At 70.7% G+C, this 57,486-nt stretch carries 53 protein-coding genes (2 of these 53 running past the window's edge); 30 read left to right on the top strand and 23 right to left on the bottom strand.

The window, feature by feature from the left end; translation table 11 throughout:
- The 9 genes in view from FFT09_RS01665 to FFT09_RS01625 are tightly spaced (at most 12 nt apart) and all read left to right on the top strand, a layout consistent with a single transcriptional unit that may run on beyond the window.
- Positions 1 to 2,340 carry the final stretch of a non-ribosomal peptide synthetase/type I polyketide synthase gene (locus FFT09_RS01665; RefSeq protein WP_138381597.1) on the top strand. The gene continues 5,184 nt to the left of window position 1, outside the view, so the window shows 2,340 of its 7,524 coding nt (coding positions 5,185-7,524); its start codon lies beyond the left edge, outside the window; the stop codon is at positions 2,338 to 2,340.
- Positions 2,337 to 3,068, top strand: coding sequence for a thioesterase II family protein (locus FFT09_RS01660; RefSeq protein ID WP_081190123.1), 732 nt, complete (start codon positions 2,337 to 2,339; stop codon positions 3,066 to 3,068). Before FFT09_RS01665 ends, FFT09_RS01660 begins: the two co-directional genes overlap by 4 nt.
- A 2-nt stretch (positions 3,069 to 3,070) precedes the next feature.
- Complete coding sequence (locus FFT09_RS01655; RefSeq protein ID WP_138381596.1) at positions 3,071 to 7,492, top strand: non-ribosomal peptide synthetase; 4,422 nt, start codon at positions 3,071 to 3,073, stop codon at positions 7,490 to 7,492.
- On the top strand, positions 7,462 to 8,643 hold the full coding sequence (locus FFT09_RS01650) for an FAD-dependent oxidoreductase (protein WP_081190125.1): 1,182 nt from the start codon (positions 7,462 to 7,464) through the stop codon (positions 8,641 to 8,643). The genes FFT09_RS01655 and FFT09_RS01650 overlap by 31 nt, the downstream gene beginning before the upstream one ends.
- 5 nt (positions 8,644 to 8,648) lie before the next feature.
- Positions 8,649 to 9,878 carry a cytochrome P450 gene (locus FFT09_RS01645; RefSeq protein ID WP_208544330.1) on the top strand — a complete coding sequence of 410 codons (1,230 nt, stop codon included), beginning with the start codon at positions 8,649 to 8,651 and terminating at the stop codon, positions 9,876 to 9,878.
- 10 nt (positions 9,879 to 9,888) lie between these two features.
- On the top strand, positions 9,889 to 11,082 hold the full coding sequence (locus FFT09_RS01640; protein ID WP_138381595.1) for an acyl-CoA dehydrogenase family protein: 1,194 nt from the start codon (positions 9,889 to 9,891) through the stop codon (positions 11,080 to 11,082).
- On the top strand, positions 11,079 to 11,738 hold the full coding sequence (locus FFT09_RS01635; protein WP_081190128.1) for a class I SAM-dependent methyltransferase: 660 nt from the start codon (positions 11,079 to 11,081) through the stop codon (positions 11,736 to 11,738). The genes FFT09_RS01640 and FFT09_RS01635 overlap by 4 nt, the downstream gene beginning before the upstream one ends.
- 5 nt (positions 11,739 to 11,743) lie before the next feature.
- A complete protein-coding gene (locus FFT09_RS01630; RefSeq protein WP_176218195.1) occupies positions 11,744 to 12,817 on the top strand; it encodes an NAD/NADP octopine/nopaline dehydrogenase family protein in 1,074 nt (357 codons plus the stop codon).
- A gap of 12 nt (positions 12,818 to 12,829) precedes the next feature.
- Positions 12,830 to 13,606, top strand: a complete 777-nt coding sequence (locus FFT09_RS01625) for a class I SAM-dependent methyltransferase (protein ID WP_081190129.1) — start codon at positions 12,830 to 12,832, stop codon at positions 13,604 to 13,606.
- Between the two features lie 16 nt (positions 13,607 to 13,622).
- Here FFT09_RS01625 and FFT09_RS01620 read toward each other — a convergent pair whose 3' ends face one another.
- From FFT09_RS01620 to FFT09_RS01600, 5 genes are all read right to left on the bottom strand, one after another.
- Positions 13,623 to 14,684 (bottom strand): flavin-containing monooxygenase, encoded by a 1,062-nt coding sequence (locus FFT09_RS01620; RefSeq protein WP_081190130.1) that lies wholly within the window; start codon positions 14,682 to 14,684, stop codon positions 13,623 to 13,625.
- 123 nt (positions 14,685 to 14,807) lie between these two features.
- Positions 14,808 to 15,695 carry an SDR family NAD(P)-dependent oxidoreductase gene (locus FFT09_RS01615; protein WP_208544329.1) on the bottom strand — a complete coding sequence of 296 codons (888 nt, stop codon included), beginning with the start codon at positions 15,693 to 15,695 and terminating at the stop codon, positions 14,808 to 14,810.
- A gap of 26 nt (positions 15,696 to 15,721) precedes the next feature.
- Positions 15,722 to 16,447: a tryptophan 2,3-dioxygenase family protein gene (locus FFT09_RS01610; protein ID WP_208544328.1), complete on the bottom strand. Its 726-nt coding sequence runs from the start codon at positions 16,445 to 16,447 to the stop codon at positions 15,722 to 15,724.
- Positions 16,444 to 17,694: a pyridoxal phosphate-dependent aminotransferase gene (locus FFT09_RS01605; protein ID WP_138381593.1), complete on the bottom strand. Its 1,251-nt coding sequence runs from the start codon at positions 17,692 to 17,694 to the stop codon at positions 16,444 to 16,446. The genes FFT09_RS01610 and FFT09_RS01605 overlap by 4 nt, the downstream gene beginning before the upstream one ends.
- The gene (locus tag FFT09_RS01600) at positions 17,691 to 18,443 is read right to left on the bottom strand and encodes an SDR family NAD(P)-dependent oxidoreductase (RefSeq protein WP_208544327.1); all 753 of its coding nucleotides are present in this window, start codon (positions 18,441 to 18,443) and stop codon (positions 17,691 to 17,693) included. The genes FFT09_RS01605 and FFT09_RS01600 overlap by 4 nt, the downstream gene beginning before the upstream one ends.
- Positions 18,444 to 18,622: 179 nt before the next feature.
- On the opposite strand from FFT09_RS01600, the gene FFT09_RS01595 reads away from it, so the two are divergent.
- A complete protein-coding gene (locus FFT09_RS01595; RefSeq protein WP_244231144.1) occupies positions 18,623 to 19,186 on the top strand; it encodes a flavin reductase family protein in 564 nt (187 codons plus the stop codon).
- Between the two features lie 108 nt (positions 19,187 to 19,294).
- On the opposite strand, the gene FFT09_RS01590 is transcribed toward FFT09_RS01595, so the two are convergent.
- Together FFT09_RS01590 and FFT09_RS01585 are read right to left on the bottom strand one after the other, a co-directional pair.
- Positions 19,295 to 20,839: a tryptophan halogenase family protein gene (locus tag FFT09_RS01590; RefSeq protein ID WP_138381591.1), complete on the bottom strand. Its 1,545-nt coding sequence runs from the start codon at positions 20,837 to 20,839 to the stop codon at positions 19,295 to 19,297.
- Positions 20,829 to 21,020 carry an alpha/beta hydrolase family protein gene (locus tag FFT09_RS01585; RefSeq protein ID WP_081190136.1) on the bottom strand — a complete coding sequence of 64 codons (192 nt, stop codon included), beginning with the start codon at positions 21,018 to 21,020 and terminating at the stop codon, positions 20,829 to 20,831. Before FFT09_RS01585 ends, FFT09_RS01590 begins: the two co-directional genes overlap by 11 nt.
- A gap of 239 nt (positions 21,021 to 21,259) precedes the next feature.
- On the opposite strand from FFT09_RS01585, the gene FFT09_RS01580 reads away from it, so the two are divergent.
- Positions 21,260 to 22,447, top strand: a complete 1,188-nt coding sequence (locus FFT09_RS01580) for an FAD-dependent monooxygenase (RefSeq protein WP_138381590.1) — start codon at positions 21,260 to 21,262, stop codon at positions 22,445 to 22,447.
- A gap of 4 nt (positions 22,448 to 22,451) precedes the next feature.
- Here FFT09_RS01580 and FFT09_RS01575 read toward each other — a convergent pair whose 3' ends face one another.
- Positions 22,452 to 23,474 (bottom strand): methyltransferase, encoded by a 1,023-nt coding sequence (locus tag FFT09_RS01575; protein ID WP_081190138.1) that lies wholly within the window; start codon positions 23,472 to 23,474, stop codon positions 22,452 to 22,454.
- A gap of 257 nt (positions 23,475 to 23,731) precedes the next feature.
- Here FFT09_RS01575 and FFT09_RS01570 point away from each other — a divergent pair, with 257 nt between their 5' ends.
- Genes FFT09_RS01570 through hrpB form a run of 3 tightly spaced genes read left to right on the top strand, consistent with a single transcriptional unit; the run spans position 23,732 to position 27,797 of the window.
- Positions 23,732 to 24,427, top strand: a complete 696-nt coding sequence (locus FFT09_RS01570) for a TetR/AcrR family transcriptional regulator (RefSeq protein ID WP_138381589.1) — start codon at positions 23,732 to 23,734, stop codon at positions 24,425 to 24,427.
- Positions 24,411 to 25,253: a class I SAM-dependent methyltransferase gene (locus FFT09_RS01565; protein ID WP_167305314.1), complete on the top strand. Its 843-nt coding sequence runs from the start codon at positions 24,411 to 24,413 to the stop codon at positions 25,251 to 25,253. Before FFT09_RS01570 ends, FFT09_RS01565 begins: the two co-directional genes overlap by 17 nt.
- A 57-nt stretch (positions 25,254 to 25,310) precedes the next feature.
- On the top strand, positions 25,311 to 27,797 hold the full coding sequence (gene hrpB, locus FFT09_RS01560) for an ATP-dependent helicase HrpB (protein ID WP_138381587.1): 2,487 nt from the start codon (positions 25,311 to 25,313) through the stop codon (positions 27,795 to 27,797).
- Here the strand turns inward: hrpB and FFT09_RS01555 are convergent.
- The 5 genes from FFT09_RS01555 to FFT09_RS01535 are packed head-to-tail and all read right to left on the bottom strand — an operon-like array spanning position 27,794 to position 31,258.
- On the bottom strand, positions 27,794 to 28,174 hold the full coding sequence (locus FFT09_RS01555) for a hypothetical protein (protein WP_138381586.1): 381 nt from the start codon (positions 28,172 to 28,174) through the stop codon (positions 27,794 to 27,796). The genes hrpB and FFT09_RS01555 overlap by 4 nt on opposite strands.
- A complete protein-coding gene (locus FFT09_RS01550; protein WP_138381585.1) occupies positions 28,171 to 28,770 on the bottom strand; it encodes a helix-turn-helix transcriptional regulator in 600 nt (199 codons plus the stop codon). The genes FFT09_RS01555 and FFT09_RS01550 overlap by 4 nt, the downstream gene beginning before the upstream one ends.
- Positions 28,771 to 28,818: 48 nt before the next feature.
- Entirely contained in the window at positions 28,819 to 29,214 is a 396-nt protein-coding gene (locus FFT09_RS01545) for a hypothetical protein (RefSeq protein ID WP_138381584.1), read from the bottom strand.
- A complete protein-coding gene (locus FFT09_RS01540; protein WP_138381583.1) occupies positions 29,211 to 29,999 on the bottom strand; it encodes a DUF1295 domain-containing protein in 789 nt (262 codons plus the stop codon). Before FFT09_RS01540 ends, FFT09_RS01545 begins: the two co-directional genes overlap by 4 nt.
- On the bottom strand, positions 29,996 to 31,258 hold the full coding sequence (locus tag FFT09_RS01535) for an SAM-dependent methyltransferase (protein ID WP_138381582.1): 1,263 nt from the start codon (positions 31,256 to 31,258) through the stop codon (positions 29,996 to 29,998). The genes FFT09_RS01540 and FFT09_RS01535 overlap by 4 nt, the downstream gene beginning before the upstream one ends.
- A 121-nt stretch (positions 31,259 to 31,379) precedes the next feature.
- Between FFT09_RS01535 and FFT09_RS01530 the strand changes: the two genes are divergently transcribed.
- From FFT09_RS01530 to FFT09_RS01510, 5 genes are all read left to right on the top strand, one after another.
- A complete protein-coding gene (locus FFT09_RS01530) occupies positions 31,380 to 32,663 on the top strand; it encodes an NAD(P)/FAD-dependent oxidoreductase (protein ID WP_208544326.1) in 1,284 nt (427 codons plus the stop codon).
- Positions 32,657 to 33,364 carry a DUF1365 domain-containing protein gene (locus tag FFT09_RS01525; RefSeq protein WP_081190514.1) on the top strand — a complete coding sequence of 236 codons (708 nt, stop codon included), beginning with the start codon at positions 32,657 to 32,659 and terminating at the stop codon, positions 33,362 to 33,364. The genes FFT09_RS01530 and FFT09_RS01525 overlap by 7 nt, the downstream gene beginning before the upstream one ends.
- The gene (locus FFT09_RS01520) at positions 33,364 to 34,593 is read left to right on the top strand and encodes an SAM-dependent methyltransferase (protein WP_138381580.1); all 1,230 of its coding nucleotides are present in this window, start codon (positions 33,364 to 33,366) and stop codon (positions 34,591 to 34,593) included. The genes FFT09_RS01525 and FFT09_RS01520 overlap by 1 nt, the downstream gene beginning before the upstream one ends.
- A gap of 92 nt (positions 34,594 to 34,685) precedes the next feature.
- Positions 34,686 to 35,096: a YciI family protein gene (locus FFT09_RS01515; RefSeq protein WP_208544357.1), complete on the top strand. Its 411-nt coding sequence runs from the start codon at positions 34,686 to 34,688 to the stop codon at positions 35,094 to 35,096.
- On the top strand, positions 35,093 to 36,238 hold the full coding sequence (locus tag FFT09_RS01510; protein WP_081190148.1) for an RNA polymerase sigma factor: 1,146 nt from the start codon (positions 35,093 to 35,095) through the stop codon (positions 36,236 to 36,238). Before FFT09_RS01515 ends, FFT09_RS01510 begins: the two co-directional genes overlap by 4 nt.
- Positions 36,239 to 36,257: 19 nt before the next feature.
- Here the strand turns inward: FFT09_RS01510 and FFT09_RS01505 are convergent, their stop codons facing one another.
- Positions 36,258 to 37,001: an anti-sigma factor gene (locus FFT09_RS01505; RefSeq protein WP_081190149.1), complete on the bottom strand. Its 744-nt coding sequence runs from the start codon at positions 36,999 to 37,001 to the stop codon at positions 36,258 to 36,260.
- A complete protein-coding gene (gene sigK, locus FFT09_RS01500; RefSeq protein ID WP_024873918.1) occupies positions 36,998 to 37,591 on the bottom strand; it encodes an ECF RNA polymerase sigma factor SigK in 594 nt (197 codons plus the stop codon). The genes FFT09_RS01505 and sigK overlap by 4 nt, the downstream gene beginning before the upstream one ends.
- A gap of 340 nt (positions 37,592 to 37,931) precedes the next feature.
- On the opposite strand from sigK, the gene FFT09_RS01495 reads away from it, so the two are divergent.
- The 3 genes from FFT09_RS01495 (at position 37,932) to FFT09_RS01485 (ending at position 41,332) form a co-directional block, all read left to right on the top strand.
- Positions 37,932 to 39,068, top strand: coding sequence for a S1 family peptidase (locus FFT09_RS01495; protein ID WP_138381577.1), 1,137 nt, complete (start codon positions 37,932 to 37,934; stop codon positions 39,066 to 39,068).
- Between the two features lie 116 nt (positions 39,069 to 39,184).
- A complete protein-coding gene (locus tag FFT09_RS01490; RefSeq protein ID WP_208544325.1) occupies positions 39,185 to 40,009 on the top strand; it encodes a hypothetical protein in 825 nt (274 codons plus the stop codon).
- 180 nt (positions 40,010 to 40,189) lie between these two features.
- Positions 40,190 to 41,332, top strand: coding sequence for a S1 family peptidase (locus FFT09_RS01485; protein WP_138381576.1), 1,143 nt, complete (start codon positions 40,190 to 40,192; stop codon positions 41,330 to 41,332).
- 28 nt (positions 41,333 to 41,360) lie between these two features.
- Here the strand turns inward: FFT09_RS01485 and FFT09_RS01480 are convergent, their stop codons facing one another.
- The 7 genes from FFT09_RS01480 to FFT09_RS01450 all read right to left on the bottom strand — a co-directional run bounded on the left by FFT09_RS01480 (position 41,361) and on the right by FFT09_RS01450 (position 47,805).
- The gene (locus tag FFT09_RS01480) at positions 41,361 to 41,894 is read right to left on the bottom strand and encodes a hypothetical protein (protein ID WP_138381575.1); all 534 of its coding nucleotides are present in this window, start codon (positions 41,892 to 41,894) and stop codon (positions 41,361 to 41,363) included.
- 34 nt (positions 41,895 to 41,928) lie between these two features.
- Positions 41,929 to 43,536 (bottom strand): alpha/beta hydrolase, encoded by a 1,608-nt coding sequence (locus FFT09_RS01475; protein WP_138381574.1) that lies wholly within the window; start codon positions 43,534 to 43,536, stop codon positions 41,929 to 41,931.
- A gap of 6 nt (positions 43,537 to 43,542) precedes the next feature.
- Positions 43,543 to 43,851: an alpha/beta hydrolase family protein gene (locus FFT09_RS01470; RefSeq protein WP_024873912.1), complete on the bottom strand. Its 309-nt coding sequence runs from the start codon at positions 43,849 to 43,851 to the stop codon at positions 43,543 to 43,545.
- A 75-nt stretch (positions 43,852 to 43,926) separates the two neighbouring features.
- Complete coding sequence (gene soxR, locus FFT09_RS01465) at positions 43,927 to 44,436, bottom strand: redox-sensitive transcriptional activator SoxR (RefSeq protein WP_081190155.1); 510 nt, start codon at positions 44,434 to 44,436, stop codon at positions 43,927 to 43,929.
- Entirely contained in the window at positions 44,420 to 45,895 is a 1,476-nt protein-coding gene (locus tag FFT09_RS01460; protein ID WP_279631010.1) for an MFS transporter, read from the bottom strand. The genes soxR and FFT09_RS01460 overlap by 17 nt, the downstream gene beginning before the upstream one ends.
- A gap of 176 nt (positions 45,896 to 46,071) precedes the next feature.
- A complete protein-coding gene (locus tag FFT09_RS01455; RefSeq protein WP_208544324.1) occupies positions 46,072 to 46,593 on the bottom strand; it encodes an SRPBCC domain-containing protein in 522 nt (173 codons plus the stop codon).
- 105 nt (positions 46,594 to 46,698) lie between these two features.
- On the bottom strand, positions 46,699 to 47,805 hold the full coding sequence (locus tag FFT09_RS01450) for a MerR family transcriptional regulator (protein WP_138381573.1): 1,107 nt from the start codon (positions 47,803 to 47,805) through the stop codon (positions 46,699 to 46,701).
- A 202-nt stretch (positions 47,806 to 48,007) separates the two neighbouring features.
- Between FFT09_RS01450 and FFT09_RS01445 the strand changes: the two genes are divergently transcribed.
- A complete protein-coding gene (locus tag FFT09_RS01445) occupies positions 48,008 to 48,790 on the top strand; it encodes an alpha/beta fold hydrolase (protein WP_138381572.1) in 783 nt (260 codons plus the stop codon).
- Here the strand turns inward: FFT09_RS01445 and FFT09_RS01440 are convergent.
- Positions 48,762 to 50,531 carry an MDR family MFS transporter gene (locus FFT09_RS01440; protein WP_138382003.1) on the bottom strand — a complete coding sequence of 590 codons (1,770 nt, stop codon included), beginning with the start codon at positions 50,529 to 50,531 and terminating at the stop codon, positions 48,762 to 48,764. The genes FFT09_RS01445 and FFT09_RS01440 overlap by 29 nt on opposite strands.
- A gap of 55 nt (positions 50,532 to 50,586) precedes the next feature.
- On the opposite strand from FFT09_RS01440, the gene FFT09_RS01435 reads away from it, so the two are divergent.
- The 7 genes from FFT09_RS01435 to tcuA form a co-directional block, all read left to right on the top strand.
- Positions 50,587 to 51,441 carry an arylamine N-acetyltransferase family protein gene (locus tag FFT09_RS01435; RefSeq protein ID WP_138381571.1) on the top strand — a complete coding sequence of 285 codons (855 nt, stop codon included), beginning with the start codon at positions 50,587 to 50,589 and terminating at the stop codon, positions 51,439 to 51,441.
- 121 nt (positions 51,442 to 51,562) lie between these two features.
- Positions 51,563 to 52,870, top strand: a complete 1,308-nt coding sequence (locus tag FFT09_RS01430; protein WP_138381570.1) for an MFS transporter — start codon at positions 51,563 to 51,565, stop codon at positions 52,868 to 52,870.
- Complete coding sequence (locus FFT09_RS01425; RefSeq protein WP_138381569.1) at positions 52,867 to 54,099, top strand: alpha/beta fold hydrolase; 1,233 nt, start codon at positions 52,867 to 52,869, stop codon at positions 54,097 to 54,099. The genes FFT09_RS01430 and FFT09_RS01425 overlap by 4 nt, the downstream gene beginning before the upstream one ends.
- A gap of 2 nt (positions 54,100 to 54,101) precedes the next feature.
- Positions 54,102 to 55,577 carry an aldehyde dehydrogenase gene (locus tag FFT09_RS01420; protein ID WP_244231141.1) on the top strand — a complete coding sequence of 492 codons (1,476 nt, stop codon included), beginning with the start codon at positions 54,102 to 54,104 and terminating at the stop codon, positions 55,575 to 55,577.
- 11 nt (positions 55,578 to 55,588) lie between these two features.
- Positions 55,589 to 56,467, top strand: a complete 879-nt coding sequence (locus FFT09_RS01415; protein ID WP_138381568.1) for an NAD(P)-dependent oxidoreductase — start codon at positions 55,589 to 55,591, stop codon at positions 56,465 to 56,467.
- Entirely contained in the window at positions 56,460 to 57,248 is a 789-nt protein-coding gene (locus FFT09_RS01410; RefSeq protein WP_138381567.1) for an N-acyl homoserine lactonase family protein, read from the top strand. Before FFT09_RS01415 ends, FFT09_RS01410 begins: the two co-directional genes overlap by 8 nt.
- A gap of 9 nt (positions 57,249 to 57,257) precedes the next feature.
- Positions 57,258 to 57,486, top strand: the beginning of a protein-coding gene (gene tcuA, locus FFT09_RS01405) for an FAD-dependent tricarballylate dehydrogenase TcuA (protein ID WP_138381566.1). The gene runs 1,256 nt beyond the window's last position; only the first 229 of its 1,485 coding nucleotides appear in the window; the start codon lies at positions 57,258 to 57,260; its stop codon lies beyond the right edge, outside the window.

Genomic DNA, 57,486 nt, shown 5'->3' with positions numbered 1-57,486 from the left:
CTGGATCTGGTGCGGCGGCACGGCATCACCGTGTGGAACTCGGTGCCCGCGCTGGCGCAGATGTTCGCCGACCACGCTCGGGGCGCGGGGGAGACCACGCTGCCGCTGCGGCTGGCGTTGCTGTCCGGTGACTGGATCCCGCTCGATCTGGCGGACCGGCTACGGGAGGTGGCTTCCGGCTGCCGTGTCATCTCCCTCGGTGGGGCGACCGAGGCCGCGATCTGGTCGATCCACTACGAGATCGCGGAGATCGACCCTGCGTGGGACTCGATTCCGTACGGGACACCGCTGCGCAACCAGAGTTTCCACGTTCTCGGCCAGCGTTGGCAGGAGTGCCCCGTGCACGTCACGGGTGAGCTGTACATCGGTGGCGCGGGCCTCGCGGACGGCTATTTCGGTGACGGGGAACGGACGGCGGCCCAGTTCGTCACCCACCCCGACACCGGGCAGCGGTTGTACCGGACCGGGGATCTCGGGCGGTGGCGCCCCGATGGCACGATCGAGTTCCTCGGCCGGGAGGACTTCCAGGTCAAGGTGGGCGGCTACCGGGTCGAGCTCGGGGAGATCGAAGCCGCCGCGCTCCGACATCCCGAGATCGGCACCGCGGTCGTCACGGCGTTCGGCGACCGCCATCACAAACGTCTGGTCGGGTACCTGATCCCGGCCGTCGGCGGGGAGACCGACACCGACGACCTCCTCGCCGACGTGGAGCGCCACCTGCACGGTGAGCTGCCGTCGTACATGGTGCCCCCGACGCTGCTCGTGGTCTCGGAACTGCCCTTGACCGGCAACGGCAAGGTCGACCGGTCCGCGCTGCCCGATCCGGCGGCCTCGGCCGAGCATGGCGAATTCGACGCGGCGGCCGACGCGCTCACCGAACGGCTGGTCGCGATGATCTCCGAGGTCCTCGGTGTCGAGGCGGTCGACCCCGCGAGAGGCTTCCTCGAAGCCGGTGGGGACTCCATTCGCGCCGTGCAGCTCGTCTCGCGGGCCAACGCCGAGGGTCTCGACCTCACCCTGCAGGACCTGTTCGAGCTGCCCACCCTGCGGCACGCCGCCGCGGCGTGTCAGGCTCGTTCCGGCGCGGCCGTGGATTCCACAGGGGAGCGACTGCCGATCAGCGCCGACCAGGCGACGAGGCTGGCCGCGTCCCCGGGAGCCCGCTGGGCGTCGGTCGCGGTGGAACCCGATGTCGATGCCGGACTCGTCGGCCGGGCGAGCGCGTGGTTGCTGGCCCGGCATCCGGCACTGCGGCTGCGCCTGGTCGAGGAACCGGAGGGCGGGATCGGTCAGACGATCGCACCCGTGGACGACGAACCTCCCTACGTGCCACTGGTCGATCTGTCCGCGCTCCCGGAACTGCGCAGGCAGCACGCGCTTTCGGCCATGATCGAGGAGATGGCGGGCGAACTCGACCCGGTCCGGGGGCCCGTGGCACGGGCGGCGTTGTTCGATCTCGACGCGCACGACCGGCGACTGATCTGGCTGGCCCACGAGCTCGTCGCCGACGAGGCGTCATGGACGACGATGCTGCGTGATCTCGACGCCGTCCTGGCCGACCTCCGCTCGGGGACCGAACCCGCTCCGCCGCCGGTGTGCACCGCGTTCGCGGAGTGGGTTCGCGCGGAGGGTGGGCCCACTCGGTCGACGGTGCCGGAGCCGCGGGCGAGTGCCGCGATCGAGCACACGCTGTCGGAAGAACCGGTGACCGCGCGGGCGGAACTGACCGGGGAGGAGACCGAAGCTCTGGTGTACGGGGTCGCCGAGTCCTACCGGATGCGGCTCGACGAGGCCTGCTTCGCCGCACTGGCACTGGTGCTCGGGGACGCGGGTCTGCCGGGTTGCGCGGTCGAACGCGACGGGCGGGACACAGCCGCCGAGGGCGCGGTCGGGCCCTTCACCGTCTCCGGCGCGGTCGCGCTTGTGCCGGTGTCGCAGCCCGGTGGCGCAGGCAACGCCGCCGTGGCCGCGATGAGAGCAGCACTGACTGACGCGAAATCCACCTACCGCGCCCGCTCCGCCGTGCGGGGCGATGAGCCGGTGCTGCTGCGGTACCTGGGTGCGGCCTCGGTCCGGCCGGACCCGCGCCGCGTCCCTGCCCAGCCGATCACGGTCACCGCCGCTCTCGTGCAGGGCCGTCTGCGACTGGAGTGGGCGGTGCGCGCCCCGGGCTGGGGCGTGGCCGACCGCTGCCGGGCACACGCCGAGGCGCTGGTCGCGATCGCGGAGCACTGCCGCCGTCCCGACGCCGGTGGCGCCAGCGGGAGCGACTTCCCGCTGGCTGGTCTCGACGACGACGAGCTCGCTCTCGTCCTGGACAACATCGGGGAGCGCTCGTGACGACACACACCCTGTTCTGCCTGCCCTACGCCGGAGGGTCGGCCGGAACCTTCCGGGGCTGGGAGCGGGAGCTGCCGGACTGGATCGACGTCGTGCCCATCGAACTGCCGGGCCGGGGCCACCGGTTCACCGAACCACCGCTGGGTGAACTCGAACCGCTGGTGGCCGACCTGCTGGACCACCTACGTCCCCGCGCGCACCGCCCGTACTCGGTCTTCGGGCACAGTCTGGGTGCCCTGCTCGGCTACGAGCTGAGCTGCGCGCTGCAGCGGGAGGGCAGGCCGCCGGAGCACTTCTTCCCCTCCGGGGCCGCAGCGCCGCATCTGCCCGCGCGCAACCAGGCACACGTCCTGACCGACGAGGCCCTGTGGGCGCACATCGCCCACCTGGGCGGCACACCACCCGAAGTGGCCGCCAACGACCAGATGAAGGAGTTGTTGCTGCCCGTGCTGCGCGCGGACTTCGCCCTGGCCGAGAAGTACGTCCCACGCAACGCGGTCACGCTCACCTGCCCGGTGACCGCCTTCGCCGGGGACGCCGACGAGGAAGCGCCGGAAACCGACGTGCGGGAGTGGGAGTCCTACACCGACTCTGAGTTCTCCGTCCGGATCCACCCCGGTGACCACTTCTTCCTGGAGACCGACCGCACCAATCTGCTCCGGCTGCTCGCCTCGGCGCTGCGGCCGGAACGAGGAGCCGGAACCGCGCGGCGGAGGGGAATCGCGTAGCCATGACAGCGAAGAACATCGAGGACGTCTACGACCTGACACCGCTGCAGCACGGTCTGCTGTTCCACTGTCTTCAGGCACCGTCCGCCGGTTACTACCTGGAACAGATGTACTTCACGATGCGGGGCGAGCTGCGGACCGAGGTGGTGCGCGCGGCGTGGGACGTCATCATCGGCCGCCACCCCGGGTTGCGGACGGCCTTCTCCTGGGAGGACATCAACCGCCCGGTGCAGATCGTCCAGCGCCACGCGAGGCTGCCACTGGACGAGGTCGATCTGCGCGGACTGGACGAGCCGGAGCGCGAGCGGCGGTTCACCGAGTACCTGCTCGACGAGCGCAGGCAGGGTTTCGACCTGGAGACGGCCCCGCTGTTCCGGCTGACCGTGTTCCGGATGGACGCCGACACCTACCGCCTCGCCTGGCGGTTCTCGCACCTGGTGATGGACGGGTGGTCGTTCGGCCTGATCATGGGCGACTTCGTCACCCTGTACAAGGCGATCTATCACGGCCGCGAGGTGCGGCTCCCCGCGGCGAACTCTACCCGGGACTACGTAGGTTGGTGGCGCGAACAGGACGCCGCCGCGCTCGACCACTACTGGGCCGAGCAACTCGACGGCTACCGGCCACCACCGCCGCTCGACCTCGGTGACCGGTTCGACGGCTCGGCGGAGACCGTGACCCACGGCTACGCCGAGTGCGATCTCGGTGAGCTCGCCGAGCCGCTGAACGAACTCGCCCGTGAACGGCGGCTCACCCTCAACACGCTCGTGCAGGGCGCGTGGACACTGGTGCTGTCGCGCTGTTACGGAGTGGACGACGTCGTGGTCGGTGCGACGATGTCACATCGGCCGTCCGAGGTGCCCGGCATCGAGAGCGTCGTCGGGCCACTGATCACCACACTGCCGGTTCGTGCCCGGCTCGACCCCGGACAGGCGGCCGTCGACTGGCTGCGCGACCTGCAGAACCAGATCATCGACGTCCGCGAGCACGCGGGCGCTTCCTTGCCCCACATCCGCGCGGTGAGCGAGGTACCGAACTCCGAGGAACTGTTCGAAACGATCGTGTCCTACGAGAACGTGCCGATCCCGGACATCTCGTTCGCGGAGGAGAACCTGGAACTGCTCGGCTACCACGTCGACGGCAGGCCGCAGTACCCGATGAGCCTGATCGCGCTGCCCGGCGACGACATGCCGATGCGCGTGATCTACGAACGGCGCAGGTTCAGCGCGACCACCGCGCAGCGGATGCTGGACCGGCTCCGAACCACGCTCGCGGCACTCATCGCCGCCCCGGAGACCCCGATCGGCCGGATCGACGTGGTCGGGGAGCGGGAACGCCGCGACATCCTCGCGCGGCTGCGCCGGACCGGGCGGGTGCCGACCGGGCGCAACCTGCCACAGGTGGTGCGCGAGCACGCCGACCGCACACCGGACAAGATCGCCGTCACCGGCGAGGACGGCTCACTGACCTACCGCGAACTCGTCCGCTACGCCGACCGCGTCGCCGCGGCCCTCCAGGCCCACGGCGTCGAACCGGGTACGCGGGTCGCGGTCTGCGCCGACCGTTCGGCACGGTTCGTCGCCGGTGTCCTCGGTGTGCTCACGGCAGGGGCGGCCTACGTGCCGCTCGATCCCGCCGATCCGCCCGGCAGGCACGCGCTCGTGCTGTCGGACTCCTCGGCCGCGGCGGTGCTCGCGGACACCAGGTTCGTCGAAGGGCTGCGCGCGGCGGCCGGGGAGCACGCACCGGCCATCGTGGCGCTGGACGGCGATCTCGCCGACGCGCGCCCCCGCGCGGTCGACCTCGACGCGGACGACATCGCCTACGTCATGTACACCTCCGGTTCCACCGGCAGACCCAAGGGTGTGCTGGTGACCCACCACAACGTGCTGCGGCTGGCGGCAGCGGCGCGCCAGGAATTCGGGCTGGGCGCCGACGACGTGTGGTCGATGTTCTTCTCACCCGCCTTCGACGGGGCGAGCTGGGAGATGTGGGGAGCACTCACCCACGGGGCGCGGCTGGTCGTCGCCGCCTACTGGGTCACCAGGTCACCGGCCGACTTCCTGGAACTGCTGGACCGGGAACGGGTCACCGTGTGTACCCAGTCGCCGTCGGCTTTCGGCCAGCTCCTTCCCGCCGACGCCGAACACCGGCCCGACCTCGCGTTGCGGTTGGTGGTGCTGGGCGGCGAGAAGGTCGACCCACGCTCGCTTCGGGACTGGTTCGACCGGCGCGGCGACGCCATCCAGGTCGTCAACGCCTACGGCCCCACCGAGGCCACGGTCTGGGTCTGTGCGCACCGGCTGCGCGCGGCGGAGAGCCGCGATCCGCAGGCGCGAGCGTTGATCGGGCAGCCGCTCGTCGACACCAGCATCCACCTGCTCGATCAGCACGGTCACCTCGCACCCCACGGCGCGCCCGGGGAGATGCTGCTGTGCGGCCCTGGTGTCGCCGCGGGTTACCTGGGCGACGCCGAACGCACCGCACGACGGTTCGGCACCGATCCGCACCCGGCCGGGGAGACCCCCGGACGTTGCTACGCCAGCGGAGACCTGGCGCGGCTGACCGCCGAGGGCGAACTGGCCTTTATCGGCCGGGCCGACGGCCAGGTGAAGGTGCGCGGCTTTCGGGTGGAACTCGGCGAGGTCGAGGACACGCTGCGCGGCGATGACCGGGTTCGCGCCGCGGTGGCCACCGTCGCGGGTGGCGGGAGCGCGGGCGAGCGCTTGCTCGCGTTCGTGGTCTGTGCCGGTGAGCCCGGTGACGAGTCCGCTTTCGGCGAGGAGCTGAAACGCCGGTGTGCCGATGCGCTGCCGGAGCACATGGTGCCGGTCACGGTGTCGGTGCTCGACCGGCTTCCGGTGCGGGCCAACGGCAAGGTCGACCACCAGGCCCTGCCCGCTGCCGACCCGAGCCGGGACGGCAGCGACTACGTCGCCCCCAGGACACCGACCGAGCAGCGCATCGCCGAGGTGCTGGGCGAACTGCTGGACGTGCCTCGGGTCGGGGCCGAGGACAACCTCGTCGACCTCGGTCTGCACTCGCTGGTCGCCACCAGGGCCGTCAACGAGATCCGCGGGATCTGGCGGGTGAACGTGCCACTGCGCAGGCTGTACGAATCACCCACCGTCGCCTCCCTCGCGACCGTCGTCGACGGTGGCGGCGCCGTGCGCGAAGGCCCCGACCGGCCGGGCACCGTGGATCTCGCCCGCGAAGCCGAACTGGACGACGACCTCGTTCCCCACCGGGAATGGGAATGGATCGGCGACCCACAGGACGTCTTCGTCACCGGTGTCACCGGATTCCCCGGGGCACGGCTCGTGGTCGAGTTGCTGCGCACGACCGACGCGGACGTGCACTGCCTGGTCCGGGCGAGCGGCGAAGAGGAGGGCCGGGACAGGCTGGTGGAACACCTGCGCTCGCTGGGTTGGTGGGACGAGGCGTTCGCGGAGCGGCTGCACCCGGTGCCCGGCGACCTGTCGCAGCCCTACCTGGGATTGGGCGAGGAGCGGTTCGCGCGCTACGGGCAGCGTTGCACCGAGCTCTACCACTTCGGTGCCCACGTCAACTTCCTTTATCCGTACCGCAGGCTGCGTTCGACCAACGTGCAGGGCACCAAGGAGATGATCCGCCTCGCCTGCACCGGGCGCACCTCGGTGCTGCACCACATCTCCGGGGTGGGCGTCTTTCCCGCCCGCGCCGCGGCCGAAGGGGAGTACCGCGGTGTCGAGGTGGACCTGGACGCCGCGGCGCCGGCGTTGCCCAACGGCTACACCGAGACCAAGTGGGTCGCCGAGCGGCTGGTCACCGAGGCCCGCGACCGGGGACTGCCGGTGGTGGTGCACCGGCTCGGCCGGGTCAGCGGGGACAGCGCCACCGGCGCGTGGCTCGCGCACAGCGACGCGCTCGCCGAGCTGCTGCGGGCCAGCGCGGCGCTGAAGGTGCTGCCGAACTTCGACGGCGTCCTGGACATGGTGCCGGTGGACTACGTCGGCGCGGCCATCGCCGCGATCGCACGCCGTCGCGAGGCCATCGGGGGCGTCTTCCACCTCGTCAACCCGCGCCCACTGCGTTTTCCCGACCTGCAGGCCGGTTTCGAGCTCGCCGGGTACGAGACGGACTCAGCGAAGATGACCGACTGGTACGCCCGGCTGCTGGCCCACTCCAGCCAGGCCGTCGACGAGGACTGGACCGTCGCGATCACCCTGCTGTCCGAGTGGACCCAGCACGCCAGCCATCGCCTGCGCGATCCCCGGTTCGAGTCCACGCGCACGCGGGAGCTGCTCGGGGACGAGGTCAGCTGCCCTCCGGTCGACGGTCCGGTACTGCGGCGCTACCTCGAACACCTGGAAGAAATCGGATTCATCGGTGAACAGGGCAAGGAGGCCGACTCATGGCAGCAAGCACGGGCCGCAGGGTCCTGATCGCGGGCGGGGGGATCGGCGGGCTGTGTGCCGCGCTCGCCGCCCACGGCGCGGGTGCCGAGGTCGTGGTCTTCGAGCGCACCGATGACCCCCTGCGCGAAGCCGGAACCGCGTTCAACCTGTGGGGCAACGCGGTCACCGCACTCGACCGAGTCGGTCTCGGCCGGGAGGTCCGAGACGCGGGCGATCCGATCGAGCGGATGCTGTTGCGGGATCACCGGGGCGGGTTGATCGGCGAAACCCCGATCGCCGACATCGGGCGGCGCCTCGGCACCACGTCGGTGAACATCCGCCGCTCCGAGCTGTCGCGGTTGCTGTATCAGGCCTGTGTGGACGCGGACATCCCCGTCCACACCGGAACCGGGTGTGCTGGCTACCGGGAAACGGAGAAGGGCGTGGCCCTCCAGCTCGCCGACGGCCGCGTCGAGGAGGGTGCCGTCCTCGTCGGCGCCGACGGTGCCCGCTCCACGATCCGCAACCAGCTCGTCGGCGACGGCGACCCCCTGGCCAGCAGCTTTCCCATCCGCGGCATCGCGCGGAACGGGCACGGCACCGACCCGAACACGGTCACGATGGTCTGGGGGCCGCGAGGCGGCGGCGCGGGCTGCTGGCCGTTGGCCGACGGTACGGTGTCGTGGACGGTCGGGGCCACCAGCCCCCTGAAACGACGGCTGGACGCCGGAGACGACCCGAAACGCGCCGTCCTCGACTTCGTCGCCGGATTCCCCGCGCCGTTTCACCAGCTCATCGAGTCCACCCCGAGCGAGCGCATCGTCGTGAGCCCCGTACTGGTCCGGGAAACAGCGGAGGTGTGGGGCTCGGGTCCGGTGACGTTGCTCGGGGACGCCGCGCACGCCATGCCGACGGTGTTCGCGCAAGGTGCCTGTCAGGCCGTCGAGGACGCCGTCGTGCTCGGTGCGGAACTCGCCACCAACACCGATCCCGTCGAAGCGCTCCGGGCCTACGAAGCCCGGCGCAAGCCACGGATCGACTGGCTGCGCAAACGGATCTTCACTCTGGACAAACTGCAGAAGTTCGAGAACAGGTTGATGTGCATGATCAGGAACTTCAGTACGCGGAAGGCACCCGCCGACAAGTCGGTGCGCAGCTGGGAGCAGATGCTGACCTTCGACCTGACCCCGGCGAGCTGAGCACCGTGCCGGCACAGGGAGTGGCCGAGGCGGCGGCCGGGACCGTGAACCTCGCCGATCTCGACCTCTACGAACACGGTGATCCGGACGCGGTCTGGGCACGGTTGCGCGAGCGGAGTCCGGTGTATCGCAACCCGGGAACGGGCGTGGCCGCCTTCTGGGCGCTGACCCGGTACGCCGACGCGGTCGCCGTCTACCGCGACGCGACGACGTTCTCCTCCGAACGCGGCATGGTGCTCGGAGCGGACACGGGCGCCGGTGACCCCGCCGCGGGCAGGATGCTGGTGTCCACCGACCCCCCTCGGCACACCAAACTTCGCAAGATCGTCAATCGGGCGTTCACCCCGCGCACGATGGGCAAGCTGGAACACACGGTGCGGGACACGGTCGGGCAGTTGCTCGGGCGCGCCATCTCCGCGGGCGGCTGCGAGTTCGTCGACGACGTCGCCGCGCGGCTTCCCGTGGCGATCATTTGCGACCTGCTCGGTGTTCCCCGCGCCGACCAGGACTGGATGTATCACCTGACGAGCACCGCGTTCGGCGGTGGTGATCCCGCTTCGGCCGCCGAGGTCACCACGGGGGACCGGCTGGAGGCCTACGGCGAGATCTTCGACTACTACCGCGAACTCGCCGATCGGCGGCGGCGCGATCCCGGCGAGGACCTGGTTTCCATCCTGGCCCGCGGCGAGATCGACGGAGACCGGCTCGACGTCGAGGAGGTGCTGCTCAACTGCACCAATCTGATCATCGGCGGCAACGAGACCACCCGGCACGCCGCGGCGGGCGGGCTGCTCGCCTGCATGACGAACGAGGGCGCCTGGCGGCGGCTGCGCGACGATCCGGCCACCGTGCCGACCGCCGTCGAGGAGATCCTCCGGTGGACCACGCCCGGCATGCACGTGTTGCGCACCGCCACCACGGACACCGAACTCGGCGGGCAACGAATCCGCGCAGGGGAGAAGGTCGTCGTCTTCAACGCCGCGGCGAACCGTGACCCCGCGGTTTTCGACGCCCCCCAGACCTTCGACATCGACCGCACGCCGAACAAGCACATCACCTTCGGGCAGGGTGGGCACTTCTGCCTCGGCTCCGCACTGGCCCGCATCGAGCTGACAGTGCTGTTCGAGGAACTGACCCGGAGGGTGCGCCAGGTGCAACCCGCCGGCCCGGTTCGTCGCGTGCGTTCGTGCGTGCTGCGCGGTGTTCGCACGCTCCCTGTCCGGCTGGTCCCGTGAGGTGGTGAGCATGGATTCAGTCCTGTCCGATCGAGAACGGCTGTTCCGCGACACGGTCGCCGAATTCGCCGAGAGCCGCGTGGCTCCGCTGGTCGCCGACATGGACCGCAACGCCGAGTACGATCCACGGCTCGTCCGGGACCTGTTCGCCCAGGGACTGATGGGCATCGAGGTACCGGAGGCCTACGGCGGGCTCGGCGCCGGTCTGCTCGACGTCGTTCTCGCCATCGAGCAGCTCGCGCGGGTGGATCCCGCGATCGCGGTGCTGGTCGACGTGCAGAACGCGCTCCTGGCCGCCGCACTGGTGCGCTACGGCACCGGTGACCAGAAGCGGCGCTTTCTCCCCACGCTCGCCGGTGGTGTCGTCGGCTCGTTCGCGCTCTCGGAGGCCGAAGCGGGAAGCGACGCGTTCGCCATGACCACGCGGGCCGAGCCCGCGCCCGGCGGGTACCGCATCCACGGCGAGAAAGCGTGGATCACCAGTGCGCACGAAGCCGGGGTGTTTCTGGTGTGCGCGCGGACCGGGGCAGACGCGCGCACACCGGCATTGACGATGTTCCTGGTCGACCGGGACAGCGACGGACTGCGCATCGGCTCGCGCATCGACAAGCTCGGCATCCGGGCGAGCTCGACGTGCGATGTGACGTTCGACGGCGTGTTCGTGCCCGAGGAAAACGTCCTCGGCCGAGCGGGCCAGGGCATGCAGATCGCCGTGGAGGCGCTCAACATCGGCAAGCTCGGCATCGCCGCGCAACTGGTCGGCCTCGCCGAGGGCGCGCTCGGGCACGCGCTCGCCTACGCGGAGCGGCGTGCGCAGTTCGGTCACCCGATCGCCGCCTTCCAGGGGGTGCGTTTCCCGCTGGCCCGCCTCCGGGTCGAGGTGGACGCGGCGCGGCTGACGCTGTACCAGACGACGCGCGCGCTGACCGACGGGCCGGACGACCCACGCCAGCGGCTGCGCGACACCGCGGGCGCCAAGCTTCTCGCCTCCGAGGTGGCCGAGCGCGTCGCCTCCCACGCCCTGGAGACGTTCGGCGGCAGTGGTTTCACCACCGCATGCCCGGCCGAGAAGTACTACCGCGACGCCAAGATCGGAAAAATCTACGAGGGCACGTCGAACGTGCAACTGCGCACGATCGCCGCGACCGTGTTCTCGGTACCCGAGGCGACCGAAGCAGTATCGACGAAGGGAACCCGACCGTGACATCCCTGGCCACGCGAGCTGTGGTGAACCTGCTCTACAAGTCCCCGTTCAATCCCACCTCCAGCGACGAGCCGGACGACGCCGTCAGGGACCTGGTGGAAGGAGCGGAGTCACTCACACCCGGCAGAGCGCTCGATCTCGGTTGTGGTCACGGTCGCCATTCGATCTATCTCGCCCGGAACGGCTGGGACGTGACCGGTATCGACCTGGTCCGGGACGCGGTCACCACCGCGCGGCGCAAGGCCCGCGACGCCGGAGTCGCGCCGTCACTGCTGCAGGGCGACGTCACCGAGCTCGGCCGGATGGGCATCCCCGAGGGCAACGACCTCATCGTGGACGCGGGATGCTTCCACGGGCTTCCCGCTCGCCTTCGAGACGTCTATGTGCCCGAGGTGACGCGGATCGCCGCGAGCGACGCCCGGCTGCTGATCCTCGGCCTGGCCAAGCATCCCGTGCTCAAGGGAATCAAGCTGGACGAAGTCCGGCGGCGGTTCCGCGGGTGGGAGGTGATCTCCGCGCAGAGCGTCGCCGGGGACGAGATGCTGCGGTACGGCAGCGGCTCTCCCATGCTGCGCAAGGCGTTCGAGAAGGGCTGGTTCGATCCCTGGCGTTATCTCCTCCGCCGGGTGGACTCGTCGCCGCGTGAGCGCGGTTGACGGCTGTGCCGCGGTCTCTGGGGGTGATCGGCGCGGGGGCGGAAGGGCTCGCCCTCGCCGCGTACCTGTCGTCGGCGTCCCACCGGGTGCACCTGTACACGCGCGACCCCCGGCGCATCGCCGGGGTGACGCGGGATGGCCGTATCCGAGCGCGTGGCACGATCGAGGGCGAATTTCCGGTGGGCTCGGTGACCGATGACATCGGCACAGTGGTGCGACGCTGCTCGGTCGTGTTCGTCGCGACCGTGACCACCGCGTATCTCGGCGTCGCGCGCGAGCTTGCCCGCCATCTCAGCGGCCGGCACACCGTCGTGCTCTTCTCCGGCAAGCTCTGTGGCTGCGCGGAGTTCACGACCGCGCTGGCCGGAGCAGGCAGCGAGGACGCCGACGTCATCGAGATGGATGCTCTGTTCGCGGCGCGTCCCGACGGCGACCGGGGCGTGCGGGTGCACGGCTTCAAGCGGTGGACCCTCTTCTCCGGCCTGACGCAGCGCGTCACCGATCGACACGCGGACTTCCTCCGCGAGATGTTTCCCGGTGTGGAGCCGGCGGCCAACGTGATCGAGCGTGGTCTGGCCGACTTCGGCGCGGTCGCGCACGCCCCGATCACGTTGGCGAACATCAGCCGCATCGACCGGGGCGAGAAGGTGCTGTTCTACCGGGAAGGGCTGTCCGAACGCACGATCGTGCTACTCGAAGCGCTGAGTGCGGAATTCCACGCGGTCGGCAGGGCGTACTCGGCAGACGTGCCGCCGCCCGCGGAGCTTCTCGATCTCTACTACGGCGGTCGTCGCGACGGCGGTGTGCTGGAGACCATGCGCACCATGCCCGTCTACCGCGAGATATTCGCTCCCACCTCACTCGATCACCGGATGCTGCGGGAAGACGTGGCCTCCACGCTGGTGCCGCTGAGCGAACTCGCCCGCCGAGCCGGAGTGCCTGTCCCGGTGACCGACGCGATCGTGACCTTCGTATCGGTTCTTGCGGGCGAGAACTACCGGAGCACGGGGCGCACCCTGGCCCGGCTCGGCTGGGAACGGCTGTCCGGACGCCAGATCCTGCAACGGATACAGAGCTAGAAGGGAGCTGGAGTGGACCTCACGGAGACAACGGTCGACTGGACGCAGTGGTTGCGGCGCTGGGACCGGCAGCAGACCGGCTACCTGCCCTACCGGGAGGAACGATTCACGGTCGCGGTGGACATCCTGGAGCAGGTGCTGGCGGGGACTGCCGAGCCGGTGATCGTCGACCTCGGCTGCGGGCCCGGTTCGTTCAGTCAACGCATCGTGGAGCGACTGCCCACGGCCCGCTGCCTGGCCGTCGACCTCGACCCGGTTCTGCTCGCGCTGGGCAGAGCGGCGCTCGGTGACGCGGACGGCCGGATCACGTGGATCCAGGCCGACCTGATGTCGGTTCACCTCCCCGCTGTCCTCGGTCTCTCCACCGTGGACGCGGTGGTCAGCAGCACCGCGCTGCACTGGTTGTCGGCCGAACGGCTGAGCGCGACGTACGCACAGCTGGGCGGGCTCGTTCGCCGTGGTGGGCTCTTTCTGAACGCGGACAACATCCCGGAGCCAGGCGAGGCAACGGTGCTGCCCCGGATGGCCGAACGCGCCAGGGCCGAGGCGATCGAGCGATCGGTGGCTGCGGGCGGGGAGGACTGGTCCACGTGGTGGGAGGCCCTCGCGGAGCAACCGGGCATCGCCGAACTCATCTCCGAGCGAAGCGAGCTGTTCGCGGGTATCACCCGCGACTGGGCAGAGCCCGCGCTGGACTTCCATGTCGCCGCGTTGCGCTACGCGGGATTCGGTGAGGTCGGAGTCCCTTGGCAGCGGCTCGATGATCGGGTGCTGCTGGGGGTGCGTTGACCGGGCGGTATGCGGATCAACGGCGCCTGCGGCCCGTGATCTGCTCGACGACGTACTCGGCGTCCTTCGGGACACCCATGATGAGCGAGGACGCGAACGAGTGCAGGAAGGGCAGGCCCAGGAAGTACAGCCCGGGCTCGCCCGTGACCACGCCCCGGTGGTGTACCGGCTCGCCGCTCTCGTCGAACACGGGTAGCTTGATCCAGCCGTAGTCGCGGACGTAGCCGGTGCACCACACCACGGACGCGGGGTCGAGTACCGAGCCGTCGGACACCGCGGGCTTGCCCGCCGCCGTGCTCTCCACCGGTCCGGTCCGCCGTACTCCGGCCTCGGTGATGTCCTCCGGCTTCAACCGGACCAGCGGAGTTCCCTTGCCCGCGCTGCTGGCGGCCATCGTGCGGCCGGCCTTGGTGTCGGTGGTGAGCAGCTTGTTCAGGATCCGGTAGGGGATTCCCGCCAGTTTCACGGGAAGCGTGCCGACGTCTCGGCCCGCCAGCCACACCGGGTGGGTGCCCTCCGCGGCTCCGGCCAGTTCGATCGCGATCTCGGCTCCCGAGTTGCCCGCGCCGACCACCAGCGCAGGACCTTCGGCAAGTTGCTCGGGGTTGCGGTATTCGGCGGCGTGCAGCTGCGTGATCGAGGGATCGAGCTCGTGCGCGAGATGAGGAGTGCGTGGTTGCCCGGTGGGGCCCGTGGCCACCACGACGTGGTCGGCGACGATCTCCCTGGTCCCGAGGGTGGCGACGTAGGTTCCGTCGGTCCGGGTCAGCGCGTCCACCTCGGCCTCTAGTTCGAGAGGGAGGTCGAAGTGGCGAACGTAGTCGACGAGGTAGTCGGCCATCTCGTCTTTTCCGGGAACATGATCCGAATCTCCGGGAAAAGGCATTCCGGGAAGGTTGTTGTGTTTGGCCGCCGTGTACAGTTTCAGCGAATCCCACCGCGACCGCCACACCTGGCCGATCTCGTTTCCCGCGTCGACGATGCGGAAATCCGCGCCTGCTCGTTTGAGAAAGTAGCCCGCGGAGACGCCTGCCTGACTTCCACCGATGACGAGCGTGCCGACTCGTTCGCTGCTCACGTCGATTCCTCCCCAGTCGCTGCGAACGGTTGTCCCAGTCGCGTCATGCCGAGTGGTGGGACGCGACCGGCCGCGGCGACTATACCGAGGACACCGCTCAGGCGCAGTACACGCCAGCGGTGCCTATTCCGGGCGAGCGTACTTGCCGTTGTAAACACCCGAACGGGTTAAGCCGAACTGCCGACGCAGGATGGTGTCCATCGACAGGTCGGGGACCAGGCGCTGCGAGGCCAAAATGAGCTTTCCACTCATCGACACCACATAGCGGGAACGCGGTCGCCGACTACGCAGTGCGCGATGCACGGTGCTGGCCACCAGCTCCGGAGGGGAACTCATCTGTTTACCGTCGAAGCAGCGGTTCATCTGGTCCTGAATAGCCCGCACAAGACCTCGGTAGGGACCCTCCCGATCAGTGTTGCGGTCCAGCGAGGCGCCGACATGGTCCTCGAACCGGGTGTCGCGGATGAGATTCGGCTCGATCACGCTGACCGAGACGCCGAAAGGCGCCGCTTCGAACCGCAATGCGTCGGAAAGCGATTCGATCGCGTACTTCGACGCGTTGTAGAAACCTCCGCCGGGGAAAGTCATCCGCCCGCCGACCGAGGACATGGTGATGATGCGCCCCCCGCCCGCGCGGCGCATGACCGGGAGCACGAGCTGGCACATTCGGGCCGCGCCGAAGACATTCGTCTCGAACTGCGCCCGCACCCGATCCATCGGCACGTTCTCGACCGGGCCGTACTCCCCGTAACCGGCGTTGTTGACCAGCGCGCCGATCCGCCCGTACAGGTGGTCGACTTCGGCCACCGCTTTCGCCATCGAGTCCTCGTCGGTGACGTCGAGCGCGCAGGTGTGGGCGCCTTCGGCGGCCAGTTCCCGCACTGTCTCGGGATCGCGTGCGGTCGCGCACACCCGGTAGCCCGCACGAAGCAGATACCGGGCGGTGAGCCTGCCGATGCCGGTCGAGCAGCCGGTGATCAGAACCGGCCCGGGCAGAGTTCGGTTCGACACGATGCGAATCCTTTCGGTGCGCCCCGTCAGCCGAGCTCGGGGACGAGAGTGGGTTCATGCAGGCACCTGCGTGCGCGCCAGATCTCGGGAAACGGCGTGGTCAATCGATCGGCGAGATAGTCGACACCGCTGGTGCCGCCGGTGCCGCGCGCCCGGCCGATGGCGCCGCTGACCACCTCCACGTGCGTGACCTGCCACGCCCAGTACGCCTGCGACAACTCCACCAGCGATTCCGCCAGCCGATACAGCGCGCCACTGTGCGGCGCCCTGCGGTAGACGGTGTCCAGACTGGTGCCCCACTCCGCGGCCGCGGCCGCGAGTTCGGTGTACAGCGGGCTTTCCGGCCCTTCCTGCTCCTCGGAGACCTCCGCGCCGAGGAGCAGGCGCAACCGGGCGAACTGCTCCGAATCCGCTCCGCTCGCCTGGCCGAAACCGCCACGGAAGTCGGCGAAATCGCGGGGAGCGAGTCGGCGGAGCACGCCGACGTGCTCGGTCAGCAACCGCATCACCGCCGCCGCCCGCTGCACCCCGAGCGCCGCCTGTTCGAGGTCGCGATCCGGCGCCGAAGCCGCCCCGAGCGCGCAATCCACATCGAGCAGCACCTGCTTGAGCCAGAGCTCCGTGGTCTGGTGAGCGACGATGAAGAAGTGCTCGGCCGCGTAGACACGCCGGTCTCCGGCCCGGGTCATCGGCCGGACCGTGGCGAGCAGCTCGCCGAGTCGCAGGTATCCGCTGTAAGTGACTCCGGTCAACGCACATGCTCCCGTTCGCTCCAGGTTCGCGCGAACGACGCGACCTTCTTCGCCGCGTCGTGCACCGTGGCGGGCTGACCGCAGAAGGCCAGCCGGAGATGGCCAGCCGCCCTCGGATCGGAGGCCATCGGCCCGAGCGAACCGTCGGTTCGCACGGTGGGGCGCAACGCGAAGCCGTGCGCGGGGGCCAGGGCGATCGCGTGCTCGTCCAGCACCGCCGCGGCGAAGGTCTCCGCGTCGGTCGCCAAGCTCGAGATGTCGAGCAGGGCGAACCAACCGCCCGAGGGGAAGGCGGCGAGCAGGCTCTCCCGGTCGAGGGCACGCAGGCCCTCTCGCGCCGCACGCACGCTTTCGCGATTGCTCCGCACCTCGGCCGTCGACTCCAGCGCGGCCAGTCCGGCATGTTGCACGGGTGTGGGAGAACTGAGAATGGAGGCCTCCTGCACGACCTGGAAGGTCGCGCCCCGTGCCACGTCCGGGGTGACCACATAGCCCAACCGGTAGCCGGTCATGCCGTAGGTCTTGGAGAAACTGAACACGGTGGAGACCCGCCGCCTCGCGGGTGGAACGTTCCGTTCGAGCGAACCCAGGGAGACATGGGCACCCTCGAACACGAAATCCTCGTAGGCCTCGTCGCTGATGATCTGCCAGTTTCGCTGTTCGGCCAGCTCCCACAGCTCTCGCAGGAGCTGCCGGTCGTAGACGGCGCCGGTCGGGTTGGACGGGGAGTTCACCAGCAGGATCCGGGTGCGTTCGCCGCCGAGCCGCCGCAGCGCGTCCAGATCCGGCCGGAACTGATCGTCGAGCGGGTAGCTCACCGGACGCATCCCCGTGAGAAGGCTCTGTTGCAGGTGGATCGGCCAGTGGAAGGCGGGGAGCAGGATCTCGTCGCCAGGGTCCGCGAGCGACTGGATCAGGGCCGTGAGACCCTGTGCGGCGCCCGCGCAGATGTACACGCGGTCGGCGCCGGTATCGTGGGCGTTGTTCTCCACCAGCTTGGCCGCCAGTGCTTCCCGCAGCGTGGACATGCCCTCCGCGCTGGTGTAACCGGTGTGCCCGTCTCGCGCGGCCTTCGCCAGCGCCTCCACCGCGGCGCCGGGCGGCGGAAAGTGTGGTTCCCCCACGTCGAGACGCGCCGCCTTGCGACCCGTCCGCCGCTCCCACGCGTTGACCGAGCGGAAGACGGCATGCACGCTCGACGGGGGAAGCGAGGCCGCACGTGGCGTCGGGAGTGCCTCGGTCGTCATACGCACCGCCCGCCGTCGATCGGGAGTTGCACGCCGGTGACCCAGCCCGCCGAGTCGTCGAGCAGCCGAGTGACCCACGGCGCCACCTCCTCGGATCTGCCGAACCGGCCGATCGGGGTGGCCGCTTCCAACTCGGCGCGGAAGGTCGCCATCTGCTCGGAGGACATGTCCAGCTCGTCGTAGATCGGAGTGTCCACCGGGCCCGGCAGAATGGCGTTGACCCGCACCGCCGGAGCCAGTTCCTTGGCCAGCGAGCGAGTCAGATGGGTGATCGCCGCCTTGGTCGCGCCATAGAAGGAGCGGTTCGGCGCGGCCAGTTGCCCGGCTACCGACGTCACGTTGACGATCGCGCCCTCGCGCTCGCGCAGCGTGGCCACGAAACGCTGGATGAGCTGGACCGGAGCGCGGACGTGCAGGTCGAACATGAACTGAAGGTCCGAGGGGTCGGCGCGGTGGATGGGCGCGAACCGGCCGACGCCCGCGTTGTTCACCAGGCCGTCGAGTCCACCGAACCGTTCCAGCACGGTGGCCGCCGCGTCGTCGACGTCGCCGGGCCGGGTGAGGTCGGCTGGGAGTACCAGAGCATCGCCACCACGCTCGCGGATCGTGCCCGCCGTCGCGTCGAGCACGCTCTCCCGGCGCCCCACGAGGATCGTCGAAGCACCGGCGGCGGCCACGTCGATCGCGGCCGCCGCGCCGATTCCCGTGCCGGCTCCCGTGATGAGTACTGTCTTTCCTTCGAGAGACATCGTTTCCCGCCATTTCCGCACAGAGTGTTTCGCCACTCGCCGCGCCGAAGGTAAGTGCCACACCGATGCGGCACCAACCTCCGGCGGAGTACCCGAGTGGCCACCTCGGAGGAGCATCGCGAGGCCACCGCGGTCAGGACATGCTGAGATTCCGTGCGATCGAAAGGGAGGTGGGCCGTGTGACGAGCGCGGCGCGCTTCGATCCCGCGGGCTGGAACAGAACCGCGTCGCGGGACCAGCTCGCGAAAGAGACGGACTTCCGTGCTCTGATGAGTACGTTCCCGAGCGGTGTCGCGGTGGTCACCAGCCAGGACCAGCAGGGCGCCCTGCGAGGTTCGACCTGCACGTCCCTGTGCAGTGTCAGCCTCCGGCCGCCGATCCTGCTGGTCTCACTGCACCTGAGAAGTGGCACGCTGGCGACGATCCGCCGGGCCGGGTCGTTCGCGGTGAACTTCCTGCACAGTCGAGGCCGGTACGCTGCCGAGCTGTTCTCCACGGCCGTGGCGGACCGGTTCCGCAGGATCGAATGGGAACGAACGCCGAATCTGTCCCAACCCTGGCTGGTGCGGGACGCGCATGCCACCGCCGAGTGCCGCCTGACCGAAACGGTGGAGGTGGCGGACCATGGTGTGGTGTTCGGTGTTGTGCGGGAGGTGCTGACAGTGCGCGGTGCGCCCGCGCCGCTGCTCTACGGTGAGCGCGAATACCGACGCTGGCCGGAGGCTCTCGCCGCGGAGGGCTAGCGGGATGCGGTGGTGGAGTGCGGTGACGCCAGGGTGAGGCGGGCGGGGCGGTGTGCCCGGCCGAGTCCGTTCCCGACCGGGCACACCTGAGATTCGCGGCGCGGGGCGTCAGTGCAGCCGGGCCAGGTAGTCGTACTGGCTCGGCAGCGCGTTCACCAGCTCCTCCGACTGGGCGCGGACTCTCCGCAACTCCTGGCGGGCGGCGCCGTCCGGGACCAGGTCCAGAGCGGGGCGATGCCGCCTCGGGGCCTGCCCGCCCAGACCGAGCAGCATCAGGTGGTACGAGTACGGCTCGAATCCGTGATAGTAGGGGTACACGGTTCCCGGGTCCGGAAGCTGCGCCGACCACAGATCCAGCCTTTCGGCCAGGGTGTCCGGGAGCACGCGTTCCTTGGTGGCCTTCCAGTACGGTGTGTCGGCCCGAGCCGTGCCCCGGTAGTGCAGGGTCAGAAAGTCGCGGACCCCGTCGAGGCACCGGGCGACCGCCGTGTTGTACGCCGTGATCCGCGTGGGGTCCCAGTTCTCGTCCGGGAAGTGGCGCACGAGCTGCTCGACTCCGTGCTGGATGAAGAAGATGCCGGTCGACTCGAGCGGTTCCACGAACCCGCTGGACAGTCCGATGGCCACGCAGTTGCGCACCCAGGAGTTGCGGTTGCGGCCGATGCGCATCCGGATGTGGTTGGCCTCGGCCTCTTCCGCGGCCGGCCCGACGAACTCGCGCAGAGTCCGCTCCGCCTCCTCCGGGGAGCAGTAGTCGTCGGCGTAGACGTAGCCCGTGCCGATGCGGTGAAAGAGCGGGATGGTCCAGATCCACCCGGAGTCCTGGGCCGTGGCCGTGGTGTAGGGCTTGATGCCGTCGCGCTCCATGTCGGCCGGAACCCGCAGGGCCACCGCCCGGTTGTTGGGCAGGAAGTCTTGGTAGGACTCGAACGGTTCGCCGAGCAGGTCGTTGATGAGCATCCCGCGAAAGCCCGTGCAGTCGACGAACAGATCGCCCGCGATCTCGCCGTGTTCGGCGGTGACGAGGTGGCTGATCCAGCCTCGCTCATCCTGCGTGACCTCGCGGACGTCGTCGAGGACTCGCCGGATGCCACGTTGCGTGCCGAACTCGGCGAGGAACTCGGCCAGCAGTGCGGCGTCGAAGTGGTAGGCGTAGGGGAACTGGGTCTCCTGTTGTGCCATCGTGCTGCGCCGCTTCGTGTCCCCGCCGTCGTGCAGGGAGCGTTCGAAGAGGTCCCCGTCGAAGTGTTTCGGCGCGCGCAGGTTCTCGCACAGGGCGGGCAGCACCAGGCATTCCCGATCGAACGGGTCCCGGCCGAGCTTGAGCCACCACTCCGTCAGAGGGTAGCCGTCGACCAGCCTCGGCCGCTCGAACGGGTGGTAGAACACATGCCCGGGTTCTCGCCAGTTCTCGAATCGGATGGCGAGTTTGTAGCTGGCGTTGCATGACGGCATCCACTCTTCCTCGGCGAGCCCCAGGTAGTCGAAGAAGTGCCGGATCGTGCTGAACGTGGCCTCGCCCACGCCGATCGTGGCGACCCGGCGTGATTCGACCAGGGTGATCGAAACACGATCCCCGAACGCCGCCTGCAGATAGGTGGCCGTCATCCAGCCTGCCGTGCCACCGCCGAGGATGACCACGTTACGGACCATGGGAGAACTCCTTGGGGGTTGAGTCGCCAACATGCCGCACGGCGTCGACCACCGTGTGCCACGCCGGTGTGAGCGGATCAGTGAGATCGCAGTGTCCCGCGCCCTCCCTCGGCATCCACCGCACGTCGACACCCGCGGCCTCGGCCAGCGCGCGAAACCGCCTGCTGAGCTCGTCCGGCACCGTGTCTACCGCGCTGCCGTGAACCAGGACATGGCTCCTTTCTCCGCGAACCGACCGTGCTCAGGCTGCCCCGGACCGCGTGGCGGGCACAGCTTCCGTCGACGTACCCGTCGGAGGGGCCCGGATGGGCACATCGCACGGCAACTCCGCTCGGCCTGGCTCAGCGGAGCCGCACGGTGCTGGACTCTGCTGGGCGTGTCCACGCGCCGGTACCTCGCAGCGACTGCGATTGGAGTGTCATGGTCGAGCGCAATGCCATCGTCGTCGGCGCCGGAATCGGCGGACTCGCCGCGGCCCGCGCGCTGTCCCGGGTCGGATGGTCGGTCCGGCTCTTCGATCAGGCGGCAGCTTTCCGGGAGGTCGGCGCTGGGCTGAGCATGGCTCCGAACGCGGTCCGCGCCATGGAATGGCTCGGCCTTGGGACCGAACTACGAGCGAAGGCCCAGGGGCAGGGAATCGGTGTGCAGCGGGCGAGGGGAGGGTGGCTCGTACAACTGCGCGAGGCCGATCTGATCGAGCGCTACGGCAATCCGATGTTCGCGATGCACCGGGCCGACCTGCATCGCATTCTGTTCGACGCGGCGGACGCGGTCGACATTCGCGCGGGGCACCGGGCGACGGCGCTGGATACGGACTCGGACGGAGCGCGGGTGACCTTCGAGACGTCCGAGGGCGCGGTGTCACTGGAGGCGGATCTGGTCGTCGCCGCGGACGGCGTGCACAGCACGCTGCGGTCCATGCTGTTCCCGGGGCATCCGGGTGCGACCTACGCCGACTACGTCTGCTGGCGTGGTGTCGCACCCCCCGGTGCCGGCAGCGGACTGGCGGACCCTCCGGTATGGACGGACAGTTGGGGCCGTGGAGTGCGCTTCGGCACCGCTCCGCTGGTCGACGGCCGTGTGTTCTGGTACGGCAGCGCGGCCGGGCCCGAGGGCGCGTTCGCGAACGACACACTCGACGACGTCGCGACCCGCTTCCATGGATGGCACGATCCGATTCCCGAGGTCATCGCGGCCACGGACCCGAAAGCGCTGTTGCGCAACGACATCTACTACGTGGCTGACCCGCTGCCCAGCTTCGTGAGCGGACGAGTCGTCCTGCTCGGCGACGCCGCGCACGCCGTGACACCGGATATCGGCCAGGGTGCCTGCCTGGCCATCGAGGATGCCGTCGTGTTGGGCATCGCGCTGGCCGGGGCCGAGGAGCCGGACTCGGCATTGCGCGCCTACGACGCGGCTCGCAGGCCGCGCACCCAGAAGCTCGCCCAGATCTCCGGGCGCTCGGCGCGGGTGCAGCAGACGCGCAACCCGGTCGGTGCCGGGTTGCGCGACCTACTGATCAGGTTGATGCCGGCGAGGGCCTATCTCAACGCGGGAGCCGAGACCCTGGCCTGGTCACCTCCGGACGGGGCGATCGCGGCCCCGTGAGCGATCAGGCCGGTGTCGCTTCGAGGACGCAGAAGTCGGTTCCCTCCCCGGTGAGCGACGTCAGACTCAAGCCAGCGGCCGAGAACAGTGCCCGGAACTCCGCCTCGGTCCGTTCGCGCCCGCCGGTGTTCACCAGCATGTTGAGATCACTCATCACCACCCCCATGATCGACGGCGAGCTGACGTGCGGGGGAAGCACGGGCTCGATCACGAGCACGGTCCCGCCGCCGGGCATCGCCTCCCGGCAACGACGCAGGATCTCCACGCACTTCCGGTCGTCCCAGTCGTGCAGGACGCTTTTGAGAACGCAAGCCTCCGGACCCGCGGGAATGGAGCTGAAAAAATCACCGGACACGATGTCGGCCCGGTCGGCGACACCCGCATTTTCGAGGGTTCTCCGCGCACCCTCGATCCCGGCGGGAAGGTCGAACAATGTACCCCGCATGGCGGGTGCCGATTTCAGGATCGCGGCGAGCAGTGTGCCGTCTCCACCGCCGATGTCGGCGAGCGTGGAGAACCGGGAGAAGTCGTACCGTTCGACGATTCCTGGAGTGGCCGCCTTGGTGTATTCGGCCATGGCCGAGTTGAAGGTTTCGGCGTGTTCGGGATGCTGCGCCAGGAAATCGAAATGAGATATCCCGTTGACCTGGTCCCATGCGGGGTCCCCGGTGCGGACGCTGTGCTCGAGCCGCCCCCAGCTACGCCAGGTCTCCTCAGCGCAGAGCAGCATGACCATCGAGCGCACCGAGTCGGGGGAGTCGCTCCGTAGCGAGCTTCCCGCGGGGCCGAGTTCGAAGGTGTCGGACTCGGTGTGGGTCACGACGCCGAAGCACGCGAGCGCGCGCAGCAGCCGATACATCGACGGTTCGTGTGTTTCCGTGGCCAGAGCCAGTTCGGAGCTCGTCTTCATTCCGTCGGCGAGCTTGTCGGCGATTTCAAGGCGTGCCGCGACGTTCATCATCGGCGCCGCCGTGTAACCGAACACGATATCGAGCACACTCGGTGGCGAGTGTTCCGGTCCGGGCATTGTGCGGACTCCTTCCTGGCTCACGATTCCTGTTGGCGCGCTCCCGGAGTGTAGTCGCGATCCGCCCCGGAGAAGCAGCCTCGAAACTGGGAGTAAGACTTGCAGGAAAAGCGCCGGAGATATGCCTACAATGACACGTTCGGCACTGCCTTGCGCCTGGCCGTTTGTTCTCGCGGGCGACCTGTCTTCGCCTCAGCGCCCGTGGCTGTGACAGTACCGGTGTACGGCGGGCAATACAGCCGTATAGTAGCCAGGCTATGAGTTCACCCTACGGCTCGGGAGAGCGTCCGGCGGCGGATCTGACCGCGCGGGCGCGGATTCGCGATGCCGCGCTGGCGCAGTTCGCCGAGCACGGCACCAAGGGCGCCACCATCAAGAGCATCGCCGACGCCGCCGGGGTGTCCGTCGGTCTGGTGCAACACCACTTCGGCTCCAAGGCGGCGCTCCGCGACGCCTGCGACGACGTGGTCGTCGAGATCTTCCGGCAGCGGCTGTCGACAGCCGCGCGCGACGGCGAGCTCGGCGACTCCTCCTTCATGGCGGCGCTGTTCGAGTCGAGCCCACCGTTGCTGCGGTATCTCGGCAGGATTATCCTCGAGGACACTCCTGCCGCGACCGCCGTGCTCGATCAACTGGCCTCGGGTGCCGAGGACTTTCTGACCGGCACCTGGCCGGACCGCTATCCCGCCGGGTCGCAGCGGGTGCGCGACGCGGCCGCAGTCATGGCGGCGATGCACAGCGGCGTGACTCTCCTGCACGGATACCTGACGCGGCGGATGGGCGCCGAGTCAGGCCAGCGCGAACAGGCCACCCGCGTTCCTCTGGCCCTGCTGGACCTCTACGCCGCCATGGGTGAATACGTGACCTCCCCGGACGGTGAGCGGATTCGCGCGGCCACGAACGCCTACCGGCATGACACCGAAGAGGGGACCCGCCATGACGGCCACCGGTGAACGACTCGACGACCTCACCGCGGTCGAACGGACCCTGCTGCTGACCCTGTGCGGCAGAGCCGCCGACGCCGCGTCGGCGTCGGCGCTGCTGGCCGACACCGTGGCCGCCGAGGTCGCGAGCAGGATCGACGAGTCCGTGCGGAGCGCCTCGGCCGGTGACGCGGACCTCGCGCGCAACGTCGCCATCCGCGCTCGTCTCCTGGACGACCACGTGCGCGATTTCGTGCGGCGGCACCCGGACGCGGTCGTCGTCGAACTGGGATGCGGTCTCGAAACCCGCGCGTTCCGGACCGAACTGCCCGAGACCGTGGACTACTACGCGGTCGACCTGCTCTCGGTGATCGAGCTGCGTCGCCGCCTGATGCCTCACCATCCCCGGGAGACCATGATCGCGGCCTCCCTCGACGATCCACGATGGACGGACGCCATCCCCGCCGACCGGCCGGCCATCCTCGTCGCTGACGGCGTTCTCGCGTTTCTCGACCCGGCGGTGGCCACCCGGCTGCTGACCACGCTGACCGAGCACTTCCCCCACGGCGAGCTGGTGTGCCAGGTCAACATCACCTGGCTTTCCCGTGACCTCGGCCGGGCACCGGAGCTGCGCAAGGTCGGCATCCCGCGCGGTTTCCAGGGTTTCGGCATCGACGACCCGGCCGAGGTGGAGCGGCTCAACCCCCGGCTGCGGTTCGTCGACGAGTTCGTCCTGGCCCGCGCCCCGGAGCACTTCCCCGGCTTCTCCCGCCGGTTCCGCACGATCCTGCGCCTGCTGCGGCTGCGTACGTCGTGGGCCCGGCTGAGCACCTGGGTCGTGCGCTACCGGTTCTGAGCGGGTCGAATGGTCCTCCACGGTCAGCGTGCCGGGGACGGCGATACGGTGCCTTCGATGACGTCGTCTCCGCCCGCGCTTCCCGACCTGCCGGTCCAGCCGTATCTGGACACGATCGGCGACGCACTCGACCGCGACGGCACCGGCGTGCTCGTGGCCCCTCCCGGCACCGGCAAGACCACGCTGGTGCCGTTGGCGCTGGCGCGGCGGGGACTGAGGGTGGCGGTGGCCGAGCCGCGCAGGCTGGCGGCCCGCGCCGCCGCGAGCCGGATGGCCGAGCTGCTCGGCGAGCCGGTGGGCGAGCGGGTCGGCTATGCCGTGCGCGGGGACCGGAAGTCCTCGGCCCGCACGCGCGTCGAGGTGGTCACCTCGGGGCTGCTGGTGCGCCGGTTGCAGTCCGATCCCGAGCTGCCCGGCGTGGACGTCGTCGTGCTGGACGAGTGCCACGAGCGGCACCTGGACGCGGATCTGCTGCTGGCGCTGCTGCTCGACGCGCGGGCCGGACTGCGGCCCGACCTGCGGGTGCTGGCCGCCTCCGCGACCGTGGCCGGTGAGCGGCTGGCGGAGTTGCTCGGCGAAGGTCACCCGGCTCCGGTCGTGCGGGTCGACGGCCGCGCCCACCCGGTGCGCACCACGCACGTCGCCCCGCACCGCAAGGAGGGCACCGAGGGGACCGTGGCGCGGGCGGTGCGGGCGGCGCTGGCCGAGCGCTCCGGCGACGTGCTGGCCTTCCTGCCCGGTGCTGCCGAGATCGCCCGCGTCGGTGGATTGCTCGCCGGTGAGCCCGGGGTGGACGTGCTGCCGCTGCACGGCAGGCTTCCGGCCCGGGAGCAGGACGCCGCGTTGCGTCCCCGGCAACGGCGCAGGGTCGTGCTGGCCACGGCGGTCGCCGAGTCCAGTCTCACCGTGCCCGGCGTGCGGGTGGTCGTGGATTCGGGACTGTCCCGGGTGTCGCGCATGGACCACCGAAGGGGGCTGTCCGGGCTGGTCACCGTGCGTTCCCCTCGGGCTGTCACCGAACAGCGCGCGGGCCGCGCCGGACGGGAGGCGCCGGGGCACGCCTACCGTTGCTGGGCCGAGCACGAACACTCCGGGCGCGCGGCGTATCCGGAACCGGAGATCCACACCGCCGACCTCACGCGGCTCGCGCTGGAACTGGCCTGCTGGGGCACCCCGGACGGTGCGGCGCTGCGCTGGTGGGACGCTCCACCGGAAGGACCGCTGGTCGCGGGGCGGAACGTGCTCACCGCGCTGGGTGCGCTGGATCGCGAGGGAGTCGTCACCGAGCGCGGACACCGCATGGCCGCGCTCGGACTGCACCCGCGCCTCGCCCGCGCGCTGCTGGACGGTGCCGCCATCGCCGGCCGCCGCACCGCCGCCGAGGTCGTGGCCCTGCTCGACGACGACGGCCTCGCCCGGGACACCGACCTGTCCGTGGCCCTGCGCGGGCTGCGCGGCGACAGCCCCGCCGCGGGTCGCTGGCGGCGGGAGGTGCGCCGTCTGGAGAGGCTGGTCCCCGAAACGCCGGACCCACCCGACCCCGGCGACGAGGCCGCGGTGGTGGCGCTGGCCCACCCCGAACGGCTCGCGCGCAGGCGGGCGCCACGGTCGCGGACCTACCTGATGGCCGGAGGTACGGCGGTCGAGGTGCCGCGGTCCGAAGTGGTCGAGGACCTCTCGGGCATGCCCACCGCCGACGGGCTGGCCGGGTCGGAGTGGCTGGCCGTGGCGGTCGCCGAGCGCAAACCCGGTCGCCGCCACGGTTTCGTCCGGCTCGCCGCGCGCGCCGACCAGCGGCTCGCCGAGCAGGCCGCCGCCGGGATGCGCTCGGTCACCGACGAGGTCGACTGGCACGGCGGTGACGTCCGCGCCCGCACGGTCGAGCGGCTCGGTGCGATCGTGCTGTCCGCCCGGGACCTCGCCGAGCCCGCACCCGAGGCGGTGCGGGCCGCCCTGCTCGACGGCCTGGCCACCGACGGGACCGGACTGGTGCGCTGGGACGACGACGCCCACCAGTTGCGGCACCGGCTGGCGTTCCTGCACCGCGAATTCGGGCCACCGTGGCCCGCCGTGGACGAGGCCGCGCTGCTCGCCACGGTGGACACGTGGCTGGAACCGGAGCTGTCCACCGCCCGCAACCGCGCCGACCTCGGCCGGATCGACGCGGGGCAGGCGCTGCAACGGCTGTTCCCGTGGCCCGAGGCCACCCGGTTGGCCGAACTCGCCCCGCCGCGTGTCACGGTGCCGTCCGGCGCGCGGGTCCGGGTGGACTACGAACCCGACCAGCCCGCGCTGCCGGTGCGGGTGCAGGAGGTGTTCGGCTGGACCGAGGTACCCACCGTCGGCGGGGGACGGGTGCCGTTGCTGCTGCGGCTGCTCGACCCGGCCGGGCGCCCGGCGGCCCTGACCGGCGACCTCGCGTCGTTCTGGCGCGAGGGCTACCGGCAGGTGCGGGCCGAGTTGCGTGGCCGCTACCCCAAGCACGCCTGGCCGGACGACCCGCTCACCGCGACACCGAGTCGCCCCGGCCGATCGCGACGCTAGGCCTGGAGGGCGATCGCCAGCACCGCGAGCGCGAGGACGGCGCTGACCGGCGCCTGGACCCGCCGTTCGTCGCGGCTGTGGGAAAGCGCGTTCATGGGCACGCTGAGGGTGCAGAAGGCGAACAACAGCCACGTGCCGACGACGACGAGGACCTCGTCCGATCCGGGAAGGACACCGGCCCGGCTCAGGAGCAGAACCGCGAAGAGCCCGTAGAGCACGAGCGAGACACCCGAGGCGAGGCGCAGCCGCCTCGGCAGGACCCGGTGCCGCCCGCCCCAGCCGAGGCTGCCCAGGGGGTAGCCGGCGATGAGCAGAACCTGCAGGACGGCGAGGCCGAGCAGGACGGTGAGCGCGACAGAGAGGGCGAACGTCGTCAACGTCGGCCTCCCGTCGTTGACGCTGTGGCGGGCGTGGCGGGCGCCGCGGGCGCCGGGTCGTCGGTGGCGATCGCGTCCAGCCAGTCGACGAGTCCCTTGCTCGTCGCGACGCCGTAGGCGAGGGTGGCGGCGCGGTAACGTGCCCCGGCGGTGTCCTCTGTGTCCTCTGCGGCCCCGGCGGCGCCGGCGGCGCCGGCGTCGCGGTCGACACCGAGCAGGGCCTCGTGTTCGGCGAGTGCGTGCTCACGCAGCGCGGCGAGAATCGACAGGCGCTCGCGACGGTCCTCGACGAGGCCGAGCAGAAACACCCGGGCGAGGGCCGCCACTTCGACGCCCTCGCCCCCCGGCGATTCCTTCATCCACGCCAGCCACGTCCTCTTCCCCTGGTCGGTGACGACGTAGCGCTTGCGATTGCGCGCGGTGGGGGCCGCTGCCTCGGGCTCGATGTCGCCCCGCGCCACGAGTTGTGTGAGGGACCGGTGGATGCTGCCGTAGCTGGCGGCGTAGATGTGGGCGAGACCGCCCGCGAAGCGCGCGTGCACCTCGTAGAGGGACAGGGGGTGCAGTAGGAGCAGCCCCAGGATGAAGTTCCGCATGAGACCAATGTATCTCAGAGAGATATTGAGATGGCGTGAACCTCCGGCTCACCTCGCGCCGTGACGTCCGCGCCCCTGTCGCAGGCCGAGCGCGCTGGCCGCGCACAGCGCGCCCCAGGCCGAGGCCACGAGCGCGGCCTTGCGCCGCGCGTCGCGGGTGGGCAGGCCGAGACCGAGACCGAGGGCGTCACCCGCGTCGCAGGCCACCCGGACGGCGATCGCGGTGGCCAGCGCCGACGGGGTGCGGGCAGCGATCATGGCGAGCCCGGAGGCGACATCGCGGGCGGCGATGGCCCTGACCAGGGTCGCGGTCTCGGGCGCAACCTCACCGTCGGGGCCGGTCAGCTCGCAGGGACCGGCCAGCGTCGCGGGGCGGGCGAGCACGAGCGCGCCGTAGCCGGTGGTGAGCGCGCCGAGCAGGCGCGCGAACGTGGTGGAGGTCATGGCTGAGAGTCCTTTCTCGTGGCGGGCCGTCGGGGCGGCAGCGGCACGAAGCCGCTGGTGCGGGCGACATAGTCGGCGTAGTCGGGACGGGAGCGCGCCAGGTGGCGCTCCGTGATGGGTTTGCCCGAACCGCGTGCCAGCAACGCGGTCATCACGATCGGGGCCACGATCGTGGCCGCGGCGGGCCAGCTGTGGCAGGCGAGCAGATACAGCCCCCACCAGACGCAGGCGTCACCGAAGTAGTTGGGGTGCCGGGTGTAGCGCCACAGACCCCGGTCCAGCACGCGGCCCCGGTTGCGGGGGTCGGCGCGAAACCGGCGAAGTTGGGCATCGCCGACGGCCTCGAAGACGAACCCGACCAGCCACACGGCCACCCCGGCGACGATCAGCGCGGGGTGCGGCGCCTCGCCGTACTGGGCGACCTGCACCGGCAGCGACACCACCCACAGCAGTACCGCCTGCACGAGGTAGACCCGCACGAACATGCGTGCCGGCCCGCTCCGGCGGCGCATGTCGGCGTAGCGGCGATCCTCACCGGAGACCCGAGCGCGGAGTCCGATGTGGATGGCGAGCCGGACGCCCCAGGCGGCGGTGAGCGCGGTGACCAGGACGCGCATCGCGGGGTCGCCGGTGGAGCGCACGAAGGTGACCAGGGCGACGGCGGCGAAGCCGAGTCCCCACGCGATGTCGATGAGGTCGTAGCGCTCCCGGCGCAGCGCCACGGCGAAGGTTCCGACGATCAGCGCGAGCACCACCACGGCCGTGACGGCGAAAGTGAGCGTCACCCCGTCACCTCCGGCAGCTCCAGGGGCAGGCCGCTGCGGCCGTCGGTGGTGGGGCGCACGGCGATGATCTGGTGTACGCCCATGCGGTTCTCCTCGAACGCCAGCGCACCCCCGGCGAGGTAGAGGCGCCACACCCGCAGCCGGGCCGCCCCTGCCAGGGCAACCACCTCATCGCGGTGGTGTTCGAGCCGGTCGGCCCAGTCGCGGATGGTGCGCACGTAGTGCTCGCGCAGCGCATGCACGTGGCGGACCTCGAGCCCGGCGCGCTCCAGGGCGGCGACCGTGTCGCCGACGGGGCGCATCGTCATGTCGGGGGCGATGTAGGACTCGATGAAGGCACCGCCGCCGGGGGCGACCGCGCCGCGCGACATCTGTTGCAGCAGCATGCGGCCCTCCGGGCGCAGGACGCGGTACAGGGTGGCGGCGTAACGGGGGTAGTGCTCGGCGCCGACGTGCTCACCCATTTCCAGCGAGGCCACGGCGTCGAACCGCTCGTCGCCGACATCACGGTAGTCCCGCAGCAGCACCGTCACCTCGGCAAGCGCGCGGCGGGCGGCCTCGGCCCGGACGTGGTCGGCCTGAGCGGCCGAGAGGGTCACCCCGGTGGCGCGCACGCCGTAGTGCTCGGCCGCGTGCAGCAGCAGCGCACCCCACCCGCACCCGACGTCGAGCAGCCGCATACCCGGGCGCAGACCGAGCTTGCGGCACACGAGGTCGAGCTTGGCCCGCTGCGCCGTCCCCAGGCTGTCCCGCGGGTCGCGGTAGTAGGCACACGAGTACGCCATCGCGGGGTCGAGCACGAGACGGTAGAAGTCGTTGCCGAGGTCGTAGTGGTGCGCGATCACCGCGCGGTCGCGGCGGCGGGTGTGCAGCGCGCCGGTGGGGCGGGCCTCCTCGGCGGGCGGCGCGGGACGAGGCCCGAGCACCCCGAGCCGCGCGGCGGTGCGCAGGATCGCGACCCGTTCGCGCAGGCCGAGTTCGGGACGGGACACCCGCTCCCGGGCCGAGTGCCAGCAGCGCCGCAGCGCGTCGGTCAGGTCGCCGTCCACCTCGATCTCGCCGGCGACGTACGCGCGGGCCAGGCCGAGTTCACCGGGACTCCACGCCACGTGCCGCAGGGCGCGGCGGGAGCGCAGCACGACGGTGGGGGCGTCGGCGGGACCGGCGGTGCTGCCGTCCCAGGCGCGCAGCCGGACGGGCAGTTCGGTGCCGAGCAGCCGGGTGAGCGGCTCGGCGAGTGCGGTGGCGGCGGGTGGCACAGGTGCGGACCTCCTCGGTGACTGATGCGACGGGTTCGGACCACCGGCCCGAACGGGCTGGTGGTTGTGGTGTGGATCACGTGATCCAATCCCGGGTGATCACGGCACCGAAGCAGTGTTCGTGGCTGCTGTTACTGATCACTCTGCTTCGCCCACGCCGACGGTGGCGGTCATCGGCTCGGGTGTGGCGGGCCTGACCGCCGCGCACGTGCTGCGCGGACGCTACGAGGTCGTGCTTTTCGAGGCCGACGACCGGCTGGGCGGGCACGCCCACACCCACGACGTCCGCACCGCCGGGGGCAAAGACCTCGCACTGGACAGCGGGTTCCTGGTCCACAACGAGCGCACCTACCCGACGCTGCTGCGGCTGTTCGCCGAACTGGACGTGGCGACGCGACCCACGGAGATGTCGATGAGCGTGCGCTGCGACGGCTGCGGCCTGGAATACGCGGGGGCGCGGCGGGCAGCGGGCCTGTTCGCGCAGCGGCGCAACCTCGTCCGGCCCGCCTACCTGCGCCTGCTCGGTGAGGTGCTGCGCTTCCACCGCCACGCCAACCGAGTGCTCGACGACCCCTCCACCGGTGAGCTGCCGCTGGGCGAGTTCGTCACGGCGGGCGGGTACTCCCGCTACTTCACCGAGCACTTCCTCGTACCGGTGGTGTCGGCGGTGTGGTCGGCGAGCGGGGCGCTGAGCGCGCAGTACCCGGCGCGGTACCTGTTCACGTTCCTGCGCCACCACGGGATGCTGTCGGTGGGCGGATCGCCGACGTGGCGCACCGTCGTCGGCGGTTCGCGCACCTACGTCCGGCGGGTGGCCGCGCGGCTGTCCACCGTGCTCACCGGGACGCCGGTGCGCGCCGTCCACCGCGATCCCGGCGGGGTCGACGTCCGCGACGCCGCCGACCGCGTCCACCGGGTCGACCGGGTCGTGATCGCCACCCACCCGGACCAGGCGTTGCGGCTGTTGGCCTCGCCCACGCGCGCCGAGACCGAGGTGCTGGGAGCCTTCCGCTACTCCCGCAATCTCGCCTGCCTGCACACCGACGGGTCGGTCCTGCCGTCGGCACGCGGGGCACGGGCGTCGTGGAACCTGCGCAAACCGCGCTGCGCCACCACCGGTGACCCGGTCCAGGTCAGCTACGACCTCAACCGGCTGCAGGGACTGACCGAGCCGGTGGACTACCTCGTGTCGCTGGGTGCCCGGCCCGCGCGGGACAGCGTGCTGGCCGAGATGCCCTACGAGCATCCGGCCTACACCACCGAGTCGGTCGCGGCACAACGCCGCCTGCCGGAGCTGGACACGGGCCGCACCGCCTTCGCCGGGGCCTACCACGGGTGGGGATTCCACGAGGACGGCTGCGCCTCCGGGGTGCGGGCCGCCGCGTCACTGGGGGCGCACTGGTGAGCGCCCTCTACGACGCGAAGGTCACGCACGTGCGGGGAGAGCCGCGGCGCGCGTTCACCCACCGCCTGTGCCTGTGGCTGGTCGACGTGGACGACCTGCCGGTGCTGCCGCGCTGGTTGCGGCCGTTCGCGGCCTTCCGCGCCCGCGACCACGTCGAAAACCCGGGGAGGAGCATCCGCGCCGACCTGGAGGACTGGCTGGCCGCGCGCGGCATCCGGCTCGCCGGTGGCCGGGTGCTCATGCTGACGCAGGCCGCGGTGCTGGGCCACGTGTTCAACCCGCTGTCGCTGTACTGGTGCCACGACGCGGACGGCGAGCTGGTGTGTGTGGTGGCGCAGGTCCACAACACCTACCGGGGACGGCACCGGTACCTGCTGCGGCCCGATACGGCGGGCCGCGCCGAAGCCGACAAGACCTTCTACGTCTCGCCGTTTCTGGCGGTGCGCGGGCGTTACCGGCTGCGGGTACCGGAGCCGGACGCACGGCTGGACGTGTCGGTCGTGCTCGACCAGGACGGCCGGGTGGCGCTCGCGGCGGGACTGCGCGGCCGCCGCAGGCCGGCGACGACGACGGAACTCGTGCGGCTGCTGCTCACCCGTCCGCTGATACCGCAGCGGGTGTCCGCGCTGATCCGCGCCCACGGCATCGCGCTGTGGTTGCGCCGACTGCCCCTCTTCTCCCGTGACCAGGAGGCCGCGTGATGCCGACAGACCCGCCGACGGACCCGCCGACGGACCCGACGTGGGCCGAACTCGCCGTCACCCCGCACGCACCGCTGCGTGCCTGGGCCGCCGAGCGGCTGTTCCGCCACGCCGTCGCCGACCTACCCGTGACGGTGTGGCTGCCCGGCGGCCGGTGCCTCGGCGCGGGCGGGCCGGTGCTGCGGCTCGTCCGCCCGCGCGCGTTCTTCCACCGGCTCGGGGCCGACGCGAAGATCGGTTTCGGGGAGGCCTACCTCGCCGGGGACTGGACCGCCGACGATTTGCCCGGGGTGCTCACCCCGTTCGCGCGGCGCATGGCGGTGCTCGTACCGCGCCCGCTGCAACTGCTGCGCCGTTGGGTCGATCTGCCCCGCCCCGAGGGGGAGCGCAACACGGTCAGGGGCGCCCGGCGCAATATCCACCGGCACTACGACCTGTCCAACGAGCTGTTCGCCGAGTTCCTCGACGAGACGATGACCTACTCGTGCGCCTCGTTCGCCGGTGCCGGTGACGACCTCGCCACGGCCCAGCGCCGCAAGATCGACGAAATGCTGGACCTCGCCCGCGTCGGGCCGGGCACGGACCTGCTGGAGATCGGCACCGGGTGGGGTGAGCTGGCGCTGCGCGCGGCGCGGCGGGGCGCGCGGGTCACCACGCTGACGCTGTCGGAGCAGCAGCGGGCACTGGCCGCCAAACGGATGGCCGAGGAGGGCGTCGCCGACCGCGTCGAGGTGGTGCTGTGCGACTACCGCGAGGCGCGGGGACACTACGACGCCATCGTCAGCGTGGAGATGATCGAGGCCGTGGGCGCCGAGTACTGGCCGGACTACTTCGCGACGCTGGACCGCCTGCTCGAACCCGGTGGCCGGGTCGCTCTCCAGGCGATCACGATGCCGCACGACCGGCTGCTGGCCACCCGCGACTCCCACACCTGGATCCACAAGTACGTCTTCCCCGGCGGGCAACTGCTGTCGGTGCCCGCCGTGGAGCAGGCACTGCGGGACCACACCACGCTGCGGGTGCGGCAACGCCACGCCCTCGGTGCCGACTACGCGCGCACGCTGTCGCGGTGGCGGTCCCGTTTCCTGGCCGCCTGGCCCGCGGTGGCGGCACTCGGCTTCGACACCACGTTTCGCCGGATGTGGGAGTTCTACCTCGCCTACTGTGAGGCCGGGTTCCGCGCGGGGTATCTCGACGTGCACCAGTTCGCGCTCGATCGTGCGAAGTGACAAGGTCGAGCGCGGGATGTCGAGAATGGGGCGCGAGCTCCGTCCCAGGGTCACGAGTGGCCACGACGGGCCGCACAAGACCGAGGAGACACATTATGAAGTACCTGCTGCTCAAGCACTACCGGGGCGGCCCGACTCCGGTGGGCGACTGGATCCCGATGGACCGCTGGACCCCGCAGGAGATCGACGCGCACGTGCAGTTCATGCGCGACTTCGCGAACCGCCTTGAGGAGAGCGGCGAGTTCGTCGATTCCCAGGCACTGGCGCCCGAGGGCACGTTCGTGCGCTACGACGGCGAGAGCCGTCCGCCGGTCACCGACGGCCCCTTCGCCGAGACCAAGGATCTCATCGCGGGGTGGATGGTCATCGACGTGGAGAGCTGGGACCGCGCGGTCGAACTGGCCGGAGAGCTGTCCGCCGCGCCAGGGGCCGGTGGCGAGCCGATCTTCGAGTGGCTCGAGGTGCGCCCGTTCCTCACCGAGCCACCCACGGTGACCGAGTGAACGACTCACAGCTGCGGGAGCTCGTGCCCGCGGTGATCGGTGTCCTCGTCCGGCGCGGAGCGGACTTCGCGTCGGCCGAGGACGCCGTGCAGGAAGCGCTGGTCCGCGCGCTGGAGACCTGGCCGGACGGGCCCCCGCGCGACCCGAAGGGCTGGCTGGTCACCGTGGCGTGGCACAAGTTCCTCGACGCCGCGCGCTCCGAGGCGTCGAGACGAGGCCGGGAGCAGGTCGTGGAGGTCGAGCCCCCGGCAGGCCCGGTGCCCGCCACCGACGACACCCTGCGGCTCTACTTCCTGTGCGCGCATCCCAGCCTGTCGCCGGCCTCGGCCGTCGCGTTGACGCTGCGCGCGGTCGGTGGCCTGACCACACGGCAGATCGCCGCGGCCTACCTCGTGCCGGAGGCGACCATGGCGCAGCGGATCAGCCGTGCGAAACGCCGGATCGCGGGGCAAGCGCTCGACCGGCCCGGCGACCTCGGCACGGTGCTGCGGGTGCTCTACCTCGTGTTCAACGAAGGCTACGGCGGGGACATCGACCTGGCGGGCGAGGCGATCCGCCTTGCTCGCCAGGTGGTCGCGTCGACCGGCGAACCCGAGGCGGCGGGCCTGCTCGCGCTCATGCTGCTGCACCACGCACGCCGCGCGTCACGCACCGGCCCGGACGGTCGGCTGGTGCCGCTCGCCCGGCAGGACCGCGCCCGCTGGGACACCGGACTGATCAGCGAGGGGGTGACGATCCTGCAGGGCGCGCTGGCCCGCGACCGGCTGGGCGAGTACCAGGCGCAGGCGGCGATCGCCGCGCTGCACGCCGACGCCCCGAGCACCGCCGAGACGGACTGGGTGCAGATCGTGGAGTGGTACGACGAGCTGATGCGCCTCACCGACAGCCCGGTGGTGCGGCTCAACCGCGCGGTGGCCGTCGGCGAGGCCGACGGGCCGAGGGCCGGGCTGGCGGCGCTGGCCGAGGTCGATCCCGGCGTGTCGCGCTATGCCGCGGTGGCGGCCTACCTGCACGAACGCGCAGGCGAGAGCGAACAGGCCGCCCAGCGCTACGCCGAGGCCGCCCGCGTGGCTGGCAGCGCCGCGGAGCGCGACCACCTCACCCGCGAGGCCGCGCGGGTGAGGCAGCGGCTGCGCCCGTGAACTCCGTTGCCCCGGCCGCTCACATCGGAAACCGCACGCTGGGCTCGGTGGTGGGGCGGGTCGATCCGCCCTCGGGCTCGACCGTCATGGCGATCTCGGCCACCCCGCTGAGGTCCTCGATCACCAGCGGGGTCGTGGTCGTGCCCTGCGGGCCGAGCACCCCGATCGACCGTGGGGTGCCGTCGACGATGGCCCACGCCTGGTAGGTCGAGCTCGACGGCTGCTCCGGCATCCCGGCCACGAGCAGCATCCCCTTGTTCAGGCTCGGCGACATCATCACGCTGCCCCGGCCCTCGGTGGCGCCGTGCCCGGCGACCTCCCGCAGATCGGGTGCGGCCAGCAACCGGGCCATCACGGCCTCGTCCGCGCGTACCTGCGTGAGCTCCTGGCGGACGTCGGCCAGCTCCGACTGCGTGCGGTAGGCGACGACGCCCAGTCCCACCGAGGCGGCCACGGCCACGGCGGCGGCCACCGACACCAGCCGCAGCGGCCAGCGTCCCGCACCACGCCCGCCGCTGGACCCGCCGCCGGGGGAGTCCTGCCGCACCGTGCTGATGCGGGTCAGCACCCGCTGCTTGAGGCCGGGGGGCGGCTCCTGCGCCGCCGCGAGCCCGAGCCGGGTCGCCGCCTCCCGCAGCTCGACGACCTCCTCCGCGCACTGGGAGCACTCGGCCATGTGCGCCTCGAACTGGCGGCGCTCGAACTCGTCGAGCGCGTTCACCACGTAGGCGCCGGTCAGCGTATGCACATCCGGGGTCGTCACCGGGTCACCCCCAAGCAGTCTCGCAGCCGGATGAGGCCGTCGCGCAGGCGAGTCTTGATCGTGCCGAGCGGACTGTCCAGCAACTTCGCGACCTCGGGATAGGTGTGCCCCCCGTAGTAGGCCAGCAGCACGGACTCCCGCTGCAGCTCGGTCAACGTGGACAGGCAGCGATGCACCTGCTCGCGTTCCAACCTGGCCGTCACCGCCTCGGCGACCTCGTCGAACTCGCGCCCCGGCGCCATCGCCCCCGCGCGCTCCTCGCGGTCGGCCCGGGCCTGCGCGGACCGCACCCGGTCCACCGCTCTGCGGTGCGCCAGGGTCAGCGCCCAGGTGATGGCGCTGCCCCGGGAGCGATCGTAGCGGGTGGCGGTGCGCCACAACTCGACCAGAACCTCCTGCGTGACCTCCTCGGCCTGGGCGACGTCGCGCAGCACGCGCCGCACCACCCCGAACACCGGCGGGGCCACGATGTCGTAGAGCTGCTCGAACGCGGCCTCGCTGCCCCGTGCCACCCGCAGTAACAGCTCGTCCGCCGTGGGTTCGCCCCCACCCGGCGACGGCCTCCGCACGGCCCGCACCGAATCGCCCATTCGCCTGTCCTTCCTCACGGCTACCCACGTGATTCGTCACGGCGCCGCCCGTGGATTGCCCCGGGTGTCGTGAGTCGCGGCCCCGGCTACCCCGGCCGTCACCCGGCCAACCCCACCGGCGCGGCGCGGGAACCGAACGCGGTTTCCATTCCACAGAGGACACAACGGAAGCAGGGCGCGTACTGGCCGCTGCCCACATGGAGCACGACGTTCGTTGTCCGCCGTTGGCCGATTTGCGACGTTCGTCGCGGTCCGTTGAGCGGTCACGGGCCCCGGTGCGCACTGGTCATACTTCCTCCTTGTCCGGACGACGTAACCAACGTCACAAGGAGATTCGCTCATGAAGCACAGATTCGCGGCGCGTGCGACCGCGTCCGTGATCCTGGCGGCGGGAACGGCACTCGCGTTCACGATGCCCGCGACGGCCGACACCACCGCGGCCGACGTGACACCGACGGCCGAAGCCGACTCGATGCTGCAGGCCATGCAGCGCGACCTCGGCCTCACCGAACAGCAGGCCGAGCAGCGGCTGCAGCGGGAGGAGACCGCTCGCACCGTTGATGACGCGCTGCGCGCGGAACTGGGCACGAGCTACGGCGGCTCGCACTACGACGCCGCCGAGCGCTCGCTCGTGGTGGGAGTCACCGACCACGCCGAGTTCGCCGAGGTGCGCGCCGCCGGTGCGACGCCGCAGCTCGTCGACGACAGCGCATCCGCGCTCGACGCCGCGGCCGACGCGCTCGACGCCAGGGAGAGCCGCGCGCCCGAGGCGGTCACCGGCTGGTACGTCGACCCCCGCAGCAACTCCGTGGTGGTCACCACCAAGCCGGGCACCGAGGGCAAGGCGACCGGGTTCGTCGCCGCCGCCGGGGTGGACCGCGACATGGTCGAGATCGTCGAGTCCACCGAGTCGCCCACCGCGCTGATGGACATCATCGGCGGCAACGCCTACTACATGGGCGGCGGCGGCCGCTGCTCCATCGGCTTCTCGGTGCAGGGCGGCTTCGTGACGGCGGGCCACTGCGGCACCGCGGGCACCTCGACGTCGTCGCCGAGCGGCTACTTCGCCGGTTCGTCGTTCCCGTACAACGACTACGCCTACGTCGCGACCGGCTCCGACGACACGCCGCGGCCGTGGGTCAACATGTACAACGGCAGCGCCCGCGTCGTGTCCGGCTCCAACGAGGCCCCGGTGGGCTCGTCGGTGTGCCGTTCCGGCTCGACCACCGGCTGGCACTGCGGCACGATCGAGGCCAAGAACCAGACGGTGCGCTACTCGCAGGGCGCGGTCTACGGCATGGTCCGCACCAACGTCTGCGCGGAGCCCGGTGACTCCGGTGGCTCGTTCATCTCGGGCAACCAGGCGCAGGGCATGACCTCCGGTGGTTCCGGTAACTGCACCTGGGGCGGCACGACGTACTACCAGCCCGTCAACGAGGTGCTCAACGCCTACAACCTCACCCTGGTGACCGGCTGACGCCGGACACGACACCGGCCGGGCGTGGCACGGGATTCGTCCCGGCCACGCCCGGTCCCGTGCCCGCCGCCGCGGTATCGTGACGGCGGTGCCACCGGATCGTCGAGGGGGTCGCAGTGCCGGAAGACGGTGAGCGCGCCCGTCCCGGAGTGGACCCGAACTCGCCCGGCAACGGCAGCCCGCTGTTCGCGGCACTGTACGGGCAGCTGGCACCGCACCCGTGGCGCGATCCCGCCGACGACCGCGATGCCTACGTCTACTTCCACGAGCGCTCGCTCGCCTTGGGCTGGCTTTCGGACGTGGGCGCGCCCCGGCTGTGGGGCATGAACGACGCCGGACACGAGCACCCGTTCGCCGACGACACCTCGCTGGTCACCTGGTTCCAGGTCGGGCTCGAACTGGCCGGGGCCGACCGTCCGCTGACCACGCTGCCCACCCAGCCGTTCCTGCGCTGCGCCACCGAGGCGACCCAGCGGCTCGGCACCCTGAACCTGAGCGCGGTGCAGCTCCTGCTGCCCGTGCGGGATCTCGCGGCCGTGCTCGCGCCGGAGCCGGCACTCAGCCCGTCACTGCTCACCGCAGGCTGGTTCACCCCAGGCGATCCGCGCGAGCGCGCAACGGTGCGGATCACGCTGGACAGCGGGCGCGTCCCGGCCGTTCCTGCCGTCGCGGCAACGCTGCGCGAGCAGCTCGACCGGGCCGATCAGGACGTGTTCCGCTGCGGGGAGCGCTCGCGCGGCGACCACGACCCGCTCACGACCCGGCCGCCGCTGTCCGACCAGTTCTGGGAGGGTCCACCGGGCCACCGGGTGACCTTTCCCGGCACGCTCGCCGAGTGGTCGCCGGATGCGCTCGGCTGGCTGGGCGGTTTCCTGGCCGAGCTGTGTGCCCGAAACGGGATCACCACGCCGGTGCTGCTCACCGCGAGCCGGACGGCGTAACGCGGCGCGGGCCACCGGGACTCCGGCTGGTTCACCCGTTTCGCCTAGTCTGAACCAACTTTCGTCGCAGCCGATGCCCGATTCGCGACGCTCGTCGCGGGCCGCTCGGCGGCTGTGCCCGGCCTTTCCCGTCGGCATACTTCGACCCGTTGTTGACCAACGCCCAACAAGGAGGTCGGGATGTCGAGCAAGCGCAGAGTCACGGTCCGGATGACGGCGGCCGCGGTACTGGCGGCGGGAACCGCCGTCGCGTTCAGCCTGCCCGCGACCGCCGACACCACGGCGCCACAGGCCACGCCGGCGGCCGAAGCCGACCCGATGCTGCAGGCCATGCAGCGCGACCTCGGCCTCACCGCAGCGCAAGCCGAACAGCGACTACACGCGGAAACCGAGGCACGGGAGGTGGAGCGCAGCCTGCGTGGGCAGCTGCGCGACACCTTCGGCGGCTCGTACTTCGACACCGCGCAGAACACGCTGGTGGTCGGCGTGACCGACGCCGCCGCGCTCGACGAGGTGCGGGGCGCGGGTGCGAAGGCCGTGCTCGTCGACCAGAGCGCCACCGAGTTGAACGCCGCCGCCGAGCGGCTCGACGACGCCGAGAGCAGGGCTCCGGAGTCGGTCACCGGCTGGTACGTCGACACCCGTGACAACGCGGTGGTCGTCACCACGGCGCCGGGCACCGCCGAGGCGGCCTCGGACTTCGCCGCCTCGGCCGATGTGGACGGTGACACCGTCGAGATCGTGGAGTCGGGAGAGCAGCCCGAGGTGCTGATGGACGTCGTCGGCGGCAACGCCTACTACATGGGCGGCGGTGGGCGTTGCTCGGTCGGGTTCGCGGTCCAGGGCGGGTTCGTCACCGCGGGCCACTGCGGCACCGCGGGCACCTCGACCTCGCAGCCCACGGGCACGTTCGAGGGTTCGTCGTTCCCCGGCGACGACTACGCCTTCGTGGCGACCGGCTCCGGCGACACGCTGCGCCCGTGGGTCAACCTCTACGACGGCAACGCCCGCGTGGTGTCCGGCTCCAGTGAGGCCGCCGTCGGCGCGTCGATCTGCCGCTCCGGTTCCACCACGGGCTGGCACTGCGGCACGGTCGAGGCCAAGAACCAGACCGTGCGCTACGCGGAGGGCACCGTCACCGGCCTGACCCGCACGAACGTGTGCGCCGAGCCGGGTGACTCCGGTGGCTCGTTCATCTCGGGCAACCAGGCGCAGGGCATGACCTCCGGTGGTTCCGGCAACTGCAGCACCGGCGGCACGACCTACTTCCAGCCCGTCAACGAGGCGCTCAGCGCCTACGGGCTGAGCCTGATCACGGGCTGACGAAGCGAATCGTGGCACCCCCGGAGGACTATTCGTTCGCGTCCTCCGGGGGTGTTCCGTCGGGCCAGACACACGGCGACGACGCGCCCAGCGACAGGTCACCCTCCACGCTCTGCTTGACCGACATGCGGAAGGCGTCGCCACGGTGCTCCACCGACACGAACCGGTTCTTCGTCTCCCGCTTGTCGGTCAGCACCCGGTAGTCGTTGGCGGTCCAGTGCTCGACGAGTGCGTCGACGAACTCGGCGTTGCGCTCGCCCGGCAGGTCGTCGAGCCAGTACGAACGGCCGACCTCGTAGCGGCCCCGGGGGCCGTTGTCGCTGGGATCGAGGCACTCGGCGGAGTCGGCCCGCAGGGGAGTCAGGGCCGGTTTCTCCGGCAGCGCGGCCACGGCGCGCCGGATGTGCTCCTCGGCGCGCTGCGCGGCCTCGTCCTCGGTCATCGTGCGCATCGAACTCCCGCTTTCGGCTGTGGTGGTGGATGATCGCTCGGCCGGGCCCGGCCCGCCACAGGCGGCGAGCAGCAGGCAGACCAGGCCCAACCCGGCGGATCTCCGGATCACGTTGTCGCCTCCCTGCCGTCGGTGGTGGCCACCGTCAGTCGGGTGTCCCGCCCACGACGATGGTGGCCATGTTGTCCAGCGAGTCCGAGTCCTGGTTCCAGTACTCCGAATGCGCCTCGGTGGAGTATCCCCCCGTGTACCAGGCGCCGTCCGTGCCGGGGCTGGAGCTGAACACCTCCGCGCCGAAGTCGTCGCCCACCGGCTGGGGGCCGTGGACGAACGGCGGGGTACCGCGGATGATGTCGTTCTCGGCGGTGCTGGCGTAGACGTCGGCGCCGTCGGGCAGGTCCAGCTCGCTCGCGCTGTCGACTCCCACTCCGGGGCTGCCGATGAACACCACGTTGTCCACGTCGAGTTCACCGCCCTGCGCGGAGTGACCGATCGCGGTGGAGCCGTAGCTGTGGCCGATGACGGTGTTGTGTGACCCGTCGCCGGTGTGGGTGGCGCGCAGCCCGTCCTGGAAGTCGCGCAAGTCCCCGGCGGCCCCGTCGGCGTAGTCGGCGCTGGTGGCCGCCGCGAGGTCCTGCGGCGCGTCGTAGCCGACCCAGGTGATGGCCGCGTTCTCACTGCTGCGGGACAGCCGGTCCGCCTCGGCGAGGATCAGTTCGCTGCGGTCGAGTTCGCCACCGATGCCGGAGAGGTTCGACCCGGTGCCGGGCACCGAGGTGACGACGTTGTCCGCGGTGTCGGGATTGCCCAGTGCGACGACGCCGCGCCCGTTGCCCTCGGTGGAGTAGTCCAGCAGATACGCCTGCGGTGTCCCGTCGCCGGGCTCGGCCCGCAGCCGTTCGTCGATGGAGTCCAGGCCCCGCAGGGTGTCGTTGAGCGAGTCCAGTTCACGGTCCTGGGCGAGGGTGCGGTCGTCGCCGAGGCCGTCGAGTTCGTCCCGCCGCGCGGTCAGTTCCGTGTGCTCCTCGGCGAAGCGGATGCGGTTGGCCCGGTCGCGGTCCTCGGCCGGGATGCCGTCCATACCGCCGATCATGTCGCCGTGGGTGTAGACGGCGGACTCCTGCTCCATCGGAGTGAGACTGTCCCACCATCGCTTCACCTCGGCGGGGGTGGCGTCGTCGCCGGGAATGTCACTGGGAGTGATGATGTTGGAAGCCCCGACGGCCTCCAGTTCGAGCCCCGCGGAATCCGGCGAGGCGGAGTCGAGGGCGGTCGTGGCGATCCGGTCGGCCTCGGTGGCGTCGTCGAGGGCGGCGCGCACCGTGTCGCTGAGATCCTGGGCCGTCTCCCGGTCGCGGCGCCGCTCGTCCTCGGAACGGTGATCACCGGGTCCGCCCCCGATCTCGCGTACCTCGCCGCTGCCGCCGTCGAGGGCGAGGTTGCGGTGACTGTCCACCGTGTTGGCGACGCCGTCGATCACGTCCTGCGCCTCAGTGATCGCGTCGGCCAGTGCGCGCAGCGCGGGCGGCACTTTCTCCAGGTACTCGGCGGCGGTGTCGTAGCCGGAGCGGACGTCGGCGAAGTGGGCGCGGGCTGCCTCGGCGGCCTCCCCGCCCCAGTCGGCGAGCCCGTCGACGGCTGTCTTGATGTCACCGCCCGTGGCGGACAGGTTCGAGGCCAGGCGTGCCCAGTGGTCGGCCATGTCGTCGTAGGCACCGGGATCGGCCGCACGGAGATCGGCGAAGGAAACCACGGGTCATCACTCCGTCGAGCTCAGCGGGGGCAGGGTGTCCAGCACGGCGCTCTCCATCTCGGCGTAGCCGTGCGCGCCGTCGACCAGCAGCCCACCGGCCATCGCGGTGCGCTTGCCCAGGTCGTCGATCTGCGACTCCCACGCCTGGGCCAGCGACGCGGCCTTGCTCGTGGTGGTGAAGCCGTCGTTTGCGCCCTCGTGTGCCGCGACACGGCCCGCGAACTCGGCCTTCGCCTCGCGGGCCGCGTCGGCGATCCCGACAAGCTCGTCACCGGTCGTGACCAGCTTGTCGGGTTCCACCCGGTAGCCGTCCATCTGCCACCCCAGTTCCTGATCGGATGCTCGGTTGCCGCCTACGACGCCTACGACGCAGCGACCGGGCGTCCGGTTTCACCGGATTGGAGATCTTGTGGCGGGGTTCTGGATGCGCACTGGACCTGGACCGTGTGAGCTGAGGGCGTCATCCGGGTTGAGCAACAGGCACGCCTTCATCGACAGACAGCCGCATCCGATGCAACCGGTGAGTTCCTGTTCGAGGGCCTCGATCTGCCGTCGGCGTTCCTCGAGATGTCGCTTCCACAGACGTGAGACGCGTTGCCAGTCCGCGTGAGTGGGCGCCCGGTCACTGGGAAGCTCGCGAAGCACCCCCGCGACGTCCAGCAGCGGTATTCCGAGGCGCTTGGCGACGAGGATCAGCGAAACGCGCCGCAACATGTGCCGCGGAAACAGGCGCCGGTTGGCGGAGTCCCGCGAACTGAGTATCAGTCCTTTTCGCTCATAGAAGTGCAGAGCCGACGCGGGTACCCCGGTCCGTTTCGTGACGTCCCCGATGGTGAGGAGATCGGACGGATCGACGTGACGGCGTGGGGTGAGCACGTCCGGCTCAGCGCTGTTCGTCATGATCCGGTTGGGTCGTTGCCGTGGTGCGGGTCCCGCGGGCGAACAGGAACACGGCGATGACGATGGACAGCGCGAGACAGAGCACGGCGACAGCGATCTGAGTGGAGTGCCACGACGCGGTGTACGCCTCGATCTCCGCGGTCCGGTCCTGGCCGATGTCGCCCGAACTGACCGCGGCGGCGCGGCCGGAGTCGCCGAGCCTGGCCGTCAGGAACCCGAGCAGCGCCGCGCTGAAGGCCGCGATCACGAGAGCTTCGGCGGCTCCCCGGAGAGTGTTCAGAAATCCTGCGGCGGTGCCGACGAGGTGCGCGGGGACCAGATTCATGGCCTGGCCGTCAGTGATGCCGAACGAGGCGCCCATGCCGATGCCGATGGCAAGTAGCGGTGCCGCGACCAGAGCTGTCGTGTTCTGCGGCCCGAGAGCCAGCATGCCGAGGTTTCCCGTGACGACGAGACCCAGCGCGACCATGATCACCAACCGGGCAGACATTCCCCGGTTGACCAGGCTGACTGCGGTGATCGGTGTCAGCAGCACTGGCGCTGTCAGCAACAGCATGACCACCCCCGCGGTGGCCGGTGAGAGCTGGGCTGCCGCCTGCAGGTAGGTCGGCAGAAACACCAGCACGCCGAGGAAGCCGATCGAGGTAGTCAGCGTCGCCAGGCACCATCCCATGAATCGTCGGTTGCCGACGAGTTCGGGCGCCAGGATCGGGGAGCTGCTGCGGCGCTGCACGAAGACGAAGGCAACGAGCCCCAGCACGCCTGCCACGACGGCGACGAGCACCCCGGTGTGCGTCCATCCCAGTGTCGGAGCCTCCAACAGTGCGAACATGAGGCAGCTGAGCACCCCGACGAACAGGATGCTGCCGAACCAATCGGTGGGGCCGCCACGGTCGCGAGACTCACCCAGGCGCATCGCGCCTAGGATGACGCAGAGTCCGACGACGGCGAACACGAGGAAACTTCCGCGCCAGCCGGTCAGCGAGATCAATCCGCCGACGAGAGTGGGACCGACCGCGATCCCGACGCCTGCCATCGTTCCCATGAGCGCGAACGCGCGGTTGCGGGCGGCGCCGTCGTAGTTCGACGCGAGCAGTGCGCCGCCCGCGGCCATGATCCCCGCGCCCCCGGCCCCCGAGGCGATGCGGGCGACGTCGACCAGCAGGATGGTGGGAGCCAGCGCCGTACACAGGAAACCAGCCGAGAAGATGATCGCCGCGACGACGAAGATCTTCCGGCGGCCCACACGGTCAGCTGCGACACCGGCGACGAGCGTCATCGCCGCGAACGCGAGATTGTATCCGGCGACCACCCAGTTCAACGCCGGACCCGAGGTATCGAGCTCGCGCCCGATATTTGGTAATGCGATCGCAGTTCCTGAGATCGACATCGCCACGAGACCGACCCCGGTCAGGACGACGGGCAGTGCCCATCGCGACGGAGCCGCCGGTGCGGGCACCGTAGTGCCGGCTGTTGGGGAGGTGGTGTCCACGAGGAATCCTTTCCGCGCGCGCGGTTTGCGCGCGACGTGGACACTCCACTACCTCAACCACGGTTGAGGTCAAGCACCTTCAGGCGACGCTGCCGGATACCGGATTTCCGCGTGGAACTTCGTCGCGGCGCCGACTGGTCCGCTCAGGCGTCGGCGGGCAGGTTCTCCGCCGCCCAGCGCCGCCCCGGTTCCGGGTCGACGCCGAACCGCTCGGCGTAGCGCTCGTGAACCTCCCGCCACGGCCGGTGCGCGTCCTCGTCGGAAAGGTGCTCGCCCGCGAGGTGCGGTTCGAGCCGCGAGAGATAGGTCTGCCAGCCGGTCGCGGTCTGCGCCGCGGGCAGGTCGTCGATGACGTGCGTGAACACCAGGCGGCAGCCGTCGTCCGTCGCGGTCAGCTCGAAGCTCTGCGGCTGGCCCGCGAAGATCCACGCCAGGCGATGCGGTGCGTCGACCTCGGTCACCTCGACGGTCGCCCCGCCGAGATCGATGACCTCGCCCTTCTCCGGAGTCCAGTTCGCACTGCCGGGGAAGAAGCGCTCCAGTTCGGCGGGCACGCTGACCGCCCGCCACACACGCTCGACCGGGTACGCGAGCGAGAGCTCGAAGCGCAGTCCCGGGCGCCCGTCGATGGTCTCCAGAGTTCCGTACGCCACGGCCTCGGACATGGTGTTCCTTTCGTGGCGTGACCCCGCGGCGCGCGGAGACACGCCGGTGGGTGTCACGGTCAGGTGGCAGGGGGCCCGGCCTGCGAGGCGACAATATGCAAGTAACTACTTGCCTGTCAAGCCCGGCTCGCACACGTCCACCACCAGGCAGGCGAAGTTGTCCGGGGCGCCCGCGGTGAAGACCGCCTTCCGGATACTCTTGACCGCCTCACCGGGGGTGGCGGCCGAGCGCAGTGGCTCGGCGAGGTCGGGGAGCACGGCGTGGACGCCGTCGCTGCAGAGCGCATAGCGGTCGTGGAGCCTGGCCCGCCTCAAGTGCAGGTCCGGTTCCACGTCCGGGGCGTCGCCGTGTAGTGCCCGCAGCAGCGTGAAGCGCTCCGGGTGAACCGCCGCCTCAGCGGGAGTCAGCCTGCCCTCGTCGACCAGCGAGCGGACGTAGGTGTGGTCCTGGGTCAGCAAATGCAGTTCGCCGTCACGCAGGAGGTAGGCGCGGCTGTCCCCGACATGTGCCAGTGCGAGGTCGCTGCCCGACCACAACATCATGGTCAGGGTCGTTCCCGCGCGCCGGCCACGCTCACTACGGATGTAGTGGCTCACGTCGGTGCGGGCCGCGTGAAAGGCCTCGGTCACCGCTGTGGTCAGGCTCGCGGCCGGGACCGTGGCATCCGCGTAGCGAATCGCCCGCAGGGCTGCGGCGGACGCGGTGTCGTGGTAGCTATCGTCCGAATCGGACGGTTCGGGCGTTTCGAATCCGTCTGCGACGGCGAACAGTGCGGTGCCCGCGAAGACGGAGTCCTGCTGGCTCGTCCGGACCATGCCGGTGTCACGGCAGCAGGCGTGCTCGAGTCGAATGGGCGACGGTGCTGCGGTCATCGCGATGTCCTCTCTTCGGAGCTGGTCGACGAGGAAGGCCACGGTCTCCCGCCGTGCGGCGACATCGGCCTCCACCTGCCGCCAGTAGGTGCCGAGTTCCTCGGCTGCCGCGACAGGTGGGAGATCACACAGCACGCGGATGCGGGACAGCGGCATACCCACTCCGCGCAGCCAGGCGATCAAACGGGCGCGCGGCAACTGCGTCCCGTCGTACCGGCGATAACCGGTGGCGGCGTCCACCTCCGCGGGAACAAGCAGACCGAGTTCGTCGTAGAGCCGCAGCGCCTTGGGGGTGAGCCCGCAAGCGGCGGCGAAATCACCGATCCCGAAGGGCCTCATGCTGTCTCCCTCCTCGCGCCCGGACGTTTCCGGGCATCGCCGAGGGTGTGGGCTTCCCCAGGGGCAAGGTCAACCGTGGGCGCGCCGATAGCCGGTCCTTCTCCCGTGCGCGGTCGCCGCGAGGATCTCGATGGTGCCGTTCGCGGCCGGTAAGCTGATCACGCCGCGAGCGTCAGGGTCGCTGACAAGGAGGGGTCCCCGCATGCCGAGCTTCCGCGCGACCGACGGGGTGGAGATCGTCTACGAGAGCTGGGACGGCGACCCGGATCGGCCGCTGGTGCTGCTGCACCACGGGTTCATCGCCACCGGCAGGGCCAACTGGGTCGGCCCCGGTGTGGTGGACGCGCTCACCGCGACCGGGCGCAGGGTCGCGGTGCTCGACGCGCGGGGCCACGGGCGCTCCGGCAAACCCCATGACCCCGCCTCCTACGGTGAGGCACGCATGGCCGAGGACGTGTCGACCCTGCTCGACGTGCTCGACGCACCCGCCGTCGATCTCGTCGGCTACTCGATGGGCGCGATCGTCGCGCTGCTGACCGCCACCCGCGACACCCGGGTGCGACGCCTGGTGGTGGGCGGGGTCGGGAGCGGGGTGGTCGAACTCGGGGGAGTGGACACGCGGGTCCTCGGTCACGACGCGCTGATCCACGCGCTGCGCGCCGAGGACCCCGATTCGATCACCGACACCTTCGCCGCGGCGTTCCGGCAGTTCGTCGACGCGCTCGGCGGTGACCGGGTCGCGCTGGCCGCGCAGGCCGTGGCGGCGCACGACCGGCCCATCCCGCTGGGCGACGTGACCGCGCCCACGCTGGTGCTCGCGGGACGGGACGATCCGCTCGCCGCACGGCCGCAGGTCCTGGCGCAGGCCATTCCCGGTGCCACACTGCGGCTGGTGGACGGCGATCACATGGGCGCGTTGCGCGACGCGGGGTTCGTGCGGGAACTGGTCGAGTTCGTCAACGGCGAGCCCGTCCCGGTGCCCTGAGACCCCTGCGGTTCAGCGGATGCCGGAGGGTCGTGGTGCCCCGCCAGGCGGGCCGGTGCCGTGGCCGTGACGGTGTCCGCGTCGCACGGGCAGTACTGGCGTGCGCGGCCGGCGCCGGGCGCCGTGGTGCCGGCGCGGTCGCGGTGTCGTCGAGGTCGAGGGTGTCGCGCAGCGGTGTCTCGCGCACGAAGGCGACGGCGAGCACCGTGACCACGGCGGCGCCTGCCGTGATCAGGAACAGCGTTCCCATGGCGTCGCCGTAGGCGGCGCGCACGATGTCCTGCACCGGGCCGGGCAAGGCGTCCACGTCAAGGTTCCCGCTGCCACTGCCGAGGCCACCCGCTGCGGGCAGGCCGCGCGCGGCCAGTGCTTCCGACACGAGGTCGGACACGCGGGCGCCCAGCACGGCCCCGAGCGCGGACACGCCGGTGGCGCCGCCGAGGGTGCGGAAGAACGTGACGGTGGCGGTGGCCGCGCCGACGTCGGCCATCCCGACCGTGTTCTGCGCGGCGAGCACCAGGTTCTGCATCAACGAACCCACCCCGATGCCCATCAGCGCGAGGAAGACGCCCATCCACCACAGGTTGGTGTCGTGGTCGACCCCGGCGAGCAGGCACAGCCCCGTCAGCAGCACGAGCGAGCCCGCGACGAGGAACGGTTTGGTGCGTCCGACCCGGGAGACGACGCGGCCCACGATGGTCGACGCGCCGACCATGCCGAGCACCATCGGCAGTGTCAGGAGTCCGGCCGCCGTGGGGGAGAAGTCCCGGGCGAGCTGGAAGTACTGCACGAGAAACACCGCGCCACCGAACATCGCCGTGCCGACGCCCACTGAGGCGACGACGGCGAGCGTGAACGTGCGGTTTCGGAACAGCGTCAGCGGTACCACCGGTTCGGCCACGCGGCTCTCCACGGCGACGGCCGCGCCGAGCGAGGCCAGTGAGCCGGTGAGCAGTGCGGCGGTCTCCCACGACCACCAGGCGAAGTCGGTGCCCGCGAGGGTGACCCAGATCAGCAGCAGCGCGACACCGGACACGATGAGTGTGGCGCCGAGCCAGTCGATCCTGACCTCACGCTTGACGACGGGGAGGGTCAGTGTGCGGCCGAGGACGACGAAGGCGATCACGGCGATGGGCACGCACACCCAGAACGACCAGCGCCACCCGAGCGGCGAGTCGACGACCAGGCCGCCCACCAGTGGGCCGGAGACGGTGGCCACGGCGAAGGTCGCGCCGATGTAGCCCGCGTAGCGGCCCCGGTCCCGCGGGGCGATCATGGCGGCGATGACGGCCTGGATGAGTGCCTGCAGGCCGCCCATGCCGATGCCCTGCACGGCGCGGAACGCGATGAGCTGTGGCATGGACTGGGCGAAACCGCCCAGTACGCAGCCGACGGTGAAGACGACGATCGCCACCTGGTACAGCACCTTCTTGCTGAACAGGTCGGAGAGTTTGCCCCAGATCGGCGTGGTGGCGGTGGAGGTCAGCAGCATCGCGGTGATGACCCACGTGTACTGGCCCTGGGTGCCGTCGAGGTCGGCGAGGATGGTGGGCAGAGCGCTGGAGACGATGGTGGACGACAGCATGGCCACCAGCAGCGCGGACAGCAGGCCGGTGAAGGCTTTGAGGATCTGCCGGTGGGGCATCGATTCGGTGGTGGGCGCGGCGGGCGCGGACGTGGTGGGCTCCTTCCGGGCGGACTCGGACTCCTTACCGAGGCTAACTAAAAAAGTTGCGTGCAGCAACTATGGAGGTGGCTATTGACCTCGAGTGCGCTGGAGGTGTGAGTGTGATGTCGTGACCGAGACTCGCACCCAGACTGCTCACCCGCACATCGACTGGGACGCCGCCGAACTGGACCTCGACGCCTACCACCACCGGATCGGGCAGTCGCCGCGGCCGCCGTCGCCGGAGGCGCTGTTCGCGCTGCACGAGGCACACGTGCGCACGATCCCGTTCGAGAACGTCGACGTCGTACTGGGCCGCACTCCGAGCCTGCGGCTCGCCGACATTGCCGCGAAGCTGGTGGACACCGAGCGCGGCGGGTACTGCTTCGAGCACGGCCTGCTCTTCGCCGCCGTACTCGACCGGCTCGGCTACGACGTCACCCGGGGTGTCGCGCGGGTGCGCTTCGACCAGCCGGACGCCGAGCAGACGCACCTGGTGTTGCTGGTCCGCACCGAGGGAGAGCGGTTCCTGGCCGACGTGGGGTTCGGGGCGGGCCCGCTCGTGCCGCTTCCGCTTCGCGACGGCGCGAGGACCGACCACGGCGGGTGGCCCTTCCGGCTCCGGCGCGACGGTGGATTCTGGCTGCTCGAAAACCCGGACCCGGAGGGCGACTGGCGGATCGCCCACGGTTTCGACGAGACACCGCAACGTCACATCGACTACGTGGTCGGCAACCACTACATCGCCACGCACCCGGATTCGGCGTTCACCGGCAGGCTCGTCGTCATGCGCAAGGACCGCGACGTCCATCGCAAGCTCGTCGGCGACCGTCTCGTCGTGGAGTACGCCGACGAAACGCCGCGCGAGGTGACGACCGTCGAGCCCGGCGACCTCGGGGACACGCTGCGCTCGCACGGCATCGTGGTGACCGGCGACGACCTGGCCCGGCTGCGCGAGGTCTACGCGGGCAGCTCCACCGAGTGAGCGGCGCCGCGAAGGCCACCTTCGCGGCGCACTGTCCGGAACCACCTCTTGCGACCTCTCGCATACGACGGTATACATTCACATACTGCGGTGTACCGATACGTCCAACGAGGGGCAACTGATGACCAGAACCAAGGTGCCGACCGCGTCGTCGAGAACGACCGCCCGCCGTGTGATCGCGGCGAGTTTCATCGGGACGACCGTCGAGTGGTACGACTTCTTTCTCTACGGGACCGCGTCGGCCCTGGTGTTCAACCGCCTGTTCTTCCCCGAATTCTCCGACGTCGCCGGAACGATCGCCGCGTTCGGCGCGTTCGCCGCGGGATTTCTCGCTCGCCCGCTGGGCGGAGCCGTGTTCGGCCACTTCGGTGACCGCATCGGGCGCAAGTCCATGCTGGTGTACAGCCTCGTGGGTATGGGCGTGGCCACGGTCGCGATCGGGCTGCTGCCGACCTACGACCAGGTCGGCGTGCTCGCCCCGATTCTGCTGGTGCTGTGCCGGCTCATTCAGGGTTTCGCCGTCGGTGGCGAGTGGGGCGGCGCGATGCTGATGTCGGTCGAACACTCCGACAGTAAGCGACGCGGCTTCGCCGGGAGCTGGGTGCAGGCGGGCTCGCCCGCGGGCCTGGTCCTGGCCACGGTGGTGTTCTCGCTGTTCGCCGCGCTGCCGGACGAGCAGTTCCTGGCGTGGGGCTGGCGCGTGCCGTTCCTGCTCTCGGCGGTGCTGCTGATCGTCGGGCTCGCCATCCGGCTCCAGGTGCTGGAGTCGCCCGAGTTCCAGGCTGTCAAGGACAGCGGGAAGCGTTCGACCAAGCCGCTGGTGGAAGCCCTGCGACGGCACCCGGTCAACACTCTGCTGGCCATCGGCGCGTGCCTGGCCCCCTTCGTCAACTTCTACCTGTTCGCCACGTTCGTGCTCACCTACGCCACCACCGCGCTCGGGCTGGACGAATCCACCGTACTCCCCATCGTCGCGGTGGCCGCGCTGGTCGAGGTGGCGACGATTCCTCTCGCGGCGGCGCTGTCGGACCGGATCGGCAGGCGGACGGTGTTTCTGGCCGGGGCGGTGCTGCTGGCCGCGTACGCCTACCCGTTCTTCCTGATCAACGAGGCGAATCCGTCGGGGCTGGTGCTGGGTGTGACCTCGGTGGTCGGGCTGGCGGTCATCCATCCGCTCATGTACGGGCCGCTGGCGGCGCTGTTCGCGGAGATGTTCGACCCCGAGGTGCGTTACTCGGGCGCGTCGATCGGCTACCAGATCGGCGCCATCCTCGGCGGCGGGTTCGCACCGATGATCCTGGTGTCGTTGCAGTCTCTCGACGCGGGCGCCGCGGTCACCATTCCGCCGTACATCATCGCGCTGTGCGCACTGACGGCGATTTCTGTCTGGGTCGCCACCAAGCCCGGCCGTCGTGAGGTGCGGTCGTGACGTCATGGGGTCCCGGCAGCGTCGAACAATGGTGCGAAGCGTGCGCGGCCGACCCCGCCCTCGCGGCGTTCGCGCGGGACGCCGATGTCCGGTTCGCGCTGGCCGGGGAGAACTGCACCGTCGGGTTCACGATCCGGCACGGTGCGGTACTCCCCGGTGCGGAGGAACCCGCTTTCACCCTGCGAGCTCCCGCACTGGCCTGGTCGCGGTACTTCAGCGCCGAGGTCTCCGCCCCGTACCAGAACTGGTTCGGGATGCAGATGCGCTGCGAGGACGTGAGCGTGGACGGTGACGAGCTCCGCTTCGCGCAGCACGCCCACCTCGTGCGCCGGGTGCTGGAAACGGGGCGACGACTGTGCGGGGCCACCGAGCGGGAGCCCGCTCCGGTCGAGCCGCCCAAGGCCCACCTGCGTGGCGGCTACGTCCGCATCACGGTCGGCGACGAGCCCTGCGACATCTACTACGAGCAGACCGGGCAGGGCCCCGACCTGCTACTGCTGCATACGGCGGGCGCGGACGGGCGCCAGTACCACGGTGTCATGGCGGAGCACGGGCTTCGGTCGCGGTACCGGATGACCGCGTTCGACCTGCCCGGGCACGGGCGGTCGGATCCGCTGAACACGCACCTCGACGGGACGTACTCACTCACCACCGAGTCGTACGCCACGGTCGTGCTGGCGGTGGCCGACGCGCTGGGGCTGCGTACACCGGTGGTGTGCGGTTCGTCGATGGCGGGCCAGATCTGTCTCGATCTGGCCTGGCGCGTTCCCGACCGGATCGGCGGGGTGGTGGCCTGCGAGGCCGCCGACCGCGTGCCGGGGCGCACGGTGGGCTGGGCCCGTCACCCGCTGGTCAACCAGGCGTTGTTCGTGCCCGAGTGGATTCACGGACTGAGTTCACCGACGAGCCCCCGGAGGTGGCGTGATCGCATCTGGTGGCAGTACTCCCAGGGCGGCTACGCCACCTTCGCCGGTGACATCGACTTCTACAGCGGAGACTGGGACGGGCGGGACAAGGTCACCGAGATCGACACCGATCGCTGTCCGGTCGTGATGATGACCGGTGAGTTCGACTACTCGTGTACGCCGGAGATGTCCCGCGCCACCTGCGACAAGATCGACGGTGCCCACTTCCGGCGCCTGCCGGGGCTCGGGCACTTTCCCATGGCGGAGAACCCGCCGGTGTTCGCGACCCACTTGTCCGACGCCCTCGACCACATCGGAGTGTGACTGTGCTGGACGACATCGCGATGCTCGTCGGAGGAGAGCGGATCGCGCCCACCCCGGGGCGGGTGATCGACGTGACCAACCCGTTCGACGGACGGCTCCTCGCTCAGGTCGCCGACGCGACCACCGCGCAGGTCTCCGACGCCGTCGGTGCCGCGGAGCGGGCCGCGCCGTCGTGGCGGGCGCTGCCGGGCGTGGAACGGGGAAGGCTGCTGTCGCGGCTGGCTGACCTGATCGAAGCCCGGGCCGAACCGCTGGCCCGGCTGGAGACCTCCGACAACGGCAAGCTGCTGAGCGAAACCCGGGTACAGGCGGCTTTCGCCGCCCGCAACTACCGCTTCTTCGCCGGTTACGCCGACAAGATCTACGGCCACACGATACCCCTGGACTCGCCCTCGCTGTTCGACTACACCACGCGGGAGCCCGTCGGGGTGGCCGCGTTGATCACCGCGTGGAACTCGCCGATGCAGTTGCTGGCCAACAAGCTGGCGCCCGCGCTCGCGGCGGGCTGCACGGTGGTGGTGAAGCCGTCGGAGGTGGCGCCGCTGACCACGCTGGCCATGGCCGGGCTGGTGCGGGAGGCCGGTTTCCCGCCCGGTGTGGTCAACATCGTCACCGGCGGGGCCGAGGCGGGCGCCGCGCTGACCACCGACCCCCGCCTCGGGCGGATCAGTTTCACGGGCAGTGTCCGGACCGGGCAGGCGATCGCGGCGGCGGCGGCACGCACGCTGGTTCCGGTGACGCTGGAACTCGGGGGGAAGTCGCCCAACATCGTCTTCGACGACGCCGACCTCGATCGCGCCGTGGTGGGAGCGCTGGCCGGGATCTTCGCGGCCGGCGGGCAGACCTGCATCGCGGGCAGCCGGTTGCTGGTGCAGCGTTCCTGCTACGACCGTGTGGTCGGCGAACTGGTGCGGCGTGCGGAGGACATCGTGCTCGGCGATCCGGCGGCCGAGGGCACCCAGCTTGGCCCGCTCGCGGGCCAAGCACACCTGGACCGCGTCCTCGCGATGGTCGACGCGGGCCGCGCGTCCGGGGCGACGCTGCGGACCGGGGGAACCCGGCCCGACGAGCCTGCGCTGGCACAGGGCTGCTTTCTGCGCCCCACGGTGTTCTCGGACGTGGATCCGGCCGCCGAGCTGGCCCAGGAAGAGATCTTCGGACCGGTGCTGTCGGTCCTGCCGTTCGACACCGAGGACGAGGCCATCGCACTCGCCAACGGCACCGAGTACGGCTTGGCGTCGGGAATCTGGACCCGCGACCTCGCCAGGGCACACCGGGTGGCACGCGAACTGGTCGCGGGAACGGTGTGGGTCAACACCTACCGCACCAGTGCTGCCCAGGCCCCCTTCGGCGGTGTCCGCAGGTCGGGCTACGGGCGCGAGCGGGGACTCGAGGCCGTGGACGAGTACCTGCGTACGAAGAACGTGATGATCGAGTTGTCCGGCGACATCCGCGACCCGTTCGTGATGCAGGCGTGAGGAGACACGATATGGCGCCAGTAGGACTGTGCGGTCTGGGGCAGATGGGAGCAGCCGTCGCCGCACGGCTCGCCACCGCACACCGTGTGGTCGCGCACGATCCCGACCCCGAACGCCGCGAGCTGGTGGCGAGCCAGCCCGAGATCACCACCGCCGACAGTGTGGGGGCGCTGGCCAACCTTCCGGTGGTCGTGCTGTCGTTGCCCCGCCCCGCGGTGTCGCGGGCCGTGTGCCGCGAGCTGGCCGCCTCGCTCCGTCCCGGCTCCACAGTGGTCGAGACCTCCACCGTCCTTCCGGGTGACGCGCTCGACTGCGCGCGCGACCTTGCCGAAGCCGGAGTCCACTACCTCGACGCCGCCATCCTCTCCGGCGTCGGCCAGATGCGGGACGGGCGTGCCACGTTGCTCGTCGGCCCGCCCGCGGCGGGGGAGCAGGCCGAGGCAGTGCTGGCGACGCTGGGCGCGTCGGTGGAGCGGTTCGGCGGTGTCGGTGCGGGCATGGCGGCCAAAGTCATCAACAACCAGGTCGCCCACGCCGTGATGGTGGTGCTCGCCGAGGCGACCGCGCTGGCCTCGGCGTCCGGGGTGGGCCTGGAACGCATGGTGGACCTGCTCGCGAAACCCGACGGCGGACTCCGGCGGCCGTTGACCCACCGGGTCGCGGAACGGGTCGCCCACAGCGACTACGACGGCGGGATGCCCACCGACGCGGCCCGCAAGGACTCCGTGCTCGCGCTGGAGATGGCACAGCAGCTGGGGGTTCCCCTGTTCGCGACACAGGCCGCCCACACGGTGTACGACCTGGCCGTCGCCGCCGGCCTGGGCCGCGACGACTACGCCGCCGTGGCGACGCTGTGGGAACAGTGGACGGGAGTGAGCTTCGGTGACTGATCAGGACGGGGTTTACGCACTGCGCTACGCGTACCGCACGGCCTCGGTGCGCGGTGAACACTTCTACGGCCACGACGACCGCGCCACGCGACCGTGGCCGATCGACTACTTCGTGTGGGCGATCTGCCGTGGCGACGACGTGACGCTGTTCGACGCGGGATTCTCCCGGGCCGAAGCCGCCCGCCGCGGCCAGCGCCCCTACCTGGGCACTCCCGCCGAGTTACTCGGCAGGCTGGGGTTCCGCGCGGAACAGGTGTCGACCGTGGTGCTCTCGCACCTGCACTACGACCACACCGGAACCCTCGCCGACTTCCCCGCCGCGACCGTGGTGCTTCAGCGGGCGGAGTACGACTTCTGGCGTTCACCGCTGGCGGCTCGCGGCGGGTACCGACATCTGCTCAACGCGGCCGATCTGGCGGAACTGGAGCGACGCGAGCGTCGGGGACTGCTCCGGCTGGTCGACGGTGACTGGACGCTCGACCCGGCGGTGACCGGCCATCTTGTCGGCGGCCACACGGCGGGACTGCAGGTGTTGCGAGTCGCGACGACGCCCCCGGTCGTGCTGGCGGCGGACGCGTCCCACTTCTACGACAACATCGACTGCGATCACCCCTACGCCGTCGTCCACGAACTCGCGGGCATGTACGCGGCGTTCGACCGGGTACGCGCGCTGGCCGGTGAACACGGTGTGGTCGTTCCCGGCCACGACCCGGCAGTCAAACAGCGCCATCCCGCGCTGCCCGGCCAGGACGGCCTCATCCATCCGATCAGCTACTTCTAAGGAATCACGGTGACGACCGAGACGACGACCGAGACGCACTCCACCGACGTGATCGTGGTCGGAGGGGGCAACGCGGGATTCTGCGCCGCACACGCCGCCGCGCTGCGGGGCAGGCGGGTGGCGATCCTGGAGAAGGGGAGCGAAAGCGATGCGGGGGGCAACAGCTACTACACCGCCGGGGCGACCCGGATCAGTCACGGCGGGCTGGACGATCTGGCCGACCTCGTGGCGCCCGACG

It is taken from the genome of Saccharomonospora piscinae (assembly GCF_005862235.1).
In the GTDB taxonomy this organism is placed as follows: domain Bacteria; phylum Actinomycetota; class Actinomycetes; order Mycobacteriales; family Pseudonocardiaceae; genus Saccharomonospora; species Saccharomonospora piscinae.
Note: the sequence above shows the minus strand (reverse complement) of the source record. Positions and strands in the feature narration are given on the sequence as shown.

Bases quoted from the DNA above. Each gene is read 5' to 3' on its own strand.
- FFT09_RS01655 (WP_138381596.1), top strand. From the start codon at position 3,071: ATGACAGCGAAGAACATCGAGGACGTCTACGACCTGACACCGCTGCAG.
- FFT09_RS01650 (WP_081190125.1), top strand. From the start codon at position 7,462: ATGGCAGCAAGCACGGGCCGCAGGGTCCTGATCGCGGGCGGGGGGATC.
- FFT09_RS01640 (WP_138381595.1), top strand. From the start codon at position 9,889: ATGGATTCAGTCCTGTCCGATCGAGAACGGCTGTTCCGCGACACGGTC.
- FFT09_RS01605 (WP_138381593.1), bottom strand. From the start codon at position 17,694: ATGACGACCGAGGCACTCCCGACGCCACGTGCGGCCTCGCTTCCCCCG.
- FFT09_RS01600 (WP_208544327.1), bottom strand. From the start codon at position 18,443: ATGTCTCTCGAAGGAAAGACAGTACTCATCACGGGAGCCGGCACGGGA.
- FFT09_RS01590 (WP_138381591.1), bottom strand. From the start codon at position 20,839: ATGGTCCGTAACGTGGTCATCCTCGGCGGTGGCACGGCAGGCTGGATG.
- FFT09_RS01580 (WP_138381590.1), top strand. From the start codon at position 21,260: ATGGTCGAGCGCAATGCCATCGTCGTCGGCGCCGGAATCGGCGGACTC.
- FFT09_RS01575 (WP_081190138.1), bottom strand. From the start codon at position 23,474: ATGCCCGGACCGGAACACTCGCCACCGAGTGTGCTCGATATCGTGTTC.
- FFT09_RS01570 (WP_138381589.1), top strand. From the start codon at position 23,732: ATGAGTTCACCCTACGGCTCGGGAGAGCGTCCGGCGGCGGATCTGACC.
- FFT09_RS01565 (WP_167305314.1), top strand. From the start codon at position 24,411: ATGACGGCCACCGGTGAACGACTCGACGACCTCACCGCGGTCGAACGG.
- hrpB (WP_138381587.1), top strand. From the start codon at position 25,311: ATGACGTCGTCTCCGCCCGCGCTTCCCGACCTGCCGGTCCAGCCGTAT.
- FFT09_RS01550 (WP_138381585.1), bottom strand. From the start codon at position 28,770: ATGCGGAACTTCATCCTGGGGCTGCTCCTACTGCACCCCCTGTCCCTC.
- FFT09_RS01545 (WP_138381584.1), bottom strand. From the start codon at position 29,214: ATGACCTCCACCACGTTCGCGCGCCTGCTCGGCGCGCTCACCACCGGC.
- FFT09_RS01520 (WP_138381580.1), top strand. From the start codon at position 33,364: ATGCCGACAGACCCGCCGACGGACCCGCCGACGGACCCGACGTGGGCC.
- sigK (WP_024873918.1), bottom strand. From the start codon at position 37,591: ATGGGCGATTCGGTGCGGGCCGTGCGGAGGCCGTCGCCGGGTGGGGGC.
- FFT09_RS01495 (WP_138381577.1), top strand. From the start codon at position 37,932: ATGAAGCACAGATTCGCGGCGCGTGCGACCGCGTCCGTGATCCTGGCG.
- FFT09_RS01485 (WP_138381576.1), top strand. From the start codon at position 40,190: ATGTCGAGCAAGCGCAGAGTCACGGTCCGGATGACGGCGGCCGCGGTA.
- FFT09_RS01470 (WP_024873912.1), bottom strand. From the start codon at position 43,851: ATGGACGGCTACCGGGTGGAACCCGACAAGCTGGTCACGACCGGTGAC.
- soxR (WP_081190155.1), bottom strand. From the start codon at position 44,436: ATGACGAACAGCGCTGAGCCGGACGTGCTCACCCCACGCCGTCACGTC.
- FFT09_RS01455 (WP_208544324.1), bottom strand. From the start codon at position 46,593: ATGTCCGAGGCCGTGGCGTACGGAACTCTGGAGACCATCGACGGGCGC.
- FFT09_RS01450 (WP_138381573.1), bottom strand. From the start codon at position 47,805: ATGAGGCCCTTCGGGATCGGTGATTTCGCCGCCGCTTGCGGGCTCACC.
- FFT09_RS01445 (WP_138381572.1), top strand. From the start codon at position 48,008: ATGCCGAGCTTCCGCGCGACCGACGGGGTGGAGATCGTCTACGAGAGC.
- FFT09_RS01430 (WP_138381570.1), top strand. From the start codon at position 51,563: ATGACCAGAACCAAGGTGCCGACCGCGTCGTCGAGAACGACCGCCCGC.
- FFT09_RS01415 (WP_138381568.1), top strand. From the start codon at position 55,589: ATGGCGCCAGTAGGACTGTGCGGTCTGGGGCAGATGGGAGCAGCCGTC.